52 protein-coding genes and 2 riboswitches (1 of these 54 only partly in view) are annotated in these 57671 nt (G+C 37.4%); of the genes, 10 read left to right on the plus strand and 42 right to left on the minus strand.

Going from position 1 to position 57671, the window contains the following annotated elements:
* Nucleotides 1–65 precede the first annotated feature (65 nt).
* The 6 genes from LY60_RS07300 to LY60_RS07325 form a co-directional block, all read right to left on the minus strand.
* The gene (locus tag LY60_RS07300) at nt 66–758 is read right to left on the minus strand and encodes an LrgB family protein (RefSeq protein WP_145081975.1); all 693 of its coding nucleotides are present in this window, start codon (nt 756–758) and stop codon (nt 66–68) included.
* Nucleotides 755–1114, minus strand: coding sequence for a CidA/LrgA family protein (locus LY60_RS07305; RefSeq protein ID WP_145081977.1), 360 nt, complete (start codon nt 1112–1114; stop codon nt 755–757). The genes LY60_RS07300 and LY60_RS07305 overlap by 4 nt, the downstream gene beginning before the upstream one ends.
* A gap of 25 nt (nt 1115–1139) precedes the next feature.
* The gene (locus LY60_RS07310) at nt 1140–2543 is read right to left on the minus strand and encodes an FAD-binding oxidoreductase (protein WP_145081979.1); all 1404 of its coding nucleotides are present in this window, start codon (nt 2541–2543) and stop codon (nt 1140–1142) included.
* 1 nt (nt 2544) lies between these two features.
* Entirely contained in the window at nt 2545–3735 is a 1191-nt protein-coding gene (locus LY60_RS07315; protein ID WP_145081981.1) for an electron transfer flavoprotein subunit alpha, read from the minus strand.
* 9 nt (nt 3736–3744) lie between these two features.
* Nucleotides 3745–4533, minus strand: coding sequence for an electron transfer flavoprotein subunit beta/FixA family protein (locus tag LY60_RS07320; protein WP_145081983.1), 789 nt, complete (start codon nt 4531–4533; stop codon nt 3745–3747).
* A 206-nt stretch (nt 4534–4739) separates the two neighbouring features.
* Nucleotides 4740–5444 (minus strand): FadR/GntR family transcriptional regulator, encoded by a 705-nt coding sequence (locus LY60_RS07325; protein ID WP_145081985.1) that lies wholly within the window; start codon nt 5442–5444, stop codon nt 4740–4742.
* Between the two features lie 207 nt (nt 5445–5651).
* Nucleotides 5652–5727, plus strand: a riboswitch (glycine riboswitch).
* Nucleotide 5728: 1 nt separating this feature from the next.
* A riboswitch (glycine riboswitch) is annotated at nt 5729–5806 on the plus strand.
* 97 nt (nt 5807–5903) lie between these two features.
* On the opposite strand from LY60_RS07325, the gene LY60_RS07330 reads away from it, so the two are divergent.
* A complete protein-coding gene (locus tag LY60_RS07330) occupies nt 5904–7292 on the plus strand; it encodes an alanine/glycine:cation symporter family protein (protein WP_145081987.1) in 1389 nt (462 codons plus the stop codon).
* Nucleotides 7293–7491: 199 nt separating this feature from the next.
* Here LY60_RS07330 and LY60_RS18170 read toward each other — a convergent pair whose 3' ends face one another.
* The 19 genes from LY60_RS18170 to LY60_RS07425 form a co-directional block, all read right to left on the minus strand.
* Nucleotides 7492–8907 (minus strand): stalk domain-containing protein, encoded by a 1416-nt coding sequence (locus LY60_RS18170; protein WP_246145392.1) that lies wholly within the window; start codon nt 8905–8907, stop codon nt 7492–7494.
* 247 nt (nt 8908–9154) lie between these two features.
* Nucleotides 9155–10495 carry a S8 family peptidase gene (locus LY60_RS07340; protein ID WP_145081989.1) on the minus strand — a complete coding sequence of 447 codons (1341 nt, stop codon included), beginning with the start codon at nt 10493–10495 and terminating at the stop codon, nt 9155–9157.
* A gap of 286 nt (nt 10496–10781) precedes the next feature.
* On the minus strand, nt 10782–13142 hold the full coding sequence (locus LY60_RS07345) for a hypothetical protein (RefSeq protein WP_145081991.1): 2361 nt from the start codon (nt 13140–13142) through the stop codon (nt 10782–10784).
* Between the two features lie 174 nt (nt 13143–13316).
* Entirely contained in the window at nt 13317–13976 is a 660-nt protein-coding gene (locus LY60_RS07350) for a hypothetical protein (RefSeq protein WP_145081993.1), read from the minus strand.
* Nucleotides 13977–14193: 217 nt separating this feature from the next.
* The gene (gene nifJ / locus LY60_RS07355; protein WP_145081994.1) at nt 14194–17751 is read right to left on the minus strand and encodes a pyruvate:ferredoxin (flavodoxin) oxidoreductase; all 3558 of its coding nucleotides are present in this window, start codon (nt 17749–17751) and stop codon (nt 14194–14196) included.
* A gap of 352 nt (nt 17752–18103) precedes the next feature.
* Nucleotides 18104–19015, minus strand: coding sequence for an HPr(Ser) kinase/phosphatase (gene hprK, locus LY60_RS07360; RefSeq protein WP_019230187.1), 912 nt, complete (start codon nt 19013–19015; stop codon nt 18104–18106).
* Nucleotides 19016–19064: 49 nt separating this feature from the next.
* Entirely contained in the window at nt 19065–20915 is a 1851-nt protein-coding gene (gene uvrC, locus LY60_RS07365; protein WP_145081996.1) for an excinuclease ABC subunit UvrC, read from the minus strand.
* A gap of 266 nt (nt 20916–21181) precedes the next feature.
* On the minus strand, nt 21182–23536 hold the full coding sequence (gene nrdJ / locus LY60_RS07370) for a ribonucleoside-triphosphate reductase, adenosylcobalamin-dependent (protein WP_145081998.1): 2355 nt from the start codon (nt 23534–23536) through the stop codon (nt 21182–21184).
* Nucleotides 23537–23739: 203 nt separating this feature from the next.
* Nucleotides 23740–25566 (minus strand): ASKHA domain-containing protein, encoded by a 1827-nt coding sequence (locus LY60_RS07375; protein ID WP_145082000.1) that lies wholly within the window; start codon nt 25564–25566, stop codon nt 23740–23742.
* Nucleotides 25469–26122 carry a hypothetical protein gene (locus LY60_RS07380; RefSeq protein WP_145082002.1) on the minus strand — a complete coding sequence of 218 codons (654 nt, stop codon included), beginning with the start codon at nt 26120–26122 and terminating at the stop codon, nt 25469–25471. Before LY60_RS07380 ends, LY60_RS07375 begins: the two co-directional genes overlap by 98 nt.
* A gap of 238 nt (nt 26123–26360) precedes the next feature.
* Nucleotides 26361–27359, minus strand: a complete 999-nt coding sequence (locus LY60_RS07385) for an isocitrate/isopropylmalate dehydrogenase family protein (RefSeq protein ID WP_145082004.1) — start codon at nt 27357–27359, stop codon at nt 26361–26363.
* Between the two features lie 13 nt (nt 27360–27372).
* The gene (locus LY60_RS07390) at nt 27373–29307 is read right to left on the minus strand and encodes an aconitate hydratase (protein WP_145082006.1); all 1935 of its coding nucleotides are present in this window, start codon (nt 29305–29307) and stop codon (nt 27373–27375) included.
* Between the two features lie 8 nt (nt 29308–29315).
* Nucleotides 29316–30656: a beta/alpha barrel domain-containing protein gene (locus LY60_RS07395; RefSeq protein ID WP_145082008.1), complete on the minus strand. Its 1341-nt coding sequence runs from the start codon at nt 30654–30656 to the stop codon at nt 29316–29318.
* 543 nt (nt 30657–31199) lie between these two features.
* Complete coding sequence (locus tag LY60_RS07400; protein WP_145082010.1) at nt 31200–31919, minus strand: uracil-DNA glycosylase; 720 nt, start codon at nt 31917–31919, stop codon at nt 31200–31202.
* 11 nt (nt 31920–31930) lie between these two features.
* Nucleotides 31931–32263, minus strand: coding sequence for a GIY-YIG nuclease family protein (locus LY60_RS07405; protein WP_019230196.1), 333 nt, complete (start codon nt 32261–32263; stop codon nt 31931–31933).
* Between the two features lies 1 nt (nt 32264).
* A complete protein-coding gene (locus tag LY60_RS07410) occupies nt 32265–32744 on the minus strand; it encodes a DUF6530 family protein (RefSeq protein ID WP_145082012.1) in 480 nt (159 codons plus the stop codon).
* 416 nt (nt 32745–33160) lie between these two features.
* Nucleotides 33161–33757: a hypothetical protein gene (locus LY60_RS07415; RefSeq protein WP_145082014.1), complete on the minus strand. Its 597-nt coding sequence runs from the start codon at nt 33755–33757 to the stop codon at nt 33161–33163.
* A gap of 239 nt (nt 33758–33996) precedes the next feature.
* A complete protein-coding gene (locus LY60_RS07420) occupies nt 33997–34530 on the minus strand; it encodes a flavodoxin domain-containing protein (RefSeq protein ID WP_145082016.1) in 534 nt (177 codons plus the stop codon).
* 9 nt (nt 34531–34539) lie between these two features.
* On the minus strand, nt 34540–34938 hold the full coding sequence (locus tag LY60_RS07425; protein WP_145082018.1) for an FMN-binding protein: 399 nt from the start codon (nt 34936–34938) through the stop codon (nt 34540–34542).
* Between the two features lie 215 nt (nt 34939–35153).
* On the opposite strand from LY60_RS07425, the gene LY60_RS07430 reads away from it, so the two are divergent.
* Entirely contained in the window at nt 35154–35339 is a 186-nt protein-coding gene (locus tag LY60_RS07430) for a hypothetical protein (protein ID WP_019230201.1), read from the plus strand.
* Between the two features lie 26 nt (nt 35340–35365).
* Here LY60_RS07430 and LY60_RS07435 read toward each other — a convergent pair whose 3' ends face one another.
* From LY60_RS07435 to LY60_RS07460, 6 genes are all read right to left on the minus strand, one after another.
* Nucleotides 35366–36085: an ABC transporter permease gene (locus LY60_RS07435; protein WP_145082020.1), complete on the minus strand. Its 720-nt coding sequence runs from the start codon at nt 36083–36085 to the stop codon at nt 35366–35368.
* Nucleotides 36082–36765: a fluoroquinolone export ABC transporter permease subunit gene (locus LY60_RS07440; RefSeq protein WP_145082022.1), complete on the minus strand. Its 684-nt coding sequence runs from the start codon at nt 36763–36765 to the stop codon at nt 36082–36084. The genes LY60_RS07435 and LY60_RS07440 overlap by 4 nt, the downstream gene beginning before the upstream one ends.
* A complete protein-coding gene (locus tag LY60_RS07445) occupies nt 36762–37607 on the minus strand; it encodes an ABC transporter ATP-binding protein (protein ID WP_145082024.1) in 846 nt (281 codons plus the stop codon). Before LY60_RS07445 ends, LY60_RS07440 begins: the two co-directional genes overlap by 4 nt.
* A gap of 1 nt (nt 37608) precedes the next feature.
* The gene (locus tag LY60_RS07450) at nt 37609–38202 is read right to left on the minus strand and encodes a TetR/AcrR family transcriptional regulator (RefSeq protein WP_145082026.1); all 594 of its coding nucleotides are present in this window, start codon (nt 38200–38202) and stop codon (nt 37609–37611) included.
* 305 nt (nt 38203–38507) lie between these two features.
* Nucleotides 38508–39242 (minus strand): response regulator transcription factor, encoded by a 735-nt coding sequence (locus tag LY60_RS07455; RefSeq protein WP_145082028.1) that lies wholly within the window; start codon nt 39240–39242, stop codon nt 38508–38510.
* The gene (locus LY60_RS07460) at nt 39235–40947 is read right to left on the minus strand and encodes a sensor histidine kinase (RefSeq protein ID WP_145082030.1); all 1713 of its coding nucleotides are present in this window, start codon (nt 40945–40947) and stop codon (nt 39235–39237) included. Before LY60_RS07460 ends, LY60_RS07455 begins: the two co-directional genes overlap by 8 nt.
* Nucleotides 40948–41071: 124 nt before the next feature.
* On the opposite strand from LY60_RS07460, the gene LY60_RS07465 reads away from it, so the two are divergent.
* On the plus strand, nt 41072–42856 hold the full coding sequence (locus tag LY60_RS07465) for a flavocytochrome c (protein ID WP_145082032.1): 1785 nt from the start codon (nt 41072–41074) through the stop codon (nt 42854–42856).
* A 46-nt stretch (nt 42857–42902) separates the two neighbouring features.
* Here LY60_RS07465 and LY60_RS07470 read toward each other — a convergent pair whose 3' ends face one another.
* Nucleotides 42903–43217, minus strand: coding sequence for a hypothetical protein (locus LY60_RS07470; RefSeq protein WP_145082107.1), 315 nt, complete (start codon nt 43215–43217; stop codon nt 42903–42905).
* A complete protein-coding gene (locus tag LY60_RS07475; protein WP_145082033.1) occupies nt 43217–43516 on the minus strand; it encodes a DUF2089 family protein in 300 nt (99 codons plus the stop codon). Before LY60_RS07475 ends, LY60_RS07470 begins: the two co-directional genes overlap by 1 nt.
* A 198-nt stretch (nt 43517–43714) precedes the next feature.
* Here LY60_RS07475 and LY60_RS07480 point away from each other — a divergent pair, with 198 nt between their 5' ends.
* From LY60_RS07480 to LY60_RS07495, 4 genes are all read left to right on the plus strand, one after another.
* Nucleotides 43715–44545 carry a MerR family transcriptional regulator gene (locus tag LY60_RS07480; RefSeq protein WP_145082035.1) on the plus strand — a complete coding sequence of 277 codons (831 nt, stop codon included), beginning with the start codon at nt 43715–43717 and terminating at the stop codon, nt 44543–44545.
* A 200-nt stretch (nt 44546–44745) separates the two neighbouring features.
* Nucleotides 44746–44976, plus strand: a complete 231-nt coding sequence (locus tag LY60_RS07485) for a MoaD/ThiS family protein (RefSeq protein WP_145082037.1) — start codon at nt 44746–44748, stop codon at nt 44974–44976.
* Nucleotides 44977–44995: 19 nt separating this feature from the next.
* Nucleotides 44996–45409, plus strand: coding sequence for a 4Fe-4S dicluster domain-containing protein (locus tag LY60_RS07490; RefSeq protein WP_170226134.1), 414 nt, complete (start codon nt 44996–44998; stop codon nt 45407–45409).
* A 9-nt stretch (nt 45410–45418) separates the two neighbouring features.
* Nucleotides 45419–47296, plus strand: a complete 1878-nt coding sequence (locus LY60_RS07495; RefSeq protein WP_145082041.1) for an aldehyde ferredoxin oxidoreductase family protein — start codon at nt 45419–45421, stop codon at nt 47294–47296.
* Nucleotides 47297–47600: 304 nt separating this feature from the next.
* Here the strand turns inward: LY60_RS07495 and LY60_RS07500 are convergent, their stop codons facing one another.
* The gene (locus tag LY60_RS07500; RefSeq protein ID WP_145082042.1) at nt 47601–48074 is read right to left on the minus strand and encodes a hypothetical protein; all 474 of its coding nucleotides are present in this window, start codon (nt 48072–48074) and stop codon (nt 47601–47603) included.
* Between the two features lie 104 nt (nt 48075–48178).
* Here LY60_RS07500 and LY60_RS07505 point away from each other — a divergent pair, with 104 nt between their 5' ends.
* Nucleotides 48179–48784, plus strand: a complete 606-nt coding sequence (locus tag LY60_RS07505) for an SOS response-associated peptidase (RefSeq protein WP_145082044.1) — start codon at nt 48179–48181, stop codon at nt 48782–48784.
* Between the two features lie 154 nt (nt 48785–48938).
* Here LY60_RS07505 and LY60_RS07510 read toward each other — a convergent pair whose 3' ends face one another.
* Both LY60_RS07510 and msrA read right to left on the minus strand, forming a co-directional pair.
* Nucleotides 48939–49517: a uracil-DNA glycosylase gene (locus LY60_RS07510; RefSeq protein WP_342783527.1), complete on the minus strand. Its 579-nt coding sequence runs from the start codon at nt 49515–49517 to the stop codon at nt 48939–48941.
* Between the two features lie 17 nt (nt 49518–49534).
* Nucleotides 49535–50011 (minus strand): peptide-methionine (S)-S-oxide reductase MsrA, encoded by a 477-nt coding sequence (gene msrA / locus LY60_RS07515; RefSeq protein ID WP_145082048.1) that lies wholly within the window; start codon nt 50009–50011, stop codon nt 49535–49537.
* 171 nt (nt 50012–50182) lie between these two features.
* On the opposite strand from msrA, the gene LY60_RS07520 reads away from it, so the two are divergent.
* Together LY60_RS07520 and LY60_RS07525 are read left to right on the plus strand one after the other, a co-directional pair.
* Nucleotides 50183–50479, plus strand: coding sequence for an ArsR/SmtB family transcription factor (locus tag LY60_RS07520; RefSeq protein ID WP_019230219.1), 297 nt, complete (start codon nt 50183–50185; stop codon nt 50477–50479).
* A gap of 16 nt (nt 50480–50495) precedes the next feature.
* A complete protein-coding gene (locus LY60_RS07525) occupies nt 50496–53009 on the plus strand; it encodes an FAD-dependent oxidoreductase (protein WP_145082050.1) in 2514 nt (837 codons plus the stop codon).
* A 37-nt stretch (nt 53010–53046) separates the two neighbouring features.
* Here LY60_RS07525 and LY60_RS07530 read toward each other — a convergent pair whose 3' ends face one another.
* The 6 genes from LY60_RS07530 to LY60_RS07555 all read right to left on the minus strand — a co-directional run.
* On the minus strand, nt 53047–53634 hold the full coding sequence (locus tag LY60_RS07530) for a hypothetical protein (RefSeq protein WP_145082053.1): 588 nt from the start codon (nt 53632–53634) through the stop codon (nt 53047–53049).
* Nucleotides 53635–53875: 241 nt separating this feature from the next.
* Nucleotides 53876–54022 (minus strand): FeoB-associated Cys-rich membrane protein, encoded by a 147-nt coding sequence (locus tag LY60_RS07535; RefSeq protein WP_145082055.1) that lies wholly within the window; start codon nt 54020–54022, stop codon nt 53876–53878.
* A 1-nt stretch (nt 54023) separates the two neighbouring features.
* Nucleotides 54024–56042, minus strand: a complete 2019-nt coding sequence (feoB, locus tag LY60_RS07540) for a ferrous iron transport protein B (RefSeq protein ID WP_145082057.1) — start codon at nt 56040–56042, stop codon at nt 54024–54026.
* A complete protein-coding gene (locus tag LY60_RS07545) occupies nt 56039–56275 on the minus strand; it encodes a FeoA family protein (protein ID WP_145082109.1) in 237 nt (78 codons plus the stop codon). Before LY60_RS07545 ends, feoB begins: the two co-directional genes overlap by 4 nt.
* Before the next feature lie 304 nt (nt 56276–56579).
* The gene (locus tag LY60_RS07550) at nt 56580–56930 is read right to left on the minus strand and encodes a hypothetical protein (protein ID WP_019227874.1); all 351 of its coding nucleotides are present in this window, start codon (nt 56928–56930) and stop codon (nt 56580–56582) included.
* 69 nt (nt 56931–56999) lie between these two features.
* Nucleotides 57000–57671, minus strand: partial view of a metal-dependent hydrolase gene (locus LY60_RS07555; RefSeq protein ID WP_145082059.1) — the 3' portion only. The gene runs 18 nt beyond the window's last position; only the last 672 of its 690 coding nucleotides appear in the window; its start codon lies off the right edge, out of view — the gene reads right to left on this strand; the stop codon is at nt 57000–57002.

Raw genomic sequence — 57671 nt, forward strand, 5'->3', positions numbered from 1 at the left:
ATCAACAAAGCGGGCGGACACAAGGTCCGCCTCTAGAATTTATTTAATAAGAACTTTTCTGTTTTTTATAGAAAACTTGCAAAGATTGGCGCCAGAACTACCGTCAACAGTCCTGATATGGCAATTGACAAACTGCTCATGGCTCCCTGAATTTCTCCCAGTTCCAGAGCCCTTGAAGTACCGATGGCATGTGAAGAAGTTCCAAAAGATAATCCCACTGCTATTGGGTCTGTTATTTTAAACAACCTGCACAATCCTTCACCCATAACATTTCCCAGTATGCCAGTCATAACAATTGCTGCCACAGTTATTGTCTTGATTCCGCCCAGCTCTGTGGATACTGCAATACCAATTGCTGTTGTTATTGATTTCGGCAGAATGGTAACATATTGTTCATGGTTTAGCTTGAACAGGAACGACATGACCAGGATGGTGAAAAGACTTGTAAAAACTCCTGCTAAAATTCCTGCCATGATTGCCTTGAAGTTTTTGTTCAGCAGTTCAAGCTGCTGATATAAAGGTATTGCAAGACAAACCGTTGCAGGAGTCAGGAAATAACTCACGTACTTTCCCCCGTTGTTGAAGCTCTCATAATCGATGTCGAATATCAATAGCACGGCAATTACAATTACTATGGACACAAGAAGCGGATTTAATATGGCCCACTTCAATTTTTTCTTAATCCATATGCCGGCAATGTATGATAAAAGGCAGAGAGCTACACCAAAATATACTGAATTTCCTATTACCTCTTTCATTGTTTCGTCCCCCCGTTCCTTTGCAGCATAAACTGTGTTGTCCTTCCTGTTGCTGCTATTACAAGCACTGTGGACAAAACAACAATAATTGTTATAGGCACTATAATGTTTATAACATCTTTCCAGACAGTGATAAGTCCAACTGCAGCAGGAATGAACATTATAGGCATGGTTTCAAGGAGAAAGCCTCCTGCTCCCTTAACCTGGTCAAGCTTTATTATTTTTGTTTTTAGACATACTAGCATTATAACAAGCCCATAAATGCTTGCCGGTACGGGCAGCGGTATAAATTTATATAAAACTTCACCTATAAAAGTAATTATGAATATTATGACTATCTGATAGATGTATTTCATCTTTACCTCTTAATATTTGATTTCATTATAGTTGACAGACCTTGTGCGGATTCAAAATATTTTTGGGGTCAAATGCTTTTTTGATTCCCAGCATGAGCTCCACATGGGCTGGGTCAAGAGATTTCATAAGGTATGACTTCTTGGCGTATCCTATTCCATGCTCTCCTGAAACCTGTCCTTCAAGTTCCCTTGCCTTGTTGTATATTTTGTCCATGGCCAGTGTCATTTTCTCTTCCCATTCTTCTTCGCTTAAATCATCCTTCAGCACATATGCATGAAGATTTCCGTCGCCGGCATGACCAAAGCTTTTTATGCGGATATTCACTTCCTTGTAAAGGTTGTGGATATATTCAACCATTTCATTAACCGAGCTTCTTGGAACTACAACGTCCACTTCGTCCATGTATGTTGTTGAACCCTTGATTGCTTCAAGGAATGCTCCCCTTGCTTTCCAAATGGATTCTTCTCTTTCAGTTGTGTCTGATATGAGAATATCTATGGCTCCCTGCTCCTGACAGATTTTTGCAACACTGTCATATGCTCTTTCAATTTCTTCTGTTGAGTTTCCGTCAAACTTCAACAGCAGGTATGCATCAGAACTGTTGTCCGGAAATTTTTTCCCAAGATATTGTTCAGCATCTATTATTACTTCTCTTTGCATGAATTCAATTGCTGTTGGTATTGATTTTGACTTTACTATCAATGGAACTGTTCCTATTGCCTGCTCCAATGTTGGGAAAGGAATCAACAGGCTTATTGCCTTCTTGGGAAGGGGAATCAGCTTTAAAATCGCCTTGGTGATTATACCAAGAGTGCCTTCAGAACCAACCATCAAATCTTTCATGGCATATCCTGTGCTGTTTTTTACAACTTTGCCGCCAAATTCAACAATTCTGCCATCAGGAAGAACAACTTCAAGACCTCTTACATAATCTCTTGTGACACCGTATTTTACGGCTCTCATTCCGCCTGCATTTGTGCTGATGTTTCCTCCGATGGTTGCTGACTTTTCGCCGGGATCTGGAGGATAGAACAAATCTCTTTCTTCCACATAAGCTGAAATTTCCATCAACAAAACGCCAGGTTCTACTGTGAGAGTAAGATTTTCTTCGTCAAGCTCAAGAAAGTGATTCATCAAACTTGTATCTATCATTATTCCATGCTCTATAGCAACGGAAGCTCCCACAAGTCCTGTTCCTGATCCCCTTGGTGTAACAGGAATGTTGTTTTCATATGCATATTTCATTATTTCTGAAACTTCCTCAGTTGAAGTTACCTTTACAACAACATCAGGATAGCTTGTTGTGTCGCTCAGTTCATCGTGGCTGTACTCTTCGTTTATATTTTCTCCGTAAAGCACTCTGTCTGCATCTTTTACTAAATCTATTATATATTTTAAATCTTCGTTGTCCAGTTTTTTGTAGTCCATTTTATGCCTCCCTGCCTGCTTTTATTTGTTCTATTAAGTTAGGAATAATTTCATACAAATCTCCTACCAGTCCGTAATGGGCAGTCTTGAAAATAGGTGCATGTTCATCTTTGTTTATTGCAATTATCTGTTCTGAATTGTTCATGCCTGCAACAAACTGAATTGCTCCCGATACTCCACAGGTTATTATGAGCTTTGGTCTTACTGTTCTTCCGCTGAGTCCCACCTGGCGTTTTGCTTCAACCCATCCTGCTTCAGACATAGGTCTTGTGCATGCCATCTGTCCTCCCAATAAATCAGCAAGTTCTTTTATCATTGCCAGGTCTTCTTCTTTTTTTATTCCTCTTCCTGCAACAACCAACACATCAGCTGCTTCAATGAACTGTTCCTTTTCCTTTGGTATTATGTCTATTACTTCAACCTTGCAGTTTAATTTTTCTGATTCAATGCTGCACTTAACTATTTCTCCTGCTTCCTCTTGATTTCTTTTAGGTGCATCCATTACCTTGTATCTAACAGTAGCCATCTGAGGTCTGTTGTTAGGGGTGAGTATCTGTGCCATGATGTTTCCGCCAAAGGCTGGACGAATCTGCACCAAATCTGTATTTTCATTGATTTCAAGTTTCGTACAGTCAGCAGTAAGACCTGTTTTCAGTCTTGCAGCAAGTCTTGGAGCCAGCTGTCTTCCAACTGGTGTTGCTCCAACCAGTATGGCAGTTGGCATGATGCTTTTTACAAAATCTTCAAACACTGCTGTGTATGGTTCAATTTTAAATCTGTCAAGTTTTTCATCATCATATACGAACACTTTGTCAACACCGTAATGAAGAATTTCATGACATTGCTTTGAAATGCCGCTGCCCACCATTACTGCATAAACAGGATGATTTATTTTTTCTGCAAGCTCCTTTGCTTTTCCTATGAGCTCATAAGTAACAGGATGAATGTTTCCGTCAATGTGGTCAACATACACTGCAATTCCCTTCCACAGACTCTTGTTTATTTCTTCCTTTGTTTCTTCCACATATTCTATTGCTCCTGCAGGTCCCTTCTTAACACAAAGCTTGCACATTTTGCACGCAGCGTTTATCTGAAGTTCACCGTTTATTTCTTCAAGAGCTCCAAAGGGACATATGCTTATGAGTTCCTGCATGTTGCCGACTTTTGACTGATTAACAACTAATTTTGCCATGATTGCCTCCTATGCGAATTTCATTTCTTTCAATTTATTTAACAGCTGAGTTGTAAGCTCTGAGTTTGATCCTGCCCACATTTCCCTGTGAGCGTTCACAGAAGGAGGAAATATGCGCTGAACCTGCGTTGGAGAACCATTGAGTCCATAGTGTTTTTCATCCTTGTCTTCCATGTCATCAAGGCTCATGACTGTAATTTGTTTGTCCTTTGTGTTAATTTTTCTTGTGTAGGAAGGAAGTCTCGGCATAAAAATATCCTTGTCAACAGCCAGGAGGCATGGATATTCAACCTTGGCAATTTCTATGTCATCTGTCATATCCATTTCTACTGAAATGGAATTTTCTTCTATGTCTATAATTTTGCACACATTTGAAACACTTGGTATGTTCAGCCATTCAGAAACTTCAGGTCCAACCTGGGCAGTATCTCCGTCAGTAGTCTGCTTTCCGCAGAGAATGAGTTCGAAGTCTCCTGTTTTCTTTATTCCCTGAGCAAGTGTGTAGCTTGTTGCAAGAACGTCAGCTCCGCCGAATTTTCTGTCGGAAATGAGCACACCTTCATCTGCTCCCATGGCAAATGCTTCTCTTATTACTCCTGCCGCCTGTGGTGGTCCCATGGTTATAACAGTAATGGTTCCGCCTGTTTTTTCTCTCACTCTCAATGCCGTTTCAATGGCATACAAGTCGTATGGATTCATTTTTGAATCTACGCCGTTTCTTTTCAACACTCCTGTAACAGGATCTACTTCAACTTTGTTTGTTTCAGGAACTTGTTTGATGCAAACCAAAATGTTCATATGTTTACCTTTTCCCTTTCTGAATACATTAACTATAATTTCGTTTTCACTACTGGTAGTACCACTTCTGATAAAAATAAAAATGCCTGCGCATTTTCAACTGGTAGTACCACTTACTTTATTAAGTATATATGCAAATGTTATCATTGTCAACAATAGTCACTTTTTTAACATTGATATTTTAAAAATTCTTTTTTGCTTTCTATTTATATGTTTTTTGTCATTCTATCCAACTCTTCGTCAATAAGGTCAAAGTGTTTGTTTATTGCAGAAAAAGCAAGAGCTTTGTCCTTGATTATAAGGCTCTTCACCATTTTGTCATGTGCATCGTGAAGGTAATCTTTACTGGCTTCAGAGTTTAATATTTCCTTCCTCAGGTCAGCTATGAACTTATCCATCACTTCTGAAAGAGCTCTTAGTATATTTATTATCAAAGTATTTCTGGAAGCTGCTGCAATGTTGTAGTGAAGCTGCTTATCTAGAATTACATTATATTCTTCTGTTTGATTTTCAAGCTGGGAAATTATATTTTCAAACTGTTCAATTTCTTTATCTGTTACATTGTCAATGGCAATCATCAGCGCCTCAAGTTCCAGTGCACGCCTCAGCTGGCTTATTTGCTGGTAAGTTATCTGATTAAGCATAAACATCATGGACATGGATTCCACAAGATTGTTTTCAAAATTGCCTGTAAGATAATTTCCTGCTCCCTGCTGGCTAGAAATAATACCCATGAAATCAAGCATCCTGATGGCTTCCCTGACAGAGTTCCTGCTTACACCCAGAATATCAGACAATTCTCGTTCTGATGGAAGTTTTCCTCCTGTTATTAAATCTCCGTTTACAATTTGTTTTTTAATATAATCTATAACTTTTGTATAGGATTTTTTCTGCAATGCTTTTTCTTCCATAAAACCACCTGACAATATATTTTAGTTTATATCATTATAGCATATTATCTGGAAATAGTAAGTATTTTGTTATACAGCATACATTGCTGACGAAAACTTGTTGATAACCGTTTTCATAATTATGATATGTCGTATTTAAATTTTTCCCTTTTGTTTTTTCCTATTACATGCTATAATCATGCCCAGTGATAAAATTAAATATTTCGGATGAAGATAGTGGGAGAGAGATCATATGATCCGCCGAAGGAGTTACACTTTCAGGCAAAAGGACCATTATCGGACGAAACTCTGGAGAGCCTCAAATGAGCACCGAAGGAGCAAGCCGGTTACACGGTCAATCTCTCAGGTAAAAGGACAGAGCTATGCTGTAATTTTTTGAGGCCGGGTCTTTTTTTGATCTGGCTTTTTGTCTTTTAAGAGGCTTCCTTAAACGCACTATAAAATTTAGGGAGGTACAAAATGCAAAACGTAACATTATTTTTAGAAAAGGCCGATTCCTTTATATGGGGACCGCCACTGCTGATGCTGCTGGTGGGAACAGGAATCTACCTTACATTCAAACTCGGACTCATTCAGGTTTTCAAGCTTCCCCTGGCATTGAAACTGGTTTTTTCCAAAGACACTGATAGCAATGCACAAGGTGATGTTTCAAGCTTCGGTGCACTTTGCACAGCATTAGCGGCTACAATCGGAACAGGAAACATTGTAGGTGTTGCCACCGCCATCAAGGCAGGAGGACCTGGAGCCTTGTTCTGGATGTGGGTTGCAGCTTTCTTCGGCATGGCTACCAAGTACGGCGAATGCCTTCTTTCCGTAAAGTACAGGGTTGTTGATGAAAACGGACAAATGTCCGGAGGACCTATGTACTATATTGAAAGAGGACTTGGGAACAAAGTCCTTGCAAAAATGTTTGCTGCCTTCGGCGTAGGAGTTGCCTTCTTTGGCATAGGAACATTTCCACAAATTAATGCAATTACAGATGCCGTAAAAATTACTTTCAACATTCCAGTACTTGCGACTTCCATAGTGATAACCGCAATAGTTGCACTTGTAACATTGGGAGGAATCAAAAGCATTGCTAAAATTTCAGAAATCATTGTTCCTTTTATGGCTGTTTTTTATGTGCTGGGAGCATTGTTCATAATGATATCAAACATTCAGCTTATTCCACAGACATTTTTGTTGGTAATTAAAAGCGCATTTACTCCAACTGCTGCAACCGGCGGATTTTTAGGAGCAAGCGTCATGTATGCCATGCGAAACGGCGTTGCCAGAGGTGTTTTCTCAAATGAATCAGGCCTTGGAAGTGCACCAATTGCAACTGCTGCTGCCAAAACTAATTCATGCGTAAAACAAGGACTTATTTCAATGACAGGCACATTTTTTGATACAATAATTATATGCACCATGACGGGTTTGATGCTTATTATGACAGGTGTATGGAACGGAAGTCTCCAAGGTGCAAGCATGACAAATGAAGCCTTCAACCAGGGGCTGCCTGTAATCGGACCATATATTGTTACTGTAGGATTGATATTCTTTTCCTTTACAACAATTCTCGGCTGGAACTACTATGGTGAGAGATGTACGGAATATCTGTTTGGAGTTAAGGCAATCAAATTATACAGATTGATTTTCATTGTACTTGTAGGGGCAGGATCATTCCTCAAGCTTGATGTGATATGGATTCTTGCAGACATTGTAAACGGACTCATGGCAATACCAAACCTCATAGCTCTCATTGGACTCAGGGGAGTTATTGAATCTGAAACAAGACTGTATTTTGAGGGACTGAAAAGCGAATCAAAAATATCATGGAAAAGCAAGACTGTAAATGAAGAAAATTAAATTAAAGGACGGCACAAGCCGTCCTTAGACTATTGACAAACCCTGACGCTGTCATCCTGAACGATAGTGAAGGATCTCATCCTTGGTGAAAAACATGAGATTCTTCGAGCAAGCTCTCAGAATGACAACGTCCAAATATAAAATTTGTCATCAAACTAAAGGACGGCGTATGCCGTCCTTTTAATATTTATTAACAAATTTATTTTTCAATTACTGCAGTGGAAAAATCACCATCAAGAGTATAAGTTATTTTATATCCGAGTTTTTCAAAGTCTCTCACTTTAACCATAGTTCTTGAATCAACAATCACACCTGTCATATCAATCTTTTCATTACCTCTTATAACATATGCTTTTCTTGCATCATTATCCCAATATACTTCTTCTCCAAATGTTTCGCCTATGTATCTCAAAGGAAGGTAAACTCTGTTTTCAATGATTGTATATGGCTGTGTATTCCAATCTGTCTTGCCGCTTTCTCTTGTTATATCAACATCAAGATCTTCACCGTCTGCATACCAAACTAGCTGCATTGTCTGAGCCGGATTAATTTTGTTTTCTGTCTTCTCGTATAGGCTTTCAGCATCTTCTATAGTCATAACACTTTCTGTAACAGAAATTTTTTCAACATTTTCAGGTGTTACTAAAGTTTCTGCTGAAAGTTTTCCCATGGATATTCCTTCATACACAATTTCTGCAGATGAATTTTCTTTGTATGAGCTTCCAGTTTTGACAATAGCCTGCTTAAGTTTACTTCCTCTCACAAGCTCTTCAATGGAGTCCAGTTCTTCAGTTTCAAGTATCATAACTGCTTCATCCAGGAAATCATAAAAATCCTGTCTGCTTGCTTCTAATTCAGCTATTAATGTTTCCTTGTCCTCAGCAGTCATTCCTTCAAATTCTGTGTTGTTGTACAGATTTTCAACATACTTTACTGTTTCGTCAAACACATGTTCTCTATGTTCGCTTACATATGTTATGAGTCTTTCCACAAATTCTAAAGCGCCCTGTGAAGTAAGTTCAATGGAGTAACCTCCGTTTATCTTAGTTATGAGTTTTGAATCAAAGCCCTTAAATGCTGTTGTGATATAGTCAATTGCATCATCCTGCATTTCCTTGTAATCTGTTTCATATTCGATGCTGCCCATTTCGTCTAAATCACTAAGCAGTATGTACTCCACATCCTTTAGTCCATTGTTGTAGAAATCATTTATAACTTCCACACTTTCTGTTGCTTCGCCATTTAACATTTCATCAAATGTAATTAACTGCAAAACCAGATTTTTTGAAACATATGCGTTATTGTCAGCAATTATGAAATTGATTGGGTCAGTTGATTTTACTCCATTTAAACTGAATGTTACATCAACATTCATGTAAATTGAGTTTAAGTCTTCTATGTTTGCCTTACCCTTTAAATTAATTGCTGCATTGTAGTCTTCCCCTGCCACACCTTCAGTAACTTCAATGTTTGTTGTATTTTCAAATGAAAACTGAGTCAAAGCCGCCAGTTCTCTCGACAAGCTGAGATAACCCAGTTCGTTTGTGCTGCATCCTGTAAGTACAGAAATTAGCATAACTAATGATAACATCAATGAAATTGTTCTTTTAAACATTTCTCCTCCTTGCAATCAGATTATAGCGAATATCATTTCACCATACCTGTTGCCCCCTCGTATTTTGTATACCTTATTTTACTATAAATATAATTTTTTTACAACTAAAAGGTGAGTACGAGTTCTCTACGCGATTTAAATGTTATAATTTCGATAATCTATGAAGCTATATGCCAGCTATTATTGTAAAATAAGCTTAAATATGTCTATTATTAAGAAATGAATAATGTGCTTTATCGATTCTGGTTTATTTACCTTTAATTTTATTAATTAATCCTTCAGGATTTAATATGTTATACTCATCATTGGTATCGTCTAAATGCACCTTAGTAGCTGTATTATATATGGCAGAATTAAACTCACTAGGTGTAATATTAGGATTGACTTGACTGCATAAAGCATAAAGTCCAGCTGTATATGGTACCACCCAACTCATACCCCCTGAGTAATAAAACACATATTTATCATTACCTGTAGGGCTAGCTACATACCTAGAATCCATAGGTACCAATATATTTCTTTTTATTCTATAATTGTCAAAATCCCTCCAAAAATGCCCTTTTGTATAGGAACTTAAATCATTTGGATCAGCTAAAGGTTTCCGTCCAGTTCCCATTAAACTATTTCCAACAGAAATAGTATATATTCCCTCATTAGATGCTCTATTTATAGCCTCTTTAACTAACTCCAGATTTTTTCTCTCTGGGTTATCTATTCCTAAAGAAATTGAAATTACACGTATCTTTTTATCTACAGGCAATGCTTCATTAATTTCTATTATCCTATCTATAGATTTTGCAATCCAGTATAAATCCCAATCAAATCCATCTTCCATATAAACTCCATGAGTCTCAGCTATATAATATAAATCTGCTTCAGGAGCAACACCTACACTTTTGCCAACTGCAATAGATACCACTGCAGGTCCATGCATTGCAGCAGAATCTGAATTAATATGAATTTCCTCATATAATTTAATACTATCCTTATATTCTACGTGATTTACCAGAATAGATTGATCTATTATGGCAATACCTACTCCCTGTCCAGTAATCCCTTTCTCGTGCAATTTCCTTATTCCTAAACCTGGATCCATTCCATATTCTTTGATTTTTTCAATATCGTACTCTTTAGGCACACTGCTTGGCCACTTCGTGTCATCATCAAAATCTGCAGTCAACAAGTAATCAAGCTCATTAGAAAGATCAATTCTAGTTAAATCTCTGCTCCTTAAATCATGGAAAAATTCAGTTCCTTCTTCCTGTGGTAATTCTTCTAAATTATAATCATACTTCGTAAAATCAACAGATTGAGGTGTTTTCACAATAGCCAGAACTCCTTCAGGTGAAAAAGTTGTAGTATATCCATCCTCGTATTCTATTACCCTATAACCTTCAGAAGTTATATATTCATTGGTTATCTTTTCCAATGTTTCATTTTCAATAATTTTTATATCTTTATCGGTATGTATGTTATCTATTGTAGGAGTTTCTGATGATACATCTTTATGTTCTTTTTCATCATTATCATGGGCTGAACTACAAGCTATTAAAAGCATTAAAGATAAAATTATTACTAATCGTTTCATTGTTTTACCTCCTATCCTCCCATTCCAAACTTCACTTTATAGAGGTTATTGGATCAATTTTATTGTAATATTCATGAGGTATATAACATTCTTTTATGTTTGTTTTTACACTTGAGTTTGACTTTGTTTCTAATTCTTTGTTTCAGAAAAATATTCTCCTTAATATAAGTGTTATAGCTTTGTTGTAATTATTCTCTATTTTCATTTTGTGTTTTCTTTGGTTTGTTATAAGAGGGGCCTAAATACTTAATTCAAAGTGCTTCATAATTTCAGTTCCTGCCTTTTCTTAATCAACCAATTTTGAAATTTCCATATTTTCATATTGCAGATATGTTTTATCATTGATTTTATTTATGCTATATGTTATTTCACATTTTGCAATTGAAGTTGGAACCGGATCTCCTTCTACGTCATACCATAAATTTATCAGATCAAATTCTGTATATAATTTTGATTTATCATCACTTACATTAGCCGTCACATTTTCTGCTCTGTATGGAGTGTTCCAACCAAAATCTAAATTTTTATAATAAATATCAGATTCTTCATCATAATCAAAAACATCTTCAAGAGGTGGGTATTCCTTTTCACCAAAAACTTGAGTCAATACTTCGTTTGATTTATCTAATGGAAATATAAAGCCCTTATTTTCGTCAAAAGGAAAATATCCTTTATACAAATTGTATTCATCATCATTACCAGCAAGTGAAAATAATAAAACTTCATAGGTATATTTTTCTTCTCCTCTATAAACACTGCTTATAATATCCCTTGTCAGTGATATTCCATTTAATAAAAGTTGTTGTTCCTGTGATGTGTTGGCCATTCCGCCCGCAGTAAGTTCATAAACACCTTGAATATCATCATTTTCTATACAATAATAATTAAGCTCATTGTCAAATATATAGAAATGTATGCTTTCACCTTTTGTACGTGCTATTTCTACTTTTTCACCGGTATTAAAATACTTTACATATAAACACACATCATCATTAACTTCTTTATCATATGTATAAAATATTGGGCCAGGAAAAGTGCTGTACGCTGTAAAGCCTCCTGGTATATCTATATAAATATTCTCATATCTGCAGTCAATATCGCAAGCCAAATCCCTGATTGATTTGTATACCAGATTTACTTCAAAAATGTTTCTCAGTCTGTCGTCCTCTTTAGTCAGTATGTAAAGCTTATCATTATTTTCACCCCATACTGTTACCCCAAGCTCTATGTTATAATCATTATTTGAAAAATAGTCAAATACATTGTCTTCAAAGTATTTGTTTCCGCTGCTGTCAAGCACAATAAGATTTCCGCTTTTATTGTACAGGCTTATGTATTTACCAAGCTCACTGAAATTTATATCGTCAAATTTATCTGCAACAATATTTACCTTGTTATTTTGGGTGTATTGAACCAGTTTTTTACTTTCGCCATCATCAACAACAGCATAAACAATATCATTAAATTTAATAAGCTTTGTATTATCGGCTTCATCAATGCTCAATTCAGAAACAAGCGTATCTTTGTAGCCTTCTCTTGTATAAGCGCTGTCTTTTCCAATCATGTCTGATATATCTACTTTTACCCTCTCGCCTGAACTTGCTGTATAGCTGATCGTTTTTTCATCTTCTTTTCTAAGCTCAATTTTTGTCCTTATTGATTTTGCGATTTCAAATTTTTCTGATGTATATAAGTTAATCAGATAATAGTAATGATATTGCTTTTCCAGATGGTCCATCATATAGGAGTATACATCCAGCGCATAGTACGTGTCACCCGTTATTACGTATCCGTTTTCTTTATCAATAAAGCCCTCATAACCTGCTCCGGTAGTGAAGTTTGGCTGTGATAAAATCTTTTTATCTATATCTATTACAAAAATTACATTTGACAGGTCATAGCATGTGAAATATGCCATATTGGAGTTCTTAATCCATCCTGTTTCCATAACCCACATTATTGAAGGAAAAAGAACTTTATTATTATCTAATTTGAAGTCTTCTTTCGAAAATTCGTGTTCTAAATCTATGTATTTATTTAGAATAATTTTATTTTCTTTATTATCAACGACACAAATAGAGAAAAAATTATTTATATAGCAGGTGAAATCTCCATTATCACTGTTTAATATATCCGTATAATAGCATTCATATGAAATTTTCTCTTTCCCTTCATTGTCAGATTCTAATTTTATAATGTATGAATTATATGCTCCATCTATAATTATTTTATCATCATCCTGACTATATACAACATCCTCCATGTTATAAAGGATTCTTTTTAAATCACCATTTTCATATCTCCATACTTCATAAACATCTCCGTTGATTTTTTCTTCTATGTTATTTAGCGATCTATCAGTATAATTTGTAACAGCAGTATACTCACCGTCACCTGCTTGAATATAATCATTATGTAACATTAAATCGTGTATTTTCACCTTTATATAATATGTATTTTCAATACTAAAAAGCTCTGAAGCCTCAACATCATCAAGCCCGGTTAAAACCTTAACCTCATCTCGGACCTTACTTAATGCTTCTTCAGAGATATTATCACTTTGGCTTAGTGCATCAATTTCATCATACAAATTACTATCGTCTTTGTTGCATGAACATAATAAAAAAATCAAAAGTAAACTAATCATACTCAATTTAAGAAAACATTTATTTTTTATTACTCTTCTAATTCTAAAATGTTTGTCATTTATATTATTCATTATCCCAACATCTCCTCCTAGCAAAATTATAATTAAAGTTCTAAAATATACAATTTTAAAACCCATAAATGGTATTGCCAATTTTCGAAGAAATTGCTTCTATTATTGCTCCTCAGTTTTTTGCACGTTGATTGATACTGTTTTTTCAACTGCTTCCTTGTATTCACTGTTGACATTCAAGACCAATGTGTTATCCTTGGAAAAAAATGTTGGACGATTGAATATGAATTTGTAATATGTTCCTTCTCTAACCGTCTTCTTGTACGGTCCGCAACAATAGTATCCTTTAAACTTTTCCCACTTGTAAAAATTACCGCTGTCAGTGATTCCTTCTTCGCAAATGATGGTTCCTACAGATCCTCTGTATAAGAATGTCATGGACATGCTCAGCGAAAATGCCATCCAGAACAGTCCACTGGTAAAATTCGACGTATAGTTATATGTTTGGAAGTACCAGACATAATCATTGTTTTTATAGAAGCCTTCAATGAGTTTCTCCATATATTGTATGTTGAACATTTGAAAAATACTGTCTACATAATCATATTTAAGCAGATTGTACACCTTTAATACATTTTTTGTGGCTAAAACAATCCAAACAATTAGAAGCAGAAGGTAAAGCAATCCCCATATGCTGAGTTTTTTGTTCAAAACAATGATTTCTGAATCTTTTCTTTTTATCCTTCCAATCTGAGTCCAAACAATCTCTTTTACACCAATCAGCAACAAAAATACAATAATAAATAGAAATTCATTAGTCATATCTTCCCCCATATCCCTAGACACATAGCCCTATTTTATAACTCGATTTCATTTTAACATATTATGGAAAATATGAAAAGAGTGATTCTGCGGTCTGCAATCTCAAAATTGCCTACAAGCTCTGCATATGGAACAACTCATAATAAAGATTGATTAAATGAGTGTCTAAGCCAGAGCAAAAAAAGAACGGTTCTAAAAGAACCGTTCTATATTTTTATTAATATTTCATTTCAGCCATTCTTACATAGCCGTCATATCTTTCCTTAGCATCTTTTTCTGCTTTGGCAAATAATTCTTCAGCTATTTCTGGGAATGAGTTTTTCAATGATACATATCTTACTTCGCCTTCAAGGAATTCTCTGAATGAAGTCTTTGGCTCTTTAGAATCCAGTATGAATGGGTTCTTGCCTTCTTCCTTGAGAAGTGGGTTGAATCTGTATAAATGCCAGTATCCTGCATCAACAGCTTTCTTTTCTCTTTCAACAGTCTTGCCCATTCCGGCTTTGATTCCGTGGTTGATACATGGAGCATAAGCTATAATCAATGATGGTCCGTTGTAGCTTTCTGCTTCTTTCAAAGCTTTAAGGAATTGGTTCTTGTCTGATCCTATAGCAACCTGAGCTACATATACATAGCCGTAAGTTGAAGCGATCATACCTAAGTCTTTCTTCTTAACTCTCTTACCTGAAGCTGCAAATTTAGCAACTGAAGCAGTAGGAGTAGATTTTGAAGACTGTCCGCCTGTATTTGAGTAAACTTCTGTATCAAGAACAAGAACATTTACGTCTTCGCCTGATGCCAATACGTGGTCTAATCCGCCGTATCCTATGTCATATGCCCAGCCGTCTCCGCCTATGATCCACTGTGATTTCTTAACAAGGAAGTCTTTCTTGTCTATAATGTTTTTAACTGCTTCTTCACATTCTTTGCATGGTGTAAATCCTTCTACAGCTGCAAGAACTTTAGCAGAAGCTACTTTTGATGCTTCAGCGTTATCTATTCCTGCTATCCATTCCTGGCATGCTGCTTTTAATTCAGCAGGAATTTCTTTTTCAAGCAATGCTTCCATTGACATCTGAATTGATTCTCTCATTTGTCTTACAGCTGTTGCCATACCTAAACCAAATTCAGCATTGTCTTCGAACAATGAGTTAGCCCATGATGGACCTCTTCCGTTTTTGTCTGTAGTGTATGGTGTTGCTGGTGCAGATGCTCCCCAAATTGATGAACATCCTGTAGCATTAGCTATCATCATTCTGTCGCCGTACAACTGAGTAATAGTCTTAACATAAGCTGTTTCTCCGCAGCCTGCGCAAGCACCTGAGAACTCGAAGTATGGTTTGCAGAACTGGCTTCCTTTTACAGAAACTTTGTCCATTAAGTTATCTTTTATAGATACTTCATCCATTGCATATTTCCAGTTTGGTAATCCTGCTTCAACTTCTTCAGCGATAGGAGTCATAACAAGAGCTTTTGTCTTAGCTGGACAAATGTCAGCACAGTTTCCGCATCCTGTACAATCCAATGGGCTTATAACAAGTCTGTATTCAAGACCTTCAAGTCCTTTTCCAGTTGCTTTTATAGTTTCAAAAGTTTCCGGAGCTGCTGATTTTTCAGCTGAATCAAGCAATGTAGGTCTGATTACTGCATGAGGACATACAAATGCACATTGATTACACTGAATACAGTTTTCAGGCAACCATTTAGGTACAGTTACAGCAATACCTCTTTTTTCGTATGCTGAAGTTCCCATTGGGAATGTACCGTCTTCGATTCCTGCAAATGTGCTTACTGGAAGGCTGTCACCTTCTTGTCTGTTCATAACGTCAGCAACATTTTTAATGAAATCTGGTTTTTCTTCTTCTGTAAATGGTACAGCAAGTCCACTGTTTGTGTTTGCATCTTTTGCATCTTTCCATTCAGCAGGTATTTCTATTTTAACTAATTCAGTGATACCTTTTTGAACTGCTTCTTTGTTCATGTTAACTATTGCTTCACCTTTTTTACCATAAGATTTAACAATAGCTCCATTTAAGTATCCTACTGCTTCATCAACTGGAATAACATCTGCCAGTTTGAAGAATGCAGACTGAATGATCATGTTTGTTCTGTTTCCAAGTCCCAGTTCCTGAGCAATCTTTGTTGCATTGATTGTGTAGAAGTTAATTTCTTTTTGTGCCAAATATTTTTTATATTTTGCAGGCAAATTAGCTTCTAACTCTTCTTTTGACCAAAGAGTATTTAATAAGAATGTGCCGCCTTTTTTAAGTCCTGTCAACACATCATATTTGTCAACATATGATTGCTGTGACAATGAAACAAAGTCAGCTTCATCTATTAAGTATGTTGATCTGATTGGTGATTTACCGAATCTTAAGTGAGATACAGTAACACCGCCTGATTTTTTAGAGTCATATGAGAAATATCCCTGAGCATACATGTTAGTATGGTCACCGATAATTTTTATAGCGTCTTTGTTAGCTCCAACTGTTCCGTCTGAACCAAGACCCCAGAATTTACATCTGATTGTTCCAGGTGCTGAAGTGTTAACTATCTCTGGAGTTTCCAGTGATTTGAAAGTAACGTCATCAACTATACCTATTGTGAAGTCATTCTTAGGAGCATCTTCTTTCAAGTTGTTGTAAACAGCAAATATCTGAGCAGGAGTAGTGTCTTTTGAACCTAATCCGTATCTTCCGCCAACGATCAATGGCTGTTTTTCCTGTGCATAGTACAATGATTTAACATCTAAGTACAATGGTTCTCCAATTGAACCTGGTTCTTTGCATCTGTCAAGTACTGCAATTTTCTTAACAGTCTTTGGCATTACATCAAAGAAATATTTTGATGAGAAAGGTCTGTACAGGTGAACTATTACTATACCAACTTTTTCTCCCTTTGCAGTTAAGTTATCTATAACTTCTTTTGCAGTTTCTGTTACTGAACCCATAGCAACTATGATATTTTCAGCATCTGGTGCTCCATAGTAGTTGAATGGTTTGTATTCTCTTCCAGTTATTTTTTCAATTTCAGTCATGTAGTCAGCAACAACTGCCGGTACTTCATCATAGAATTTGTTTGATGCTTCTCTAGCTTGGAAGAATATATCAGGATTCTGAGCAGTTCCTCTTGTTACTGGGTGTTCCGGATTTAAAGCTCTGGCTCTGAATTCATTTACAGCATCCATGTCTACTAATTTAGCTAAGTCAGCATAATCAATTGTTTCAATTTTTTGTACTTCGTGAGAAGTTCTGAAACCATCAAAGAAATGTACAAATGGAACTCTTGTTTTGAGAGTAGCCAAGTGAGCAACTCCTCCTAAGTCCATTGCTTCCTGAACGCTGCTGGAAGCTAAAAGAGCAAATCCTGTTTGTCTTGCTGCCATTACGTCTGAATGATCTCCAAATATTGATAGAGCATGTCCTGCAAGAGCTCTTGCACTAACATGGAAAACTGCCGGCAATAATTCACCTGCTATTTTATACATGTTTGGTATCATTAACAACAAACCCTGTGATGCAGTGTATGTAGTTGTTAAAGCACCTGCCTGCAATGAACCGTGTACAGCACCTGCAGCTCCACCTTCTGACTGCATTTCAACAACTTTGACAGTTTGTCCGAAGATGTTTTTCTGACCATGAGCTGCCCATTCATCTGCAAGTTCAGCCATTGGTGAAGAAGGTGTTATTGGGAATATTGCAGCTACATCAGTAAAGGCATATGAGACATACGCAGCAGCTGTATTTCCGTCCATAGTTTTCATAACTTTTGACATTAATATATCCTCCTATATAATAATTAATAATATAATGTAACCCAAATATTGTTTATAAAAATCAATACCACATTGATTATATATTAAAGGTTATTTATTTGCAACCATAAATATTTCAATATTTGCTAATATTGAAAGACTGGCTAATAATATAAGTGAAAACTCGCAGTTTATTTTTATTTAATTAGGCTTTTATCGTTTTCACGTTTGTTTTACAAAACTTTTAACAAATAAAAAACTTATTTATTATGCAAGATAATTATGTAAAATTGCATGATAAAATAATGTCAAAAGCATTTTTCGTTGAAATTCTGACTGAGATCATTTTTATACCGTCTTGCAATTGTATTTATTATCGTGCAAGATTTCTGAATTTTTTGTTGTATGTTTCAAGAGGATTGTACCCAAGAAGCTTTTGTCTATAATTTTTTGCTGCAATTTCCACTATTGCAGATATATTTCTTCCTGGCTTGACGGGAACAACAACTGTAGGCACCTTAATTCCAAGAATTTCAGTGAAATCCTCGTCAGCTCCTATACGATCGTATTCCTTGTTTTCATCCCATTCCTCCAGTTCAATTACCATTTCAATGAACTGCTCAAGCCTGATTGACCCTACACCGAACAAGTGCTTGATGTCAAGTATTCCAATACCCCTTATTTCCATCAGGTGCTGGGTGAGTTCAGGGCAAGTGGCCTTAAGCCCGCCGTCAACTTTCTTCACTATTACAGCATCATCAGCAACCAGTCTGTGACCTCTGTTTATGAGTTCAAGGGATGTTTCGCTTTTTCCTATTCCGCTTTTTCCTTTTATTAATACGCCTATTCCAAACACCTCAAGGCATACTCCATGGATGATTGTTTCCTCTGCAAGTTCTTCCTCAAGGAAGTTTATCATCACATTTACAAGCTTATCTGTCTTTTCACTGGATTTTAGTACCGGTCTCTTGTATTTTTTTGCATAGTGAATAATAACATCATCAACTTCCATATCATTGGCAACAATCAATGCAGGTATTGGAAAGCTGAAAAATTTATCAATTCTCTGCCTTTTTACTTCTTCATCCAATGTCTTTATATAAAGCATTTCAGACTTGCCCATAACCTGGACTCTCTCAAAAGAAAACCAGTCGAAATAACCTGCAATCTGCAGGCCCGGCCTGATTATTTCTGCTGTATAAATTCTCGACTGAACATCTTCCGGATAATAAACTGTCTCCAGTCCTATATAGCTTACTAAATCTTCAAGTTTTACGTACTGCATAACTACCACCTTTTATATAATGAAGAGTGAAGAAAATATTCTTCATTCTTCATTGTAATGTTTTCTGCTTGTTGAAGTAATTGAAAACTGATTCTGCTGCCTTTATATTCATTCCAGGTGCAGCAGACAATTCTTCCACACTCTTTTTTCTTATATTATCAACGGAGCCAAATTCTTTCAGCAGGTTTAATTTTCTCTTTTCGCCGATATTTTCAATGTTATCAAGTTCGGACCTGAATAACGTCTTATCTCTTAAATTTCTGTGATATTCAATTGCAAATCTGTGAGCTTCTTCCTGTATTCTGTAAATTAGCCTGTAAACAGGGTCTGTTTTTTTGAATTCAATTTCCCTGTTGTTGAAAATCAAGCCCCTGGTTGTGTGCTTGTCATCCTTGATCATTCCGCAAACAGGAATTCTCAATCCATAGTTGGCTATAACATCCTCAGCTATCTTAGTCTGACCTTTTCCACCATCAATGAGAATTAAATCCGGCATCTTATTGAAACCCTTCACTTCATCGCTGTTGTCCAAACCTCTGTTTATACGTCTTTCAAGAACTTCCTCCATGCTTTTGTAATCGTTGGGGCCTTCCACTGTCTTTATCTTAAATCGCCTGTAGTTACTCTTGCTTGGAACTCCCCTTTCAAAAACAACCATTGAGCCTACGGACTCAACCCCTTGAATGTTTGAAATATCATATGCTTCAATTCTTAAAGGCAGTTCATCGAGTTCCAGTAAGTTTTTAAGTTCTCCTACTACCTGCATGCTTTCATCCAGATTTTTCTTAATCCTCTGGCTTCCTTTTTCAAGAATTTCAAGAGCATTTTTCTTGATCATTTTTATGAGCATGCTCTTGTCCCCTTTGGCAGGAACTTTTATGGAGACTTTGTTTCCTCTTTTTTCAGACAGAAGTTTTTCTAGGACGTCCATATCTTCTATTTCGGCTTCAATATATATTTCTTTAGGGATATATACGGTTCCGGTGTAAAATTGCGTTAAAAATGAGCTGATTATTTCCTCTCTAGTTTCATTTTCTATGTTTGTGAGGAGATAATGCTCTCTTCCCATGATTTTTCCATTTCTTATAAAGAAAATCTGAATGCACGCTTCTTCGATTCCCATTGCACTTCCGATTACATCCTGATCAATGCTTGAGTTTGCAGAAACAATTTTTTGTTTTTCTGCAATGAGTTCAAGAGCGTTTATCTGATCCCTGTACTTTGCAGCAAGTTCATAGTCCATATTTTCTGAAGCTGCAAGCATTTTTTCTCTGAGAGCCCTGATAAGCTCATCTTCCCTGCCGGACAGAAGGCTTATGGCTTTTGTTACTTCTTCCTTGTATTCCTTTATGCTAACGTTTCCCATGCATGGAGCTGTGCATCTATTAATATGATAGTTCAGGCATGGCCTCTGATTTTTTTTGGTTCCGTCAAGTTTTAAGGAACACTTTCTCAGCTTGTATAGACTTCCTATTATGTCTATGATTTCATTGACTGCATAAGCGCTTGGATATGGTCCGAAATACCTGGCTCCATCTTTTTTTACTTCTCTTACCTTGTAAATGCGCGGATATTTTTCGTGAGCTGAAATTTTAATATATGGATATTGTTTGTCATCTCTTAAGAGCGTGTTGTACCTGGGCCTGTACTTTTTTATTAAATTGGCTTCAAGTATCAGTGCTTCAACTTCGTTGTCTGTAATTATATACTCAAATTCAGAAATGTTATTTATCATTGCCTGAATTTTCGGGCTGTGATTTTTAGATTGGAAATATTGTCGAACTCTTTTTTTAAGGTTTTTTGCCTTACCCACGTAGATTATTTCACCGAATTGGTTCTTCATGTGGTAGACGCCAGGGTTGTCTGGCACTTTTTTTAATTCTTCCTGTATATCAAACATGTTTTCTCCCAAAAGTTGATACATATATTATACCACTTTTGCCTTAATTTTAACATAATTTATAAATTAAATTTATATTAATTTTTTGTGTTTTTATAAATTTTTATACATGATTTTATAAAACAAAATACGTATTTTATTTTTAGAATTATTGAGACATGAACAAAATAAAAAAAATTTTAAAAAAGACATAGGTGAAAAATGCATAGCAAAGTACAAAATGCAGCGATTTTTACAAATCGCTGCATTTTATCAATATAATAATATTATCTTATAGGACAAATTCCTGAATCGCATCCTTCATTTCCAACATCCAAAGCTTCTTCCTGCACTTCATATGTGCTCAAAAGAGATGGTATGAAAGGTTTCATTTCTTTCAGTTTATTGTTGTACTCTTCTTCTGTGATTGACTCGTAGGGCATGAGCTGGTAGAAGCTGTCATCCAGTGAAAGGAATGAAAGTGCAACCACATCGTCCCAGTTGTCCCATACCCACTGCTCTACCTGATCCCATTCCTTGTCTCTCACATGTACTGTTATGGAGCAGTTGTGGTCAACGTAGTTTTCCATGAACAATTTGTAGTTTTCAAGCTGTTCAATTGCCGTAACATCATACTTTGTCTTGCCCACAGGAGCTTTTTCAGGAAACTCGATAACCTTTGTGGTGCAGGTTTTCATTTCCTGACCAACTTCAGGATAAATCGGATATCCCAACTCTTCACACACCTTAACCAATGGGTCATGGCTGTTGATTCTTACTCTTCTTAAGAAGTATGGTGAATGTGAATAATGTACACCGCTTGAAACTCCAGGAAGCTGTGACAATGTTCCTTCAGGCTTGATTGTTGTAACAAGTATTGGAGCACCCTCTCCTATCTCACCTGCATAGCGTTCAGATTCATCCTTGGCTGCATCTCTTAATTTTCTTAAAAGTGCTGCCTGCTGTTCTCTGTCAAGTCCTACAGCATTGACCATATCCTGCCATCCTGTTAATGAACAGCCTGTTATCTTGTCTCTTTGCTGAACTCTGTCCCACTGTGAAAGTTCAAGTTCAACACATGTCATTCTGTATGCTGCTCTTGCAGAAAGTCTCTGTGCTTTTAACAGCCCTTTTTCATCAAGGTTTCCATTTTCATCAACAAATGCATATACATTTATAGTTGTGAGGTTGCAAAGACCTTTGTTATCAAGGAGAATTTCTCCGCATGGATTCACTCCGTTCATGTTTGGTCTTCTCTTGTTCCCTGCTTCTTCATTGACCCATCCAGGCTCGCCTGAATAGCGCATTTGTTCAATCTGCCACTTAAGCTGCTCACGTGTAGGTTTTTTCCTGTAATAAATAGAATTATTGCTCATGGAGCGGTGGATTATATCCTTATCAACTATCCATTGTCCGTCTATTTGTTTGTACAGCTTGTTTTTTGCTTCGATGCAGTCAGTGTCGTCGTAGTCGATAAGCATTATTTCAGCTGTTCTCCTCACTCCTCCAACAACTACATTTTCTCCTATTATGTTCGCAATGTCCAGGCAGTCTATCGGCTTAAGCTTGAATCTTTCCTTGCCTTCAATTGTTCCGCGCTTTTTAATTACGGAGTCTATTTTAGAAAACATGTTTTTCATGCTTGAATGGCCGCTGGCAGTTCCTCCGAAAGTCTTGAGAACTTCTCCCTTTGGTCTTACATTGTTGTAATTGATTATAATTGTTGATATGTTTCTGTATTCACTGCTTGTGATGAAGCTCAAGTAATGGTCAAGAGCCTGAACCCAGCCTTCCTTGCTGTCTCCAACTATTATTTTTACAGAGTTGTTCTGAGTGAATTCAACGCCTGTGTTATCTTCTCTTTTTGATTTTTCTACAGGAGAGTAATCTTCATGCATGATTTTGTAGTTTGATCTTATTTTAGGAAGTTCTTCAACGTCCTTTTTCAATATTCTTACTCCAACCCCTGAACCTATCATCAGCAGGTAGAACAAATCTCTGAAAGCATGGAAATCATTTATTATTTCAAATGCACAATTGAAATTTGCCATAGGGTAATTGTATGAAACCGGAGTTCCTCCCACCCAGAATGTCCTGCCTGAAAGGAACTGCTTCAGGTTGAATATATTATCGTATAATTGCTCTGCTTCTTCCTTCTTAGTCGGTACAAGGCTGCAGTTATATTCAACTGCACGTCTTACAGTCTCCCACCAGTATTCCCTTCTTCTTTCTTCAGGCAGCCACCTTGAATATGTTCTGTAATAAACAAAGTTTCCTAATTGGTTCATTGGTGAACCTACATGCTTGTAGTGGCTTATAAATTCTTCACTTAAAAGTTTGTAGTCTTTTCTCTTGCGGGAATCTCTGGATTTGTCTCTTTCATATCTGTACAATATGTATTTTTTGGCAACATCTTTTCTCTCGCTGTCCATAAGTTCATTTTCAACCATGTCCTGTACCATTTCAACAGGTATCGGGAAAGATTTGCTTAAAATTTCATTTTCAATTTTGCTGCTTATTTTTCTTGCCAGTTCTTCATCCACCCCGTCCTTCGTTTCCTTCATAGCCTTAATTATGGCGCTGGTTATTTTATCGGCATTGAAGTCAACGAAGTTTCCAGTTCTTTTCAATATCTTTATCATACAATCCCTCTTTCTCCATAGTTCTTTTATAATGCATCTTTAATGACACTACATATTGTAGCATCAAGCTATGACTGTGTCAATATATAGTATATCCTGTATTCTTTGACAAAATATATTTATATTGAAATATCCACATTTTATATAAAATGCTAAAAATTACTTTACTGAAATTTCAAGGAATTCCTATTTCTTAATAAATCTTAACAATTTTCTCCGATAAAATTTATGTTCTTTATATATTCCCCACTAAAGTAATTATCGTCTGCCAATTCATAATGTGAAGTGCCCTCTGCTATATTATTGCATATTTTCCTCATTTTCCTATCAAGAAGAAACATTGAAGCACCCTTTCCTGCTCCGTTTCCCAATAATTTTATCTCAGGAAGTCCATGAGGCAGCAGCCCCATATACAGCGCATTATTTATGTTGATGTAGCTTCCGAATGCTCCGGCAACCACTGCCTCATCCACATCCTCCGGATTTTTTCCAAGTGTTTTCAATACAGCCATACACCCTGAATATATGGAACTTTTGGCAAGCTGAACCTGTCTTATATCTTTTTGAGTTATGAATATTTTCTTTTCATTGTTTTCGTAAATTATGAAGCAGTTTTCTCCGTCAATTGTTCTTAGTTTTCCCAAAATAGAAGACTCAGGGTTTAATTCCTTGTATTCATGGCTTGTGAGCATTTTTCCGGTATTGTCTATTATGTTGTTTCGAAGCATTTCTGCAGTTATGTCTATTATGCCTGAGCCGCATATTCCATCAGGCTCAGCGTCGCCGATTACATTGAACAAACATTCATCATTTTCTATTTTAAAATGTTCAACAGCCCCAACAGTTCCTCTCATTCCAAACTTAATGTTTCCTCCCTCTAGAGCCGGACCGCATGCAGTGGAAGAAACCAGGTAGCCCTTCTTGCTGCCTGCTGCAATTTCTCCGTTTGTTCCGAGATCAACTATAAGCTTGAAATTGTCTTTATTTCCTGCAGCCAGAAGCACAGCGGTTGTATCCCCGCCTACAAAGCCTCCAAGAAGAGGAAGAAATATGATTTTACACCTGTCCGGACAATTTAAATCTATGTCTTCACCATAGCATTCAACAAAATCCATGGTAATGCTTGTAAATGGGCTTATTCCCAACCTGTCAGGCCTTAATTTGAAAAACAGATGCTGCATGGCGCTGTTGCCGCAGAGAATAATATTATACATGTTATCAGCCAAAAATGGCACTTCAATATTTGCTTTGTCTGCCAAATTGTTCAAAGTATTTATAATTTTTCCGCTGAGCTCTTCTATTCCATCATTACTTGAACCTTTGAATATTCTGCTTATGACATCAGCACCCACTGATGACTGACTGTTGCTGCCTGAATATGATTTTACTAATTTCCCTGTGTTCATGTCATATATGTACATAACCACAGTTGTTGTTCCAATATCAACGGCTGCACCATATAAAAATTCAGTGGTGTTGTTTTTTTGCACATCAATGATTTTATCCTCATATAGGACAAATGTGACACCTTTTATTCCCTTTTCATTAATCAGTGATGAGAACTTTCTTAATGTCTTGAGGTCACAGCCTCTTAAAAATTCTCCCTGCTGCTTCTTTAAATTCTTTATGTCCACGTATGTTTTTTTAAGAGCAGGATCAAAATTAAATTTTTCTTCTGTTTCCATGCATTCCAGTATCTGATGTTTTTTGGAATAGTCATTTTCTCCTATGTAAATGTTAATGGGTCCGGAAAGTCTGGCCTGACATGCAAGAACAACTTCCTTTTTCCCATTTTCTTCTATTTCAACCCTGCATTTGCCGCATGTTCCTTTTCCGCTGCACACAAGATCCAGTGGAAATCCTGCTTGTTCGCAAATTTCAGCAACAGTTGAATTTTCTTCTGCTTCCAATACAATATTTTGATTTATAAAATTAACATGGTATTTTTTCATTTTCATCCCTGTACCGGCAATTATAATTTTTGCATCGCTCACATTCATTCTCTTCATCCTGATTAATACAGCAGCCATCTTCCGCTTCTTCTGCTACAAACACATATAGAAGGGATCTTTCAGGAAAAAGCACATTTCTTTCATTAATGTATGCCTCAACATCTTCCTTTTCTTTTAACATTCCCATAATTTCCTTCTGCATGTTTAAATCAATGTCTCCATCACCGGCAAAATATCTTCTGCTGAGTTTACGTCCATTTTTAAGCTCTTCTTGCCTCACGAACTTGCTGAATCTGTCCGAAGCTTCAAACAGCGCATGGTTCGCAGCCTCGTACAAAAGGTATCCTTTCAGGTAATTTCCGCTATTTATCATTTCCCGGGAAAAATCACCTATGTCATCCTTTGATGATACAAGGCAGATGATACAGTCTTTATCAGCTCCTTCATAGAGTCCGATTAAATTAATATGTGCTTTTGCAAAATATGCTGATATACTCATATTTTTTATGATGAATTCCTTTATTTCATCAATTATTTTGTTGGCGCTGTCAAAGACTTCAGTACCTTCTTTTATATGAAGTTTTTTGAAAAGACTTTCATTATTTATATGGGGCATTAATTTGTATGATGGCATTTTTCTTCCTGCTTTTTCTTTTTATTATATTATAATGATAAATTTATTTTAAGTCCATAAAAAATAACCCGGGCTTAAGCCCGGGACAGACTATTGACAAACCTCAGCACTGTCATCCTGAACGATAGTGAAGGATCTCATCTTTGTGAAAACATGAGATCCTTCGAGCAAGCTCTCAGAATGACAACGCCAAATTTAAACTTTGTCATCAACTTAACCCGGGCTTAAGCCCGGGTTATTACATTGCTTTTATAACTTCATCCTTGAATTCAGTTGTGCTTAAGTTTCCGCCTATGTCCTTTGTGTGAAGCTTTTTGTTTTTAAGGGTTTTTTTCAGGGCGTTTTCTATCTTTAATGCTGCTGAATCCTCACCTATGTGTCGCAGCATCATTATTCCTGACAATATTGCAGCAGTTGGATTTGCTATGTTCATGCCGGCAATGTCAGGAGCCGAACCGTGAACAGGCTCAAATATTGCTGTTTCTTCACCTATGTTGGCGCTTGGAGCCATTCCAAGCCCTCCAACAAGACCTGCTGCCATGTCTGATAGTATGTCCCCGTAAAGGTTCGGAGCAACTATTACCTGGTAATCCTGCGGCTTCATTACAAGCTTCATTGACATGGCATCAACTATTACATCCTCAAACTTTATGTCCGGATAGTTTTTTGAAACTGTACGTCCTGATTCCAGGAACAAACCATCAGACAGCTTCATGATGTTTGCCTTGTGAGTAAGTGTAACTTTGCTTCTGTTTTCCTTTTCAGCAACCTTAAATGCAAAATCTGCGATTCTTTCACTTGCCCCTTTTGTAATTACCTTGATGCTTTGTGCAACATCATCCTTTGCCATATATTCTATGCCCATGTACAAATCCTCAGAATTTTCCCTGACAATTACAAGATCTAAGTCCTTGTAGAGAGCATCTATCCCTTCATATGATTTTACAGGACGAACGTTGCTGTACAAATTGAATTTTTGTCTAAGCTGTACATTTATGCTTCTGAAGCCTTTTCCAACCGGTGTGGTTATAGGACCCTTGAATGCAATTTTATTTCTTTCTATGCTTTCAATTGTTTCCTTAGGAAGAAGCTCTCCGCACTTTTCATATGCTGCAAATCCAGCGATATTTTCCTCCCACTCAATTGTGTCAGTTGCCGCATCTATGATTTCTGTTGCTGCATGCATTATTTCAAGTCCTATTCCGTCTCCGGGAATCAATGTTATTTTTCTTTTCATGATGCGATGCCTCCTATACATTTTTCAGGCTCATATAATTTAAAAGCCCTCCGGATTTTATGATTTCAATTTGTCTTCCTGACAATTTCAGTTCCATTTCATATTGCTTGTTTTTCGTTTTGTTTTCCACAATTATCGTTGTTTTTTCAATTTGTTTCAACAGATTTGGTATTTCCATCTCGTCCATCTTTTCTATATCATCATAGTCTGCTTCATATTTGAATGTTAAAGGTATTATTCCGTTATTCACAAGGTTGCTTTTGTGTATTCTTGCAAATGATTTTGAAAATACTGCCCTTACTCCCAGGTACAAAGGAACAAGAGCTGCATGCTCGCGGCTTGAACCCTGACCGTAGTTTTTTCCTGCAACAATTATTCCTCCGCCATTTTTCTTTGCGTTCTTAGGAAAATCCTTATCAATCTGCATAAAGCAAAACTCCGACAAATAAGGAATGTTTGATCTGAACGGAAGAAGATGTGCATTTGAAGGCATGATTGCATCTGTTGTCACATCATCTTTAACTTTGATAAGTACAGGAACCACACATCCTGTATGATCTGCAAGCTTGCAGTTTTTTGGGAATGTCTTGATATTCGGTCCCCTGACTACCTTAACATCTCTTCCATCATCTGCAGGACTTATTATCATGTTATCATTTACCATAAACTTTTCAGGAATATCTATGTCAAGATCAACATTTTCATCAAAGTCCTCTTCCCCTGCAATAAAGCCTTTTATTGCAGAAAACGCTGCAACCTCAGGGCTTACCAGGTATACTCCCGCTGAATCAGTTCCGCATCTTCCCTGGAAGTTTCTGTTGAATGTTCTCAAGGATACGCCGTTATTTCCCGGCGCCTGACCCATTCCAATGCATGGCCCGCACCCGATCTCAAGTATTCTTGCACCTGAAGCAATTATTTTAGATAGAGCGCCATTTGCTGCAAGCATGGCCAGTACCTGCTTTGATCCTGGAGATATAACTAACGAAACATTTTCGTGAACCGTATTACCATCAAGTATATTAGCAACCTTCATCATATCTGTGTATGAAGAGTTTGTGCAGCTTCCTATGGCTACCTGGGTAATAGCAGTACCCCTTACTTGGCTTACAGGAACTACAGCATCCGGCGAATGGGGCAATGCCACATTGGGTTTAAGCAGACTCAAGTCTATGGTGATTTTTTCCGAATAAACAGCGTCATCGTCAGCCTTAAGTTCAGCAAAATCATTTTCTCTTCCCTGCGCCTTTAGAAATTCCAGTGTTCTTTCATCAGAGGGAAACAAAGATGTTGTAGCTCCAAGTTCAGCCCCCATGTTTGTGATAGTTCCTCTTTCAGGCACTGAAAGAGATTTTACACCTTCACCTGTATATTCAAATATTTTGTTTACTCCGCCCTTTACTGTGAAATTCTTCAAAACTTCCAGTATAATATCCTTGGCTGAAGAAAATTTGTTCAATTTACCCTTAAGTTCAACATTGACTATCTCTGGCATCACCAGTCTGTACTCACCGCCTGCCATGGCAACGGCAACATCAAGACCTCCTGCTCCCATGGCAATCATGCCCATTCCTCCGCAGGTTGGAGTGTGGCTGTCAGAGCCTAAAAGAGTGTCTCCCGGAACTGAAAACCGTTCAAGATGAACCTGGTGGCAAATGCCGTTTCCCGGTTTGGAATAATAAATTCCATGTTTTTTAGCAACTGTCTGTATAAACAGGTGGTCATCAGCATTTTCAGGTCCGGACTGAAGCATGTTGTGATCTATGTAAGCAACTGATTTTTTTGTTCTTACTCTGTCTATGCCCATGGCCTCAAATTGAAGGTATGCCATTGTGCCCGTTGAATCCTGAGTTAATGTCTGATCTATTCTTATTCCAATTTCATTTCCAGCTTTCATTTCTCCGGTAACAAGATGATTCCTGATAATTTTTTCTGCAAGTGTAGCCATAGTCCCTCCTATATTGCCCTTTCATTTTGATAGTTGTTGAAAATATATAATTTTGCAAGCTTTTCCATTTCTTCGCTGGAGATGTTTGTTGTTCTCCCGCTGTCATATTCTGAATCTATTTTGTTTTTAACAGGTATGAGCCTGTTATCGCCCTTATGGATTTTTTCATTTCCGCAAAGATTAAAGTAGCTGTTTATCCAGTATGCAATGCTTGAAATACCGGAATAAGAATTGATTGCCACCAAAGGAGGTTTTCCCAAAATCCTGCGTGTATCAAAGCTGTTGTAAATTTCTTCGTCCTTCAAAAGACCGTCTGCATGAATCCCTGCCTTTGTAACATTGAATTCTTTTCCTACAAAAGGTGTCTTTGGAGGAATTGCATAATCAAGATCCTTTTCAAAAAATTTTTCTATTTCATTTATGAGCTCAAGGTTCATTTCCGCAGTGTTACCTTTGATTTGTCCATATTCGATTATCATAGCTTCTAAAGGAGTGTTTCCAACTCTTTCACCTATTCCAAACATTGTGGTGTTCACAGAGGCTCCTCCGTACAGCCATGACGTTGTGGAATTTGTAACTGCTCCGTAATAATCGTTGTGTCCGTGCCATTCAATAGAACTAGACGGAACATTTCCGTAATATCTCAACCCGTGAATGATTGCCGGAACGCTTCTTGGAAGTTCAACTCCCACATGTGACACCCCAAGACCCAATGTGTCACAAGCTCTGATTTTTACATTTATTTTGCTGTCATTCATCATGTCCATAAGATTCTTCGCAAGAGGTACAACAAAGCCATAAAAATCTGCTCTTGTTATATCTTCAAAGTGGCATCTTGGAACAATGCCGTTTTCAAGTGATGCATAAGCAATGTCAAGATACATCTTCATTGCTTCCTGTCTGGTTTTATTCAGTTTGTTGAATATATGGTAATCGGAACATGACATTAAAATTCCTGTTTCCTTGATTCCCATGGACTTAACAATATTGAAGTCATCTTTGTTTGCCCTTATCCACGAAGTTATTTCAGGAAAATCATAACCTCTTGACATGCATTGTTCTGCGGCATTCCTGTCTTTCTGTGAATAAAGGAAAAACTCTGTCTGCTTTATTATACCGGACCCGTTGTCAAGCTCATGAAGATAATCATAGATTTTCACCATCTGTTCTGTGTTCATGCTCGTCATGGACTGTTGGCCATCTCTGAATGTTGTGTCAGTGATCCATATGCTTTCAGGTATGTCCATGGGCAGCTGAATGTTGTTAAATTTGATTTTAGGAATTTCATCGTATGGAAAAACATATTTGTATAGATTTGGTTTCATTGCTTCAACTGGATTATACTTCATGTTGCACCTCCGGGTTAGTTTATGAAAGAATTATGTTTTAAATTGCAAATTTGTATTTACTCACTTTTTTGATTTATGTTTCACATTATAATGCGATGTTTGAAATCAGTCAAGTTCAAAAATTATTTCTTTTATGTAATAATTTAATATTGCTACTTTACGCGTCATTTCTTGCAATATTTACATAACTTCTTGCAAGGAAAATGATAACCCTTAATTTCAGCCAATAAGTCAGAATCAAATCTAATTTTCTTACCGAATACATTAATTTGAACAGCTGAATCTGTATATCAAAAAACAAAAAAGGCATGCAGCTGCATGTCTCCAGACTATTTACACCCTAATCTTCACTAATCGTAGGGGCGGATCTTGTGTCCGCCCGTATCACTAATTCAATAATTTTGTTATCTTCGGGAGGACAGCAGCCCTCCCCTACATTATTGAAACAACTTTATCATCAAACTTATGCATGCTTCTGCATGTCTTTTATTTAATTCTGCTGCAAAATTGTATATTAACCGAACATCCAGAAAAGTTCTGCTATCATTCATTTCCAAGCCAGTTTATTGTTTTTCTGGTATCATTAAAACATTCATTTTTCAGGAAATCATCATCATATTTTTCTGAGCACATCATTGGATGCCTGCTTATATAAAATTTCCCGCTTGATAGATACCTGCTTTTTTCCTCTGCAAGTTTTCCCCACAAAAACCAGTTTATGTTTTTGTTTTCCCCGGAAATGTATTTAAGGAGTTCAATGCTGAAAGGCTCCCATATGGCAATGTGGCTTCCTGTGATTCCATGTTCAACTGTAAAATATGTGTTGAGAAGAAGCACGCCCTGCTTTTCCCATGATTTAAATATTTCATCAGGTGGAAGTATTTTGAATTTTCCCTTTTTGATTTCCTCCTGAATCTGGGAAAATTTTTTGATTTCAGAATAATCATTGATATCATTGTAATTTTTGTGTATTAATCTTACAATGTTTTTAAGGGAAACCTGCCTGAACTTCGCATCCCATGAATGCAGATCTCCTACTTCAAATGCCCGGCCGGTGGCTCTTCCTTTTTCAGGATATGGATCCTGCCCTAGTATTACAACCTTTATGTCATCAAGATTACATCTCATGAAGCGCAGTACATTTTCATATTCAGGGTTAATATTTTTCCCTATTTTTTCCTCGATATTTTTTAACTGCAGGATTATTTCCTCAGTTAAGAATTTATTCCACGAAGGGTGATAATCTATAGGTATTAAACTCATATTGTCTCCTGTCAATTTTTATTTAACTTTTCTTCCCACAGCATTTTCATAATGGAAAGCTCCTCGCTGTAGTCTGTCTTTGTTTCATCATCCTTGTCATATTCAAGCTTCTCAAGAATTTCTATAACAAAGTTATTTTCCCCTCTCTGGTTCCACTCATTCTGCATAGCCTTGTTTGGATGAGAGCCATGCTGCAGCTGAAATCTTGTGCTGTTGATTTTACCCTTGAGGTTTTGTGTTGTTTCAAGGAAATATTTTGTACCGTCCTTTGTGCGCACTGCAAAAATTCCCATTTCACTTTTCATTTGCTTGTATTGCTCTTTCAGTTCCTTTTTCCTGTCCATTTTAATAACCCATTTCCTTTAATATTGATGACAAAGTCCTCAGTCTTTCTCCTATTATTTCGCCATCATCACTTAAAGCCTGATTGAACAATTTTATGTCTTCATTTATTTTTTCGTTGTCCGTGCATACTTCAACTGTCATTGCATCTCCCTGGAGACCCACTCTGTCAATAACAGGATGTTCAGGGTCATAAAGTTTTTCATAACGGTATGCTTCCCTGAAATGGAGCTGTGTTCTGCAAACAAGTATAGCAAGGTCCAGCACTCTGTGCAAAGGCAGTTCTTCGGATTGCCTTGACCATTTTTCTCCTGTGTATCTCCAAACCTTGGCTGAAATATCAACCTTGCCTCTGTCGTTCCACTGGGCAAGGCCTAAAGACAGCCCTTTTGCATCTGAATTGTATGCATATCTTCCATCAACATTTTCATAATTTTCTGAAACAATAACCGGTTTATGTTTTAAGGCTGTAGGTATTTTCATTTTGTTCTCCTTTATTTACTAATTTACTAAACTACTAATTAAATAATACTGCAAAAAAATAAAATTGTCAACAGTACAAATAAAAAAACAGCAGATACGACTGCTGTCAGACTGTTGACAAAGTTCAATATTTAGGGGAGGACTACCGTCCTCCTGAAGATAATAACAATATTATCGAATTAATAAACCGGGCGGACACAAGATGAGGCCACTGAAAAACTATACATTTATTCACTGTCATTCTGAGGCGTAGCCGAAGAATCTCATGTTTTCAACAAAGATGAGATCCTTCACTGTCGTTCAGGATGACAGGAAAGACTTTTTCAGTGACGTCCACAAGATCCGCCCCTACGAATATGGAAAATTGGATTTGTCAGTAGTCTGAACAGCAGTGAAACTGCCGCCTTTTATTTTTATTATGCTGTTTTCTTCTTGAACAATACCGCTCCTATTCCAAGGAGAACAGCTGCTCCTGCCCCAATAGCTAAAGGAGAAATTCCTTTTTCTTTAACATCATCCTTTGCGCTGATTACCTTGGCATCAGTTGCACTTACCACCTGAGCTTCAGGTGCAGCTTCTTCAGCTGGACCGCTTGTTGCTGCATCAGGGGCACTGACAATCTTTACGTCAGGGGCACTTGTTGTGCTCATAAGTTCATCCGTTAAAGTTACTGCCATAATTCCATCCACTACCTCTACTTCATCGCTTCCAAGAATTTCAATGATGTATTTCTGGTTTTCTTCATTGAAAGGTGTTATTCCAACTTCAACATATCCGTCTGCAGGATAAGTATGAGTTACTGTTATTCCTTTTTCGTTAATTTCCTTTAGTTTTTCTTCAAACAATATTTTATCGAAAGCTGCCTGCTTTTCATACATAGCTTCATCTACTGAAGTAATTTGAATTTTAACGGAGTCAGCAGGAAGTTCCAGAGTCTGGGCAAAAGCAGCTGTCATTGTTGCCATTGACAGGCATGCGCTTAAAGATAATACTTTTATAATATTTTTATTCATAATAATAACCTCATTTTTTAATTTTTATTTTTAATCTATTTTTAGTTATTTGTCTCAGTTTAAATTTATTTTTTAATGTTTAATTTTACATCATGGCCATGTAAGGATTAACCTCCTTTCTTGTTACACTTATTTAGACGGGTTATATATATAAATGTTTCATGGTAATTATTGGATGTGTAAATTAAACGCCATAAAAAAACCACCGCATGGGTGGTTAGGTTAATGTCAGTTTAATTTTAGTTTAATGACCGTACAAAGGATATCAAAGGTTCTATGTCTTTCTTATCTGTAAATTCAACCTTATCTCCGTAGGTTTCAAGCATCAGTCTGTCTTCATCCGTAAGTTCATCCTTTTTCTTAACCGAGGATTTGAGAGCTGCCATCATTGCCTTGTGAACAATTCCCAACTCCTTGTAATTTATTCCCCCCCTGAGGTGAAATATGTTTATTCTTTTTTGCATTTCATCGGTGAAGTTTTTTTTGATTATAGGTTCAAACTGTGATTTAATATCCGGATCCGCCAGTCCAACTGTGAAAACAACAATATTCTTGTTATTTATTCTGCTGAAGTTTTTCGTAATAAGATCTACTCCCAGTATGCCGCTGGCATAAAGCCCTCCTCCGTAAACAATAGTGTCATATTCAAGCATTTTTTCACCTGAAATTTCTGACTGTTCAAACAAGTCACATTTTAATTCCTCAGAAATCCATTCTGCATATTGTTTTGTGTGTCCATACTTGGTTTTAAAAATTACTGCAACATTTCCCATTTCTGCCTCCTAGTTCAATCCTTCAATAAGTGCTTTTTCTATTGCTTTTAAAATAACTCTGCTGCTATAGGTAGCTCCAGATATCGAGTCAACTTCAAGGCTTTGTGCTTCAACTACCATCTGTGGTATTACTTCTGCAGCCTGACCTTTTCCGTTTCCATGCTCCACAAGATTTATGTTTTTAATCACGTGGTTTTCAACAGTAACTTCCACCTTTGCATCAACGGGCAATACCTGGTAGTAACCGGTGAAAGTTCCATCTTTAACTTTAGATAAGTCCACATCTTTTATTTCCATGGTTGTCAATTCATTAAGATTTTTTTCTAAATTTGATACAACTATAGCTCCTGCCACAATTACAACTGCTGCAAAAATCAGAACAATTAGAATCAATTTTTTCATCTTCATGACTTAAACCGCCTTCATATTTTATTAGTGGTAACATTTTCACTATATTATTTATTGATATAAATGTCAATATAAAATTGCTGCAAACCCTATTATTTCAACAATTTTTGTTTGTTATCTGCCGTAACTCGACTTTTTATTTTTTATGGAAGCAGTTTTTTTTTAAGATGTATTTAAGCGAAGCATGTTATGATTGTGTTGTTAAGGAGGAAGTTATGGTAAAAAATATTGAATATCCTGATTATATAGATTATTATTACTTCACAAAAGGAAGCAATGTAATAAAGCTCGAAAGAAAAAATGATTCTGATATAATATACTCAAAATACATTCGATTCAACAACCCCAGAGAAGCTCTGGAATGCTTTGAAGACAAATGTTGGATAAGAGAAAAAAAATAGATGAACGGGAGGGAACCAAGCCCTCTCTACATAGTTTTCTTCATGAATTTTCTTAGCAGCAACAATATCCATCCTGCTGAAACCATTACACATAATATCAAGTATGTGATTTTACCTTCCAGTGCAAACTTTGCCATCCAAAAGGACGGCAGCATAATTGCCAGGTATTGTATTCTTGTCAGAACAAAAAACGGCAATATAATACCTATCATTGAAATTCCAGACATCTTAGTAATTGCCATTCCTTCCACTTTATTCGCCGAAAGAGATACAACCATCATAGTAGTTATGAAACCAAGCACTGACGATAAAAAAGACAGTAATATTATCATTTCAAAAGAAATTATGTCCAATGAAAATACATTCATGACAATTATTGATACTACAAATGAAAGTGTCAAAGGAAGAATCAATCTTGAAATTAAGTATCCTCCCCTGCCAAGAGGCGTAACTGACATGTATTTTGTGATTCCGTCATCAATTTCTCCCAGAATAACCATAGAAGATGCAAAACTGAACATCATAGGAGTCAATACAACAAGAAATAAATCAAATATGAGAAAATATGGAACCAGTACTTCTTCACGGCTGTAATATCCCGTAAGGAACTTTTCAGCAGCGGGAATTCCGAACTTCATGAACAGTCCATATAGAACCGGCGCCAGACATGAGAGAAAAAGCATGGCATCTCTTGCTATTTGATTTAAATACTGCATAAATGAAATCGACAGTCTCTTATGTGTCATAAACTTACACCTCCTGTATTTTGAAACATGTCTTGAATATACTTATGAGCCACTTTGTACATTGCCGCAAGCCATATACATAATATGGCTGAAAACAACAACAGATGTTTGCTGTTTCCACTTATAAGACTGATTATGATGCAGCCCGGGTGAATAAGCATGAACATGCTGTCATAACCGAACAAGTACATTATGGGCGGCAAAAAACTGATTATTTCTATTGGAACTGCCGTCGTAAGAAATTGGTTGAGACTTGATATTTTAGCTGCAACAATCAATCCACACATGGTGAAAAATGCTGAACCAAAGGCCGTTCCTATGACAGAAGCATATAATTTTTTTGTGCCTAATGGCAATGTAATTGCTATTCCTACAAGAACAGATATGAACAAAAGAGATATTACTTTTGACAATATGTATTCTCCTGTTTTTACAGGTGATACGGCAAGAGAGTTCAATATCCTTTCGCTTTTTTCAAGCAGCACGATGGCTCCCATAAAGAAAAGTCCCATTGCTGCTGGATCTGAAAAAATCATTATTGCTGCAGCCTTTTCCCTCCAGGATTGGGGCATGACAAAAATTAAAGATAGATAGACTGCAGTGAACACTGCATAAACAAAATAAAACCCATATTTGAACTGGAACCTTATATCTCCCTTTATTAAATTTATAATTCTCATTGAAGCACTCTCCCCGTCACTTCCATAAAAATATCATTTAATGTTGGCTCGCTGCTGTGTATGGACAAAACTCTGTTGCTTTCAATAAGCTCTTGGAGCTTTTTATCACCAGATGTATGACTGAGCAGGCATTCCCCTGTTTTTTCAATTCCGTCCAAATAAGTATACTTTATTTTGGACGCTCCTTTTGACATAATAAGATTATGAGGTGTATCCAAAGCCTTGACCCTTCCATCCACAATAAATGCCACCCTGTCGCAAAGCTCAGCAGCATCTGCCATGTTGTGTGTTGTGAGTATAATTGTCTTACCATTTTTCTTTTCCTGTAGTATTATGTTCTTCATGTCTCTGCTGCTGTTGGGATCCAAGCCGCTTGTAGGTTCGTCAAGAAATAAAATGTCCGGATTGTGCAGCAACGCCTTTATAAAATTAAGCCTTGACTTCATACCCTTGGAGTATTCTGAAACTTTTTTGTCCTCATGGTTCTTAAGTCCCACCATTTCCAGCATTTCATCAATATTGCGCAGTTTTTTTGAATACAACGAACCGAAAAACTCAAGGTTTTCTCTTGCTGTGAGCTTTTCATAAAGACTTGGGAATTCAAAATCAACTCCAATATTTTCATAGAAATCATTTCTGAAGTCTTTGCTTTCAATGCCGTTTACAATTGACCGACCTTTATAGGTCTTAATTAAGCCTGTTAGAATTTTTTGCAGTGTACTTTTGCCTGCCCCTGATGGACCAAGAAATCCGAATATTTCTCCTTCTGAAACTTTAAAGTCAATGTTTTCCAAAAAACTGTTCTTTGTGTAGCTAAATGATAAATCAACAACCTGAATCATATTATTCCTCCATCAATTGAATTACCAAACCATTAATCATCAATTTCAAGGAACCGTCAAAAACTTCCTCCCCTATTTCCCTTTTATGAAGCATGGTAAGAAATACACCCCTCAATGCACCGCTAAAATACTGCACGTTTTTTTCCTTTACATGAGGAATTAATTCCATGAACTTTTCCATCATTGCATAATCATCTCTGAAGTGCTTTTCCACAATTTCATTTGGAAGTTTTCTAATAATGAGTTCCAACTCCCCATTTGTCATTACTTTTAAAAGGAATGTGTCATCCACCATTTTATATACTTTAAACAGCAGATTAGTCAGATTTTCAGCAGTTATTCTCCCTTTAATGAGATTTGCTTCTCTTATGAAATGTTTTTGAATTTCATCGTGCAAATCATTTACAACATCAAAAAGCAATAGTTCCTTTGAATCATAAAACAAATAAAATGTGCCTTTAGGTATGTTTACGCGTCTTACCAGTTCATCAACTGTGGTTTTTTTTACTCCGTACAAATTGAGGCAGTTGTATGCTTCCTCTTTTAACCTTTTTACAATGTATTCCTTTTCCTGGGAAGAATATGATTTTGGCATTTTTGCTCCTTGTACTATTTGACTATATTTGTATTTATAGTCATTATAGATCAAAAAAAGATTTAATGCAATATATTTTTCACAAAAATAGCATTCGCTCTTAGGTTGATGACAAAGTTATTTTAATTAATATTGATAATTGTCGGTGAATTAGAAATCTAAGTTTGTAGGGGAGGACCTCGTGTCCTCCCGAAGAAAACAAAATTATTGGATTAATTATCCGTACGGATATAAGATTCGCCCCTACGTCTTGTAGAATTGTGGTTTGTCAATAGTCTGATAGCATTAGCTCTTCTTTATTTTCATTACATATGTTTTTTTCTGTATTCAGTTGGAGTCATTCCCGTATAAGATTTAAAAACCTTGCAGAAATAATGCTGACTCTTGTATCCGGTTTTCTCTGATACGTTCAGGCTTGATATGGACGAGTCTGAAAGAATTAGTGATATTGCTTCCTCCATCCTAAGCTTTGTGAGAAATTCAGAAAAACTCATGTTTGTTTTCTTTTTTATTATTCTTGTAAGATAGGACTCGCTCACGTGAAGGTCTTTTGAAATATTGGATAGAGACAGTTCACTGTCTCTGTAATTCTTATATATATAGTCAATTGTTTCATCTGTTATATTAAAATTTTCAGCTGTAGGATAATGACAGTCCTTTTTTTCCTTAACGGCACAATTACATGCCTTTTCTATTACAACAAATAAATTTTTCTTGTCAATTGGTTTAAGCAGATAATCAAACGCCTTAAGCTGAATAGCCTGCTGTGCATATTGAAATTCATCATATCCGGAAATAATTATGAATTTTGTAAATGGTGCATGAACGGACACCTCGCGCATAACCTCAAGACCTGTAAGTCCCGGCATGTTTATGTCAATCAAAACCACTTCAGGCTTTATTTCCTTTATGAGCCTTAACGCTTCAAATCCATTTGAAGCAGTTCCGGAAACATTAAACTTCATGGTGCTTGATTCAATAAGATGTTTAAGTCCGTTTCTGATTGTTGATTCATCATCACATATTAATATATCATACACTTACTTCATCCTCCTCTATCTTGGGCAGACTTACAGTAATTTTTGTTCCTGCACTTTCTCTGCTTTCTATATTTAACCCGTATTTGTCTCCATAATGAAGATATATGCGTTGACTGACATTGTAAAGGCCGTAATTGCTGCTTGTAAGGTGTCTATGAAGATTATCCCTTATATTTGTTAGTTTTTCCTCTGGAATTCCAACACCGTCGTCTTCAACCACTATATTTAAATTGTCATGTTCTTCAAAAATGTTTATGGATATGTTTCCTCTTTTGAGACTTGGTTTAATTCCATGGTATATTGCATTTTCAACCAAGGGCTGGATCAGAATTTTGGGCAGGCACAATTTATACAATCCTTTATCACAACTGATTTCATAATTCAAAATATCCCCGTAGCGGTGCTGCTGTATGCTAAGATAACTTTTCACATGTTCCAGTTCCTTTTCAAGAGTTATGAATTCTCTCCCCTTGCTCAGTGAAATACGGAAAAATGAAGACAGAGACATTATAAGATCTGCCATTTCATGAGCTCCATATTCTAAAGCTTTCCACTGCAATGTATCCAGAGTGTTGTAAAGAAAATGCAGATTTATCTGGGACTGCAAAACCTGAAGTTCCCTTTGCCTCTTTTCCTTTTGATGCTCATATGATTGATTCATCAATTCCTTGATGTCAACAACCATGGCATTGAAATCATCTGCCAGATTTGAAAGTTCGTCATTTCCAGGCAACGTAATTTTTGTTTCCAGATTTCCTTTCCTGACATTCTCCATGGCGCTGCTCAATACTGCAATCCTTTTAGTTGCAGCGTTGCTTACAAAATAACTCACGCTTATGGCAACAAGCAATAGAAGAATCCACATGCTTATGAGTGATTCATTTAAAATCCTTGTGTCTTTGTACAGCTCCGCCTTTTCAACCGATGTGCACAGATACCAGTCATGGCTGTTTGGAATGGGAGCATAAAATGCAACATAACCTTTGTTTTCTTCGGACATTCTTTCACTGGTAAGAGTTCCGTCAGAGTTTTTCGGAATATGAGCAATTATGTCCTGAATCAATGATTCTGACAGTCCCTCGTCCGTATGTGTGTATATGGTGCCTGAACTGTCCACAATCATTGATTTTCCGTTATAAAAAGAAAGGTTGTCCGTTATTTCAGTAAGCTTTCTAAGTGAAATGGCAGCAGCTACAAATCCTATTTTTTCAGAGCTGGTGTTATATATGGGATAACAGGCCACAGTTATCAAGCTTTGGTCTGTTTTTGATACAATAGGTTCACTTATTACATATTCATCATCCGAGTTTAAAATTCTTTTGAAATATTCTCTGTCCGAAACGTCGATTGTCTGGTTTTCATTGATATATTCAAGTCCGTCAAGCTTGTTTATTGAAAATGTTCCATAGTTGTTTCCGTAATAGGAATCCATGTCATTGCTCAGCTGATTAATATATGCTTTGATTGCTTCATCATCCATGGAAACTACTGTTGGAGTTCGGCTGATTGTATGAAGCTCCCTTATTCTTTGGGCCAGCCATGCTCCTGCTTCATTTGCTTTTGATTCAATGAGCTGTGTGCTGAGATTTTCTGTAAGCCTGCTGTTTGTGTAGTTGATGCGTATGCTTATGATAACAGCTGCAATTGAGAATATTGCTGTCAGACATATTGCAAAAAAAACGGTTAATTTTCTTTGTAGTTTCATTTTTACCTCAATAGTTCGTAAAAGTTAAATATTGCGATTTCATATTATAAAGACAAAGCTTTGAAATTATACTACAATGTGAAACGAAAAACAATATACAAATTATAAACAAACGGGAGGAAAAATGAAAAAATTAATATCTATAGTGCTTGCTTTATCAATGGTGCTTGGAATTACAGGCTGTAGCCAGGCAAACACTCAAAAACCATCACAGGAGTCTGCTCAGGAATCATCTATTGATGGAACATACGAAGGAACAGGAACAGGCAAGGGCGGAAATATTGTAGTAGAATTAACAATTGCTGACAACAAAATTTCCGATATAAAGGTTAAAGAAGAACATGAAACAGAAGGATTGAATGAAGCAATGTCCATCATGACTGAAGAAATGATTGCAACAAACAATTTTGATGTTGACGGTGTTACTGGAGCTACAATAACATCAGCAGGATTCAGAACAGCAGTTGCTGATGCATTTTCAAAAACAGGAGCTGACAAAAGCGTGCTTGTTTCCGCTGGAAAAGTTGAAAAGGAAAAAAGAGAATCAGAATACACTTCAGACGTTATAGTAATCGGTGCAGGCGGAGCAGGACTTACTGCTGCAATAACAGCTGCCGATAATGGAGCAAGCGTAATTGTTCTTGAAAAAATGCCAATAATCGGCGGAAACACTCTTCTTTCAGGCGGTGAATACGCAGCTCCGGGAAACTGGATCCAGGTTGAAGAAGGAATCGAAGACAGCGCTGATAAGTTTTATGCAGACATATTAAAAGGCGGAGACAATGAAGGCAATCCTGAACTTGTAAGAATTCTTGCTGACAATGCTCTGGATGGAGCAAACTGGCTGAAGGATGACATTAAAATGGTATTTGAAGATCACATGTTGTTCTTTGGTGGTCATTCAGTTGAAAGAAGCTTGGTTCCAAAAAATGCAACAGGTTATGAAATGATAAGCAAATTAAACGCAAGACTCACAGAAAAAAATATACCTCTTCACAAAAATACCACTGCAGCAGAATTAATTCAAAATGCTGACGGACAGGTAACAGGTGTGAAGGCAGTCTACGACGGTCAGACAATAACATACAATGCAAATAAAGGTGTTATAATTGCAACCGGCGGATTTGGTGCAAGTCTTGATATGAGAATGAAATACAACGAAAACATGAATGAAAAAATTCTTTCAACAAATTCAGTGGGAAGCACAGGAGACGGAATTACATTGGCTGAAAAAATCGGTGCTGAGCTTGTAGATATGCAATACATTCAGACATACCCAACATGCGACACACAATCCGGTTCACTTTTGTATGTAGGTGATGTTCGTATGGAAGGAAGATCTATACTTGTTAACAAGGAAGGAAAAAGATTTGTTGAGGAACTTGAAAGAAGAGATGTTATTTCAAATGCAGTGATTGAGCAAACAGGCGGAGTATCCTACATGTTCTGGGATGAGTCTGCCATGACAGATTCAGGCATGGCAGTTACTCATGAGTCAGAATATAACGGCTTGATTGCAAGAAAACAGTTAGTAAAGGCAGACACAATAGAAGAAGCTGCAGCTTTCTTTGAAATAGATGCTACAGAGCTTAAGAAAACAGTTGAAAACTACAATCAGTATGCTAAAGACGGCGTTGACAAGGAATTCAACAAAAGAGGAACATTGGTTGAATTTGGTCAGGGGCCATACTATATAATGGTTTCCAAGCCTGCTGTGCACCACACAATGGGCGGAATAAAAATCAATTCAGAAGCACAGGTTTTAAACAAAAATGGTGAAGCAATAAAAGGATTGTATGCAGCCGGTGAAGTAACGGGAGACATTCACGGAACAAACAGACTGGGAAGTGACGCCATAGCCGACATCACAGTATTTGGACGCATTGCCGGTCAATCTGCAGCAAAATAAACAAAACAAAATCGCTGGCGTGCCAGCGATTTTTGTTATTATGGTATTATTCTAAATCCTGTATATTCATCTTGTTTATTTCCTGATTGTTTTTTTCCTTGATTTTTTCTCTGCATGCCTTGTAAATTGCCAGATTTATGACTGCAGGAATTAAAAATACAGCAAATGCTGCTAAAATAGGAGCAATATCTCCAGTATATATCATGTTTCCAAAAGACATGAACGCTGCAACAAGTAAATTTATTACAGGAAGAATTAACCCAAGATACTTATTCTTGCTCATGGAAAGAAATATTTGAAGAGCTGCTAAAAGAACTATAATAATTAAAGCAGCTATTAAAAACACCAATACCTTACTCATCATTCAGTCTCCTTTAATTTTTTATATTCAGAAATCAATATTTTAGCTGTTTCAAAATCTATTTTTTCATTGACAGCCATCCTTTTTATGAGGGAAATGTACGGTTCCTTTGCATTGTCTTCACTTATTTGTATCTTTTGAATCAAACGGTCCAGCCTCAGCCTCACTGTGGGATATGTAACCCCGTATATTGCCGCCACTTCTTTAAGAGATCCTGATGACAGCAAAAACTTTTTTATAAATGATATATCTTCTTCCTCCAGATTATTCAGCCATTCTGGCAACACTTCAACACCCATACTTCCACCTCAATTTTTATTCAACATTACTTTATCATTATTTTTAATAATATTAAATATACATCTTAATTTTATTAAAGTCAATGTTGAACAATGTATATTATGATTAAATTTTTTCCATATAACAAAATAAAATTTTATTGTAATATTTCAAAACTTTGATATGATTTAATTATATAAATATTTCAGGAGGCATCCATGAAAAAGCTGACAATCGGTCAGATGGCGCAAATAAACGTCGTGTCTGAGCAAACGCTTCGCTATTATGATAAAATAGGATTATTAAAACCCGTGGAAGTGGATAAAGCTACCGGTTACAGATTTTATTCCATCAAACAAAGCGCCCGCCTTGACATGATTCAGTATATGCAGTCCCTTGGAATGAGCTTGAAGGATATTTCAGATCAGCTTAATAATTGTGATGTTAAGCTTACAAAACATGTGCTTGAGAAAAAAATGGAGCAAATCGACAAACAGATTGAATCCCTGAAGTTTCAAAAAATAGCGCTGCAGCGTGCAGTTGATAATTATGAAAGATACGAGTCTTCGCCGCCCGATGGGACCATTGTGCTTGAATACATTGAAAAAAGGTGGATATACAGCTACACTACCGACACAAACTTTTACAATTTCGGCATTGAAGTTTATGAGGAGCAGCTGAGGAAACTGAAGGAAGACATGGATAGCAAGGGACTTCGCAGCACTTATTTCTGCAATGCAGGAAGCACTGTTTCACAGGAGAACATAATCAGCAGAAATTATGTTTCCGATAAGCTGTTTGTGTTCGTGGATATTGAGAATGTTCCTGAAAAACTGGTGACTGCAGTACCTCCCAACACATACCTCTGTATATACTGCAACAGGTTTGAAATGGAGATACCCTATGCAAACAAGCTATTGGATGAAGCAGTTTTAAGAAACTACATAATTACAGGAGATTACATATGTGAAGTGATTGTTGATTTGCCCGATTTTATCGAAAATGAAAGAGGCATGTTTTTTAAGCTGCAAATTCCTGTAAAAATTTAATTTTCTCAAAAAATATTTCTTGACCTTATAGTTGCAATAACCTTTATAATTTAATCAGAATAGCTCCGATTCTCATGGACCCACGGGGCCTTTGAGAACGACAGGTGGATGGAGCAATCTGTTCGCCCCCCTTTTTGAAAAGGAGCCGCAGCATGTTTTTGCTGCGGTATTTTTGTATTCTTATTTAGAAAGGAGATGTTATGAAAGTAAAGGTAAGACTGACTGGACTTTTGGCTGCCTCATGCGGTTTCAGGGAAAAAATTGTGGAACTTCCAAACGATTTCACAATAGCAGAAGCCATAACATTCATGAATATTCCCGTAAGCGGAATCTGGATAAAAAGCAGCGTAAACGGCAGCCTTAAAAACAAGTCATACGTTCTTCAGGAGAGTGATGAACTTTATCTCTTTCCCATTGGCGGCGGCGGTTAAAAAAATCAGGAGGTGTAAATTGAAACCAGGAGTAATTAAAGTTAAAACGAACAAGGAAGTGTGCCAGGGATGCAGGACCTGCGAAGCAGTTTGTTCCCTGAATCACACGGATGCTGTGTCACCTCAGACACGAGGTATTCAGATTTCAGAACTTGGACAGCTTGGGAAATTCAAAATCACTGTATGTCAGCAATGCTTTGACATGCCATGTGCAGAAGCATGCCCGGAAAAAATAATTGCCCGCAACGCGTATTCGGGAGCCGTTGTAATAGGTGAAGGCTGTATTGGCTGCGGCTCATGTGCAGAAGCATGTCCTTTCAGTGCAATTGTTATGACTGATTTTGACGGTGAAGTTAAACCATTTAAATGTGACTTGTGCGGCGGATTGCCGGAATGTGTTTCTGCGTGCCCCCGTCAGGCGCTGTCGTGGTAGGAGGCTAACATGAAGGGATATAAAAACTGTATAATAAAAGTAGACTTATCAAATGGAAACATTAAAAAGGAACATTTAAATGCTGATTACATCAAAAGGTACTTAGGCGGCGAAGGCTATGGAATTGCCCTTTTATGGAACCACATGCCTCTTGACGCACATCCTCTTTCTCCGGAAAACCTGCTAAGCTTCAACACTGGCCCAATGACAGGAACTCCTGCTCCTTCAGCCTCACGTACCAGCGTGTGCTTCATGTCACCACTGACAAACACCATAGGAGCCTCTAACATGGGAAGCCATTTTGGAGCAGAACTAAAATTTGCAGGTTATGACACTGTGGCATTCACAGGAAAAGCCGAAAAGCCTGTATATCTGCTGATAGACAATGAAAATGTAGAAATAAAGGATGCTTCCTCCCTCTGGGGAATGGATACAAGGGAAACAACTGAAAAAATAAAGGAAGCCGAAGGTCAAGACATCAAGGTATGCTGCATAGGTCAATCCGGAGAAAAGTTGTCAAAACTTGCCTGTATATTCAGCGATGACTGCTTTGCAGGAAGAGGCGGGGCTGGTGCTGTAATGGGAAGCAAGAACCTTAAGGCTGTTGCTGTCCGCGGAACCGGCAAGGTTGAAATTGCAGACACAGATGCATTTAAAAGGGCCTTCAGGAATTCCATTAGAGAACTTCGCGAAGAAGCATACACATGGGGACCTGTTCATGGCTATGGCACTCCTGCATGGGTTGGCGGTGCCGATGACTTCGGAATACTTCCAACAAGGAACTTCATTGACAACAAATTTGAGGAAATTGAAAAGGTACTTCCATACAATCTCTGGAACAACACGGATAAATACAAGGTTGCCAGGAGAACGTGCTACGCTTGCCAGCTTGGGTGCCATAAATATGTTGTTATGGGAGATGTGGAAGTAGGAGAAATGGAATATGAATCTCTTGCTGCATTTGGCCCACGCTGCGGAGTTTCTGATTATGAAAGCATATGTATGGCAGGATATTATACAACAATTTACGGAATAGACTCCATATCAGGGGGCTCTACCATCAGTGCAATAATGGAATGGTATGAAAAAGGTATAATCACCAAGGAACAGACCGACGGCCTTGAAATGAACTTTGGAAACGGTCCTGCAATGGCAGAAATGCTTAGGAAAATGTGCCTTCGCGAAGGATGCGGTGACTTGTATGCAGACGGATCATTTGCTGCAGCCAAAAAAATCGGCGGCAAGGCAATGGATTATGTAATGGCTGTCAAGGGCATGGAAATTTCGGCAACCGACCCAAGGGGCTCTTCTTCCATGACAGTTGCTTTCGGAACAAGTGAGCGCGGTGCCTGCCACATGAGACCATATGCTGCAACAATTGATGCATTCGGATATTTGTATCCTGATTTAGACATAAATGAGCCTAAGGATCCTTTCAGCGACACAGAAGACAAGACATGGCTAAAAGCACTCAAGGAATGCTTTGTTGTTACAAACCTTGCTGGAATTTGTGACTTTAATGTAATAAATGCTGAAATGAAGCCTTCCACCATGGCAGAACTTTATACGGCCATAACAGGCGTTGAAATTGACAAGTATGAACTCCTGAGAACCGCTGAAAGAACAATTGCACTTGAAAGGGCAATAAACTACATCCGGGGATTTAGAAGAAAAGATGACCGACTTCCTAAACGCTTCATGACAGAGCCTGCCACCGGAGGTCCTCCGCAAGGAAGAGTTGCAGACATGGAGGCAGCTCTTGACAAGTATTACGAAGCATGTTCCTATGACAAGGAAACTGCAATTCCAACACTTGAAAAGTATCAGGAACTTGGAATGATGCACATTGCAGAAAAAGTTTACAATCTTATAAAGCAGGAAGCATAATTACTCAAAAAAGCCGTCAATTGTTGTTGACGGCTTTTGTGATAACAAATAACCTTCGACTGTGTCATTCTGAGGGCGTAGCCCGAAAGATGCCCTAACCCTATTTTTCAGCTTTTCTTGAAAAATAGCGGTAGGTCACTCGCAATGAGCACCAAATTTATGTGAGTGAAAGCGAACATATAAATTTGTGTGCGAAACTGCAGAATCTCATGTTTTCAACATTATAAGATGAGATCCTTCGCTAACGCTCAGGATGACTGTATTGGGGGTTGTTAATATTTTGTGCTGTAAATTAATTATTTGGCTAGCTAATCCATGGGCTTCCGGTATCTTTTATTTCCCATTTCCCATTTCTGTATTTAAGCTCCATTCCTTCATAGCCTATGGCTCCCAGTCCTGAACGAAATTTCGAAACATTCATTTTTATGGTATTGTTCTTCATCTGTTCATCTTCCAGGTTAAACAATATCCCTTCCTCAAAATTTGTGTCATTTATATATCCATTCTTTTCAAGCTCCGCGCTTGTGGTATCAAGAACAGTCAGTCCATATTTTTCAAGGTTCTTTAAAAACGTCTTTTTACTTTCTTCTGTGAGGTTCTTCATCTTTGTTGTGTCCACAGCCAGGTACTTGATATTCAGATTCAGTGCCTCGTCTTCGTTGTAAAGCTTATCAATGGCAGCTTCATATGCTCCTGCTGCGTCCGGTGCTTCTTTAGCTGTGCAGCCGCTTATCAATACAACACTAATAATCAATAATATATATAACAGTTTTTTCATAATTACCTCCTTTTTTTATAGACGAAAAAACCCTTGTTTTTGTTCATGGAAATTTTTATTGAAATATAACAAATTGAATGCAATAATAAGGTGAGGTGGTTTTTATGTGCGGAAGATATTATATGGATATTGATGACAAAGAAATCAAAAAAATTGCTGATGAAGCAGAAAATATCATTTACCCGGAGTACAAGAACGGAGAAATATTTCCTTCAAATGTGGCTCCTATATTAATTCACGATAGAGAAGATACACGACCCATACTTGCCAAATGGGGATTCCCAAAGTGGGACGGAAAAGGAATAATAATCAATGCAAGAATGGAATCTGTCCACGAAAGACAGATGTTTAAAAACCTGGCTTCCACAAACAGGTGTATTGTTCCTGCTTCTTATTATTTTGAATGGAAAAATGAAAAAACCTTTAAAACAAAATATATGATAAAAAACCCGGACTCCATTCTTTACATGGCGGGACTTTACAGTGTGGTTCGCCACAAGGACAGGCAGCTTAGCCTGTTTGACGACAACGATACTGATATTTACTACACAATAATAACAAAGAACGCTCATCCTTCCCTGAACTACATACACAGCCGCATGCCTCTCATATTTGACAAACAATATGTGGATGATTACCTCAGCGGGAAAAACATCAAGGAACTTCTTGAAACTGTAAAGGACAACTATGTAAGCGCCGCAGTAAAATAGGAATAACTATAAATAAATACAACCATCTACAGGAGACGTTACTAAAAAAATCTATTTCTGTCATCCTGAGCGATAGCGAAGGATCTCATCTTTTTAAAAACATGAGATTCTTTGAGCAAGCTCTCAGAATGACAGTGAATAAATGTATAAATTTTCAGTTGCCTCCTATAGGCTGGTTGTTTTGTTCTTTTTTAAGTTTTGTAAGCTTAGCTGCAATGCTTTTGAAATCTTCCCAGGAATCCTTTTTAGCTGATTCATTTCTCAATAGGTATGAAGGATGGTATGTGGGCATGAAAAAAATGTCTCCTTTTTTTACAAATACCCCTCTTTGCCTGCTTATGCTTAAGTTTGGGTCAATGAGCTTCTTGGCAGACACAGCCCCCAGGCACACAATTATTTTAGGACGGATGAGTTTTACCTGCCACCTTAAATAATCAATGCATGATTCTGCTTCATCATCCATGGGATTTCTGTTTTCCGGAGGTCTGCATTTTACCACATTGGCAATATATACATCCGAACGTTTTAAATTTATCGCTTCAATCATCTTATCAAGCAGCTGACCTGCTTTTCCAACAAAGGGCCTGCCCTGCACATCCTCGTTATATCCGGGACCTTCCCCCACAAACATTATGTCTGCATGTTCGTTCCCTTCACCGAAAACAACGGTTGTCCTTGTTTCTGCCAGCCTGCACTTGCGGCATCGTGCAGTGAATTTTTTAAGCTCATCCATTGAATACATAAATGCCTCTACAGTGTCAGGTCTATGTGGCAATATCCGTTTGGATTTTTTTCAAGATATTTCTGATGGTATTCCTCTGCAGGATAAAAATTCTTAAGATTTTCCAGTTCTGTAACTATGGGTTTATTGTATTTTTCTCGTTCTCTGTCCATAGACTTGTTTATGGTTGTTAAATCTTCATCATTTGTGTAATAAATTCCTGTCCTGTACTGAGTACCCACATCTCCTCCCTGACGGTTCTGCAGTGTTGGGTCTATAACTTTCCAGAAGTCCTGAAGTATTTTTTCAAGTGTGATTATATTTTCATCATATTTAATATAGACTGTCTCAGCATAACCTGTTGTATTAGTGCAAACCTGTTGGTACGTTGGGTTTTCTGTGTTTCCATTGGCATACCCAACCACAGTTTCAACTATGCCGTTCCTTAAATCCATGTAGGCCTGAAGTCCCCAAAAACATCCGCCGGCCAAATAAATTTCCTTCATATATTTCAGCTCCATTCATCAAATGTGATTATTTTTATATTATTATAATTTTAGCATAAAATACTTGCATATTCCACAATCAAAAAATATTGTTTATTTTTTTACATTTCTTCTTGACATTATATTCAAATATGCTAATATATTAATATAAGAATATTAACGAGGTAGATCATGATAGACTTTAATGACAAAGAAAAAACAAAGCATCTTCTGGCTGAAAAAGCAGAGATGTTCAAGACAATTGCACATCCTGTACGGCTTTGTATATTGGCAATGCTCATAAAGGAAGAAAAAAGCAATGTGACTGAAATTCAGTGCTGCATAGACGTTCCTCAGCCAACAGTGTCACAGCACCTTGCGAAACTAAAATCTGCAGGCATTGTTTCTGCAGACAGGAACGGAACAGAAATAATTTATAAAATCAAAAATCAAGAAGTAAGACATATTGTAGAAGAAATTCTGCAATAAAAAATAGGAGGAAATGATGAGTAAAAAAATAGTTATTATCGGCGGCGTGGCAGGCGGAGCCTCTACAGCTGCAAGACTTAGAAGACTTGACGAAACTTCAGAAATCATAATGTTTGAAAGAGGTTCATACATTTCATACGCCAACTGCGGTCTTCCATATCATATAGGAAATGTTATTAAGGAAAGAGACTCACTTCTGGTAACAACTCCGGAAGCCATGTCAAAAAAATACAACGTTGATGTAAGAATAGATTCTGAAGTTATATCCATAGACAAAGAAAACAAGAAGGTTCAGATTAAAAAAGTAAAAACAGGTGAAACTTATGAAGAAAGCTATGACACTCTTGTAATATCAACAGGTTCTTCACCGCTTAAGCCACCTATTGAAGGAATAAACTCTCCTGGAATATTCACCCTCTGGACAGTTCCGGACACTGATGAAATCAAAAAATTCATAAGCGAAAGACAGCCTAAGAATGCAGTTGTAATAGGAGGAGGCTTCATAGGATTAGAAGTTGCTGAAAACCTCCATGCAGCTGGCCTTGAAGTAACTGTAGCTGAAGCAATGGACCAGGTAATGGCTCCTGTTGATTATGAAATGGCACAGCTTGTTCAGAACAACATGGTTGCAAACAAGGTTAATCTCATTCTTGGAGATGGTGTTTCAAAATTTAAGAGTGAAAACGGAAAGGTTACTATAACTCTGGCAAGCGGAAGAACTCTTGAAGCAGACATGGTCATTTTATCCATAGGTGTACGTCCAAATGGACAGCTTGCAAAGGATGCAGGTCTTGAAATGAACCAGAGAGGCGCAATTGTAGTTGATAAATACCTGAAAACTTCTGATTCAAACATTTATGCCCTTGGGGATGTTATAGAGGTTGAAGAATATATAAACAAAGGAAGAGCCATGATTGCTCTTGCAGGTCCTGCAAACAAACAAGGAAGAATATGCGCCAACAACATTTATGGTGCCAACGAAGAGTACAAAGGAACTCAGGGAACATCTGTTGCGAAGGTATTTGATGTTACAGTTGCATCAACAGGTACAAACGAAAAGACATTAATAAAAATGGGCATGACTGAAGGCAAGGATTACCTTACAGCTATAATCTCCCAGAAGTCACATGCAGGTTATTATCCAGAAGCATCTGAAATGATTTTGAAGCTTGTGTTCTCTGCTGACGGCAAGAAAATATTCGGAGCTCAAATAGTGGGTGAAGACGGAGTTGACAAGAGAATTGATACAATTGCAACAACCATACGTCTGGGCGGAAGCATTTATGACCTCAAGGAACTTGAACTGGCATATGCTCCTCCATATTCCTCAGCAAAAGACCCTGTAAACATGCTTGGATTTGTGGCTGAAAATATAATTCAAAACAAAGTGAAGTTATCAAAATGGAATGACATAAATCCTGAAGTAAAAAATGACGTTACAATCCTTGACATCCGTGAAGAAGCTGAGCTGATGGTTCTTGAAATTCCAAACTCTGTAAATATTCCTCTTGGACAGCTGCGAAAAAGATTAAATGAGCTCAATAAGGACGATAAAATAATTGTGTTCTGTGCAGTTGGAGTTCGCTCATACAATGCAGCAAGAACATTGATGGAAAACGGATTTAAAAATGTAACTGTATACCCTGCAGGAACTAACTTCTACAAACAGGTGTACTACAATTTCTTCAATAAAACAGAAAACAGAATGAGCACACCCCCTGCAGCACAGGAAGAAGTAAAAGTAAATTTTAACAACGCTGCAGCACCAAAAGCAAAAGCATCCATACAGGTTGACTGCAGCGGACTTCAGTGCCCGGGACCTATAATGAAAGTCTATGAAACAATTAAGAAAGTTGAAGACGGAGATATTATTGAGGTTTCTGCAACAGATTCAGGCTTTGCCAGAGATGTGGAAACATGGTGCCGCAGAACAGGCAACACTCTTCTGGGTGTTGAAAAGAAGGGCAAACTCAATGTTGTTACTCTTCAGAAAGGAATTAACAATGCACCTGCTGCAACTGAAGTAGCAGCAAGCAATATAGGAGTTCCTGTTCCTGCCAATGACGGAAAAACATTAGTAGTTTTCAGCGGTGACATGGATAAGGTTCTGGCATCATTTGTAATTGCCAATGGTGCAGCAGCCATGGGAAGACCTGTTACAATGTTCTTCACATTCTGGGGATTGAACGTGTTGAGAAAAACAGAAAAGCAAAATGTTAAAAAACCTCTTATTGATGCAATGTTTGGAATGATGATGCCTCAAGGCGTAAGCAAGCTTAAGCTTTCCAAAATGCACATGGGCGGAATGGGAACAGCGATGATGCGCAAGGTGATGAAGGACAAAAACATTGATTCACTGGAAGACCTGGTTAAAAAGGCAATGGACAACGGAGTTAAAATGATTGCATGCACCATGTCCATGGATGTAATGGGAATAACAAAGGAAGAATTAATTGACGGAGTTGAATTTGCAGGTGTAGGAACATACCTGGGAGATGCTGAAGAATCCAACGTAAATTTATTCATATAAACAACAAAAGACCGCAAATGCGGTCTTTTTGTTTTGACTACAAAACCTGTACTTCAAAAGCCGTAGTCTGAGGCGGTATGCTCATGGTCATGAATGTTGCATGGATTACTCTTACAAAATCTCCTATTCTCAAATCTCTAAGCCTTATCTGTCTTCCTCTTCTGTCTCTGATTACAGTGGAATCAGTGATAACAAATCTTATCTGGCTGTATATGTCGTTAGGATTTCCAGTGTACAAAAATCTGTTATTTAAATCAACATCAAGAACCATTCCTTCTGTAACATGAGTTTCTTCCATTCTGTTTACAACTGTTATTCTGTAAGCTCTTGACTGGGGAGGCATACTTCTTGTCATCATTGCTGAAAACTCAGCATCCACTGTCATTCCCTGCCTCAAATCCCTGAAGGACATAGGGTTACCAAATGCATCCCTTATTACTGTATCCCTGTCAACTGCCAGCACTACAACCTGTTCATTCATGCAGTAGTCATTAGTATCTCTGTAGGATATTGTAACAAATCCTGTTCTGTTATCCATGCTTATATTTTCAATAACAGCATCTTCTGCTCTCATTACATTGCCCCTGTCAGGCCAGAATCTTTGATTATATATTAAATCATCCATATTACACCTCATATTGAAATTTATATATTCATATATATTCGTAATGTATATTTTGGTGTATAAAAAAGCCGCTGATTTCTCAGCGGTTAGGTTGATGGCAAAGTAACTTTCGACGTTGTCATTCTGAGGGCTTAGCCCGAAGAATCTCAGGTTTTCAATAAAAATGAGATCCTTCACTATCGTTCAGGATGACTGCATCATGGTTTGTCAATAGTCTGACCGCTGATTTCTCAGCGGTTAGTTATTGTTGCCTTGAAGAACAGCTCTTGCTGCATCCGGAACAACCGGAACAGCTAGCACCGTTTTTCTTTTGTTTCCTCATGTATACTATTATAAATGCAGCTATTGCTGCTATTGTTCCTACTATTAATAAATCTGCACCATTCATATTAACCTCCTATGAATAAACTGCCAATTTGATAAACGAGCGTTCCTGCCGCAAATGCAGTCAGTGTCTGATATAAAGCAGTTAACACTGCATACTTCATTGAGCCTAACTCCCTCTTTGTTGCTGCAAAAGCAGCTATGCACGGCATGTACAAAAGCGTAAATGTAAGAAATGCATATGCGCTTAATGGAGTGAACATAGTGTTTAAAATTGCCGAAAGCTGAATGTCGGTTCCGGCTCCCGTAAGAACTGTCAGTGTGCTCACAACGGCTTCCTTTGCAGTCAATCCTGTTATGAGAGCTGTTGAAGCTCTCCAGTCGTTGAATCCCAAAGGTATGAACAAAGGAGAAATCAAAGTTCCTATGGAAGCAAGAATGCTCATTGTGCTGTCGCTTACCATGTTCAATGACCAGTCGAAGCTCTGCAGGAACCATATTATGATTGTTCCCAGGAATATTACCGTAAATGCTCTTTGTATAAAATCTTTTCCTTTTTCCCACATGTGTACCAATACACTTTTTCTTGAAGGAATTCTGTATGCAGGAAGTTCCATTACAAAGGGAACAGGTTCACCTTTGAATATTGTGCTCTTTAAAAGAAGTCCAGATAAAATGGCTGTAAGGATGCCCGTCATATAGAGAGCTATCATTACCAAGGCTGCATTTTCCGGGAAAAATGCCATTGTAATCATTCCGTAAATTGGAAGCTTGGCGCTGCATGACATGAACGGTGTAAGCACAATTGTCATTTTACGGTCGCGTTCACTTGAAAGGGTCCTTGTGGCCATAATTGCAGGAACGCTGCACCCAAAGCCTATGAGCATTGGAACAAAACTTCTTCCCGACAGACCTATTTTTCTAAGCATTTTATCCATTAAAAATGCAACTCTTGCCATGTATCCGCTGTCTTCCAGAAGTGAGAGGAAGAAAAACAATATTACTATGAGAGGAAGGAATGAAAGCACGCTTCCAACTCCTGCAAATATTCCATCAATTACAAGTGAGTGAACCCATGAGCTTACCTGTGCTGCATTCATTGCTTCAGAAACAATTTCTGTGAATGCTCCAATGGCTGTTTCAAGGTATCCCTGCAGCGGCGCTCCTATGGCTCCGAATGTTAACCAGAACACAAAAAACATTATGCTGAAGAATATTGGTATGCCCAAATATTTGTGGGTTAAAATCCTGTCTATTTTTTCAGAACGAATCTGCTCTTTTGTTTCCTGTTTTTTAATCACGGTATCCCTGCAGACTTTTTCTATATATGTGTATCTCATGTCTGCAAGTGCTGCTTCTCTGTCTGTATCAAGGGCCTTTTCCATGTCCTCAACAACATGACTTATTATGTGTGATTGATTTTCAGAAATGCCAAGCTCTCTCATAGTAGGCTCGTCCCCTTCAACAAGCTTTGTTGCTGCAAATCTTAAGGGGTAGCCTGATTTTTCAGCCTGCTCCTCTATGAGATGGGATATGGAATGAATTGCCTTGTGAACTTCGCCTGTGCAGAAATCAAGTTTCTTAGGGGATTTCTTCTCCAAGGAAGTCTTCATGATCACATCCACAAGCTCTGAAATTCCTTCACCCTTGCTGGCTGATATAGGAACAACAGGAATTCCCAAATGGTCCGATAGTTTTTTTACATCTATTGAATTACCGCTGGCTTTCACTTCATCCATCATATTGAGGGCAATTACCATGGGAATTGATAACTCCATGAGCTGCAGCGTCAAATACAGGTTTCTTTCTATGTTTGTTGCATCGACAATATTAAGTATTAAATCCGGGTGTTCCTTGAGAAGAAAATCTCGTGTTACAACTTCCTCCATTGTATATGGAGACAATGAATAAATTCCAGGCAAATCCACAAGGTACGCATCCTTATTCTTTTTTATTTGCCCCTCTTTTTTTTCTATTGTCACCCCGGGAAAATTTCCAACGTGTTGATTGCTGCCTGTCAGATTGTTATAAAGTGTTGTTTTTCCCGAATTTTGATTTCCTGCCAGGGCAAATACAAATTTCATATGCTGAATACCTCTTTCAGTTCAATTTTCGATGCTTCTTCTTTTCTTATAGTCAAGACATAGCTTCTTAAAGACAATTCTATGGGATCACCCATTGGAGCAACTTTTCTTACCTGAACTCGGGTGTTGGGAGTCAACCCCATGTCAAGAAGCCTTCTCCTGAGAGCCCCCTGCCCGCCTATTGCTGTAATTACTCCGCCTTGACCAGGCTTTATATTGTCTAGAGTCATCATATTTCTCCTTTTCATGATTATTCGATATTGATAATCATTATCATTTACTTTATCTGTATTATATTACTGCCCATATGAATTGTCAACAGGTTTTAAAGAATATTTATGTTTTTTTAGCTGCAAATATATTATATATCTTTACAGACTTTTCAGGGCGTGGCATAGCGCAGTCTCAATCACCAATTTATCTGCTCACTATCGTTCGCATAAATTGGGATTTCGTTGCGTTTGACCTACCGCTGTTTTTCTCTCCCTACGGTCGGAAAAACAGGGTTAGGGCATAAAAAAAAGGCAGTTATGCCTTTCACTTTATATCATCAGTGTTTGAACCATATACTTCTATTACCGGCATTACAAACATGAATCCGACACCCGGTTCTTTGAAATAATCAAGTTCTTTTTGTATTTTTTCTGCTACGGCGTCAAGTTTTTCCCTATCCTTGATAATGCTGAAAACTATCTTGCTGTAGGGTTTTCTCCCGTCAATAAGCTTCCTCATGCTTGCAAGCATGGGTACATTTATATTGTGGTCCAACAGCACCTTTCCCATTCCCTGGCTGTCAATTGTTGTTGCACCAATTTCTTCCTCATAAAACACTTCATGTATTTCATCAAGCTTGTAAATGTCATTTAAAATCAATATCAAAGCAAACATTTGAACCTCCCCTAATCGTGCTGCCCTGTCATTATACCATATGAATTTTTACTATTCAATACATGCATATTAAATATTTGCATTAATATTAATGCCTTCATTTAGCTCCAGAACAACAACTTCTGACGAATTAACCTTGCTTTTGAAATAAAACGGGTCTGCCTTAATAAGACCAAAAGTATCGTAATGTATGGGAACTGTAATCTTTGCCTTAATAAAACCGGCAGCAATTGCAGCATCATCAGCGTCCATGGTGTAATTTCCTCCTATGGGAAGAAAAGCAGCATCAATTTTTTCGTCTTCAAGAAGCTTCATATCCAGTGTAAGACCTGTATCTCCTGCATGATATACTTTTATACCCCCAACTTCTATAATAAAGCCGCAGGGATTTCCTCCGCAAATGATGGTTCCTCCATCAGATATTCCTGAGCCGTGCAGAGCATTTGTCATCTTTACGGTTCCAAAATCGAACTTCCTTCTGCCTCCTATGTGCATGGAGTGGGTTCTTACTTTGAACCTGTTAAGATATGCGCAAATTTCATGGTTAGCAATGATAAGCGCATTGTTAGCCCTGGCGATTTCAACAGCATCTCCAATGTGGTCTCCGTGACCGTGAGTGACAAAAATGTGTGTTATATCAACGAGACTATCCACGCTTGTTTTGCTTAAAGGGTTACCGGAAATAAAAGGGTCTATAATTCCCTTGAAATGTCCTTCCTCAATTAATAAAGCCGAATGCCC

This window comes from Sedimentibacter saalensis (assembly GCF_007830175.1).
Classification (GTDB): domain Bacteria; phylum Bacillota; class Clostridia; order Tissierellales; family Sedimentibacteraceae; genus Sedimentibacter; species Sedimentibacter saalensis.

Coding starts and splice junctions, on each gene's coding strand:
- LY60_RS07300 (WP_145081975.1), bottom strand. CDS start 758: ATGAAAGAGGTAATAGGAAATTCAGTATATTTTGGTGTAGCTCTCTGC.
- LY60_RS07305 (WP_145081977.1), bottom strand. CDS start 1,114: ATGAAATACATCTATCAGATAGTCATAATATTCATAATTACTTTTATA.
- LY60_RS07310 (WP_145081979.1), bottom strand. CDS start 2,543: ATGGACTACAAAAAACTGGACAACGAAGATTTAAAATATATAATAGAT.
- LY60_RS07315 (WP_145081981.1), bottom strand. CDS start 3,735: ATGGCAAAATTAGTTGTTAATCAGTCAAAAGTCGGCAACATGCAGGAA.
- LY60_RS07320 (WP_145081983.1), bottom strand. CDS start 4,533: ATGAACATTTTGGTTTGCATCAAACAAGTTCCTGAAACAAACAAAGTT.
- LY60_RS07325 (WP_145081985.1), bottom strand. CDS start 5,444: ATGGAAGAAAAAGCATTGCAGAAAAAATCCTATACAAAAGTTATAGAT.
- LY60_RS07330 (WP_145081987.1), top strand. CDS start 5,904: ATGCAAAACGTAACATTATTTTTAGAAAAGGCCGATTCCTTTATATGG.
- LY60_RS18170 (WP_246145392.1), bottom strand. CDS start 8,907: ATGTTTAAAAGAACAATTTCATTGATGTTATCATTAGTTATGCTAATT.
- LY60_RS07340 (WP_145081989.1), bottom strand. CDS start 10,495: ATGAAACGATTAGTAATAATTTTATCTTTAATGCTTTTAATAGCTTGT.
- LY60_RS07345 (WP_145081991.1), bottom strand. CDS start 13,142: ATGATTAGTTTACTTTTGATTTTTTTATTATGTTCATGCAACAAAGAC.
- LY60_RS07350 (WP_145081993.1), bottom strand. CDS start 13,976: ATGACTAATGAATTTCTATTTATTATTGTATTTTTGTTGCTGATTGGT.
- nifJ (WP_145081994.1), bottom strand. CDS start 17,751: ATGTCAAAAGTTATGAAAACTATGGACGGAAATACAGCTGCTGCGTAT.
- hprK (WP_019230187.1), bottom strand. CDS start 19,015: ATGCAGTACGTAAAACTTGAAGATTTAGTAAGCTATATAGGACTGGAG.
- uvrC (WP_145081996.1), bottom strand. CDS start 20,915: ATGTTTGATATACAGGAAGAATTAAAAAAAGTGCCAGACAACCCTGGC.
- nrdJ (WP_145081998.1), bottom strand. CDS start 23,536: ATGATAAAGATATTGAAAAGAACTGGAAACTTCGTTGACTTCAATGCC.
- LY60_RS07375 (WP_145082000.1), bottom strand. CDS start 25,566: ATGGCTGCTGTATTAATCAGGATGAAGAGAATGAATGTGAGCGATGCA.
- LY60_RS07380 (WP_145082002.1), bottom strand. CDS start 26,122: ATGCCATCATACAAATTAATGCCCCATATAAATAATGAAAGTCTTTTC.
- LY60_RS07385 (WP_145082004.1), bottom strand. CDS start 27,359: ATGAAAAGAAAAATAACATTGATTCCCGGAGACGGAATAGGACTTGAA.
- LY60_RS07390 (WP_145082006.1), bottom strand. CDS start 29,307: ATGGCTACACTTGCAGAAAAAATTATCAGGAATCATCTTGTTACCGGA.
- LY60_RS07395 (WP_145082008.1), bottom strand. CDS start 30,656: ATGAAGTATAATCCAGTTGAAGCAATGAAACCAAATCTATACAAATAT.
- LY60_RS07400 (WP_145082010.1), bottom strand. CDS start 31,919: ATGAGTTTAATACCTATAGATTATCACCCTTCGTGGAATAAATTCTTA.
- LY60_RS07405 (WP_019230196.1), bottom strand. CDS start 32,263: ATGGACAGGAAAAAGGAACTGAAAGAGCAATACAAGCAAATGAAAAGT.
- LY60_RS07410 (WP_145082012.1), bottom strand. CDS start 32,744: ATGAAAATACCTACAGCCTTAAAACATAAACCGGTTATTGTTTCAGAA.
- LY60_RS07415 (WP_145082014.1), bottom strand. CDS start 33,757: ATGAATAAAAATATTATAAAAGTATTATCTTTAAGCGCATGCCTGTCA.
- LY60_RS07420 (WP_145082016.1), bottom strand. CDS start 34,530: ATGGGAAATGTTGCAGTAATTTTTAAAACCAAGTATGGACACACAAAA.
- LY60_RS07425 (WP_145082018.1), bottom strand. CDS start 34,938: ATGAAGATGAAAAAATTGATTCTAATTGTTCTGATTTTTGCAGCAGTT.
- LY60_RS07430 (WP_019230201.1), top strand. CDS start 35,154: ATGGTAAAAAATATTGAATATCCTGATTATATAGATTATTATTACTTC.
- LY60_RS07435 (WP_145082020.1), bottom strand. CDS start 36,085: ATGACACATAAGAGACTGTCGATTTCATTTATGCAGTATTTAAATCAA.
- LY60_RS07440 (WP_145082022.1), bottom strand. CDS start 36,765: ATGAGAATTATAAATTTAATAAAGGGAGATATAAGGTTCCAGTTCAAA.
- LY60_RS07445 (WP_145082024.1), bottom strand. CDS start 37,607: ATGATTCAGGTTGTTGATTTATCATTTAGCTACACAAAGAACAGTTTT.
- LY60_RS07450 (WP_145082026.1), bottom strand. CDS start 38,202: ATGCCAAAATCATATTCTTCCCAGGAAAAGGAATACATTGTAAAAAGG.
- LY60_RS07460 (WP_145082030.1), bottom strand. CDS start 40,947: ATGAAACTACAAAGAAAATTAACCGTTTTTTTTGCAATATGTCTGACA.
- LY60_RS07465 (WP_145082032.1), top strand. CDS start 41,072: ATGAAAAAATTAATATCTATAGTGCTTGCTTTATCAATGGTGCTTGGA.
- LY60_RS07470 (WP_145082107.1), bottom strand. CDS start 43,217: ATGAGTAAGGTATTGGTGTTTTTAATAGCTGCTTTAATTATTATAGTT.
- LY60_RS07475 (WP_145082033.1), bottom strand. CDS start 43,516: ATGGGTGTTGAAGTGTTGCCAGAATGGCTGAATAATCTGGAGGAAGAA.
- LY60_RS07480 (WP_145082035.1), top strand. CDS start 43,715: ATGAAAAAGCTGACAATCGGTCAGATGGCGCAAATAAACGTCGTGTCT.
- LY60_RS07485 (WP_145082037.1), top strand. CDS start 44,746: ATGAAAGTAAAGGTAAGACTGACTGGACTTTTGGCTGCCTCATGCGGT.
- LY60_RS07495 (WP_145082041.1), top strand. CDS start 45,419: ATGAAGGGATATAAAAACTGTATAATAAAAGTAGACTTATCAAATGGA.
- LY60_RS07500 (WP_145082042.1), bottom strand. CDS start 48,074: ATGAAAAAACTGTTATATATATTATTGATTATTAGTGTTGTATTGATA.
- LY60_RS07505 (WP_145082044.1), top strand. CDS start 48,179: ATGTGCGGAAGATATTATATGGATATTGATGACAAAGAAATCAAAAAA.
- LY60_RS07510 (WP_342783527.1), bottom strand. CDS start 49,517: ATGGATGAGCTTAAAAAATTCACTGCACGATGCCGCAAGTGCAGGCTG.
- msrA (WP_145082048.1), bottom strand. CDS start 50,011: ATGAAGGAAATTTATTTGGCCGGCGGATGTTTTTGGGGACTTCAGGCC.
- LY60_RS07520 (WP_019230219.1), top strand. CDS start 50,183: ATGATAGACTTTAATGACAAAGAAAAAACAAAGCATCTTCTGGCTGAA.
- LY60_RS07525 (WP_145082050.1), top strand. CDS start 50,496: ATGAGTAAAAAAATAGTTATTATCGGCGGCGTGGCAGGCGGAGCCTCT.
- LY60_RS07530 (WP_145082053.1), bottom strand. CDS start 53,634: ATGGATGATTTAATATATAATCAAAGATTCTGGCCTGACAGGGGCAAT.
- LY60_RS07535 (WP_145082055.1), bottom strand. CDS start 54,022: ATGAATGGTGCAGATTTATTAATAGTAGGAACAATAGCAGCAATAGCT.
- feoB (WP_145082057.1), bottom strand. CDS start 56,042: ATGAAATTTGTATTTGCCCTGGCAGGAAATCAAAATTCGGGAAAAACA.
- LY60_RS07545 (WP_145082109.1), bottom strand. CDS start 56,275: ATGATGACTCTAGACAATATAAAGCCTGGTCAAGGCGGAGTAATTACA.
- LY60_RS07550 (WP_019227874.1), bottom strand. CDS start 56,930: ATGTTTGCTTTGATATTGATTTTAAATGACATTTACAAGCTTGATGAA.